Raw genomic sequence first — 46,273 nt, 5'->3', positions numbered from 1 at the left:
CGCCGCACGGTGGCCGCGGCCGCCGCGTCCAGCAGCGCCACCGGGGCGCCGGCGCCGGGGGCGGAGCCGGGCGGGGAGCGCCGGTCCGTGCCCAGCAGCGCCGTCGTGACGAGCTCCTCCCAGGAGTCCGCCGTCGTCGCGGCCGCGCCCGGTGCCGGCGGGGCGGCCGCTGTCGTCCTGCTCATGAGCGTCCTTTCCGTCGGGCGTCCCGGAGCGGCCGAGGGCTCGGATGCACCGAGTGTCCCGTGGTGTCCGAAAGATGCGCGGGTCCGGTGGTGGCCCCGAGCGTGCGGTGAGGCGGGGGGCTCAGCACAGCGGCACCACCTCACCCCGCCCCTCCGGCCATGCCGCCAATGGAGTGAATCCCTGGTGGCCGCACTCGCCGAACACCGTGACCGGGGCGCCGCCCGACAGGGCCACCAGACGCCACAGCCCGGGGCGGGAGCGGGCGGCCGGGGTCAGGGACAGGGCCGCGTCCTCGTCGGCGTCGGCGAGCTGCCAGGAGTCGCCGTCCGGGGCTGGTATCACCCGGTCCAGGGTCACCGGGACCGCGTCCAGCCACGGGTCGTCCCGCAGCGCCCTGCCGTACCGGGCGAGGGCCCCGCTCGTCGTCGTCCCGGCGGGACGCGCCGCGGTGGGTGCGGGCGCCGAGAACCGCTCGCCCAGCGCCGCCCGCCGCTGCCCCGCGCCCGGATACGCGGACAGCTCCGCGTCCAGGGCCAGCCCCACCGGCAGCGCCAGCTCCGGCGCACGGCCCCCGGCGCCGTAGGACAGCAGCAGCGCGGTGCGCCGCGACTCGGTGCCGTACAGCCAGATGCGGCGGGTCGTCAGACGGGTGTCCGCCGTGTCGTACTGGGCGAGGACCAGCCAGCTGTCGCGCACCGGCGGGCCCTCCGCGGACGCGGGCAGACCCACGCGGGCGCGGACCGTCGCCGCCAGGCCCTCCGGCAGCCGCTCGCGGTGCAGCCAGCCCTGGTCCAGCAGATGCAGCAGCGCGCACTCCTCCAGCAGCCGCACCGGCCAGCCCGGAACCGTCCCCGGGAGCGCCCCCAGCTCCCGCACCCGGGCCGCGAGACCCGGCGCCTGGGCGTCGATCATGCGGGCCGCCGTCTCCTCCCACAGCCCGTAACCGGCCTGCTCGGCCGAGGCCAGACCGCCCCGCAGCAGATCCGCCAGCCGCTGCTCCAGCTCCGTGGCGCCCGCGGTGATGCGCTCGGCCCGCCGCTCCGCCCTGCGCCTGGCCGCCTCCGGATCGGCGGACCCGGCCGGAGCTCCGGAGGGACCGGCTGCCGTCCGTGCGCTCTCCGCGCGCCGGCGCCGGCCCGCGATCCACTCCCGCACCCACTCGGGAGCCTCGCCCCGCGGCACCGCGCCGTCCTCGCCCGCCCAGAGCAGCAGCAGGCCGAGCGCGTGCTTGCACGGGAACTTCCGGCTGGGGCAACTGCACTTGTACGCGGGCCCGGAGGCGTCCGCGAGGTCCACCGCCGTCCGGTACGGCGTTCTGCCGCTGCCCTTGCACAGCCCCCACAGCGTGCCGTCGCCGGAGCTGCCGGCCTCGGTCCACGGCCCGGCCGCCCCCAGTCTGCTTCCCGCCTTGCGTGACGCGGTGTCAGGCGCCAGCGCCAGCACCTGATCCGCGGTCCAGCGGACCCCCTGCGAAGTCATGCTCCCGAAACTAGATCCCGCCACTGACAATCGGCTTGCGGGCGGCGTTTGTGCAGGTCAGAGCGATTGTCAGTGGTGTGGTGCACGGTTGATGGCAGATCCGAACCGGCCGAGCTGGAGGGGGACTCAGCCATGTCCGCGCCCGTAGCACCGACGTCCGTCGACCCGAGCGAGAACGGCTCCGTGTCCGCACCCGCGGGTGCGGCGCAAGCGCTGCGGCCGCACGCCGAGGACGCCTTCGCCGACGAACTGGCCGCGCTGGCCGCGCAGGACGACCGCCCGCGTCCCGCGCGCTGGAAGCTGTCGCCGTGGGCCGTGGCCACCTACCTCCTCGGCGGCACCCTGCCCGACGGCACGGTGATCACCCCCAAGTACGTGGGCCCACGCCGCATCGTCGAGGTCGCCGTCACCACCCTCGCCACCGACCGGGCGCTGCTGCTGCTCGGCGTGCCCGGCACCGCCAAGACCTGGGTGTCCGAGCACCTGGCCGCGGCGGTCAGCGGCGACTCCACCCTGCTGGTGCAGGGCACCGCCGGCACGCCCGAGGAGGCCATCCGCTACGGCTGGAACTACGCCCAGCTGCTCGCCCACGGCCCCAGCCGCGACGCCCTCGTGCCCAGCCCGGTGATGCGGGCCATGGCGCAGGGCATGACGGCCCGGGTCGAGGAGCTGACCCGGATCCCCGCCGATGTGCAGGACACGCTCATCACGATCCTGTCCGAGAAGACGCTGCCGATACCGGAGCTGGGCGAGGAGGTCCAGGCGGTCCGCGGCTTCAACCTGATCGCCACGGCCAACGACCGCGACCGCGGCGTCAACGACCTGTCCAGCGCCCTGCGCCGGCGCTTCAACACCGTGGTGCTGCCGCTGCCGGCGACGCCCGAGGCGGAGGTCGACATCGTCTCGCGGCGGGTGGACCAGATCGGCCGCTCCCTCGACCTGCCGGCCGTGCCCGACGGCATCGACGAGATCCGCCGTGTGGTCACGGTCTTCCGCGAGCTGCGGGGCGGTGTCACCGTCGACGGCCGCACCAAGCTGAAGACGCCCAGCGGCACCCTGTCCACGGCCGAGGCGATCTCCGTCGTCACCAACGGCCTCGCGCTGGCCGCCCACTTCGGCGACGGCGTGCTCCGGGCCGGAGACGTCGCGGCCGGCATTCTCGGCGCGGTGGTCCGCGATCCCGCGGCGGACCGGGTGATCTGGCAGGAGTACCTGGAGACGGTCGTCCGCGAACGGGACGGCTGGGCCGACTTCTACCGGGCCTGCCGGGAGGTCAGTGCATGACGGTTCGTGAAGAGCGTTCGAGCGGCGGGCGGTTGACGGCGGAGCCGCTGCTGCTGGGCGTGCGACACCACGGGCCGGGGTCGGCGCGGGCGGTGCGGGCCGCGCTGGACGAGGCACGGCCGAAGGCGGTGCTGATCGAGGGACCGCCCGAGGCGGACGCCCTGATCCCGCTGGCCGCGCACGAGGACATGCGACCGCCGGTCGCCCTGCTCGCCCATGCCGTGGACGAGCCCGGCCGTTCGGCGTTCTGGCCGCTGGCGGAGTTCTCCCCGGAGTGGGTCGCGATCCGCTGGGCGCTGGACCACGAGGTCCCGGCCCGCTTCATCGACCTGCCGGCCGCACACTCGCTGGCCTGGCAGCGGGGGCAGGACGAGACCCACGGTCAGGACGAGACCCCCGCTCCGGATGCGGAAGCCGGTGTCGCCGCCGGCGTTGGTGACGGTGACGGGGGTGAGGGGCCGGACGGTGACGGTGGCGGTTCCGGCCCGGGTGAGGGCGGACCGGCCGACGGCGTACGGATCGATCCGCTCGGGGTGCTCGCCGAGACCGCCGGGTACGACGACGCCGAGCGGTGGTGGGAGGACGTCGTCGAGCACCGGGGCGTGGGGAAGGGGGACGCGCTCGCTCCGTTCACCGCGCTCGAGGAGGCCATGACGGCGCTGCGCGAGGCCCACGGAAGCGGCGGGCACGACCGCGACCTGGTGCGCGAGGCGTACATGAGGCTTCAGTTGCGGGCCGCGCAGCGGGAGTTCGGTGCCGCGGTGGCCGTGGTGTGCGGGGCCTGGCATGTGCCCGCGCTGCGGCGGAGGTCCACCGTCACCGCCGACCGCGCCCTGCTGAAGGGGCTGCCCAAGGTGAAGACGGACATGACCTGGGTGCCCTGGACCAACCGCAGACTGGCCCGCGCAAGCGGCTACGGCGCCGGGATCGACTCCCCGGGCTGGTACGGGCATCTCTTCGCCGCCCGGGACCGCCCGGTGGAGCGGTGGATGACCAAGGTGGCGGGGCTGCTGCGAGCCGAGGACCGGCTGGTCTCCTCCGCGCATGTGATCGAGGCGGTACGGCTGGCGGAGACGCTCGCCGCGCTGCGCGGACGGCCGCTGCCCGGACTGAGCGAGACCACCGACGCGATACGGGCGGTGATGTGCGAGGGCTCGGACGTGCCGCTGGCGCTGGTGCACGACCGGCTGGTCGTCGGCGACGAGCTGGGCCGGGTGCCCGCGGCGGCGCCCGCGGTGCCGCTGCAGCGCGATCTCGAGCGGGCCCAGCGCCGGCTGCGACTGAAACCGGAGGCGCGGGAACGGGAGCTGGAGCTCGACCTGCGCAAGGAGACCGACGCGGGCCGCAGCAGGCTGCTGCACCGGCTGCGGCTGCTGGGCGTCGCCTGGGGAGAGCCCGCGGTCTCGCGCGGAAGCACCGGCACCTTCCGGGAGACCTGGCGGCTGTGCTGGGAGCCGGAGCTGTCGGTGCGGGTCGCCGAGTCCGGCGTCTGGGGCACCACCGTACGGGCCGCCGCGACCGCCAAGGCGGAGTCCGACGCCGTGTCCGCACCGGGCCTCGCCGATGTCACCGCGCTCGCCGAGCGCTGCCTGCTGGCCGAACTGCCGGACGCGCTGCCCACGGTGATGCGGATACTCGCCGACCGCGCGGCCCTGGACACGGACGTCGCCCATCTCGCGCAGGCCCTGCCCGCGCTCGTCCGCTCCCTGCGGTACGGGGACGTGCGCGGCACGGACACCGGGGCACTGGCCGGGGTCGCGGCCGGGCTCGCCGAGCGGATATTCGTCGGCCTGCCCCCGGCCTGCGCGGCGCTGGACGCGGACGCCGCCGACGAGATGCGGAGCCATCTCGACGCGGTGCACGGGGCGGTGGGCCTCCTGGAGGACGCCGCGCCGCCGGGACACGCGGACCTGCGGTCCCGCTGGCGGTCGGTGCTGCGCACCCTGTCCGGCCGGGACACCGTGCCCGGCGTCATCCGCGGACGCGCGGTGCGGCTGCTGCTGGACGACGGGGAGCTGGCACAGGACGAGGCGGCACGGCTGATGGGGCTGGTGCTGTCGCCCGGCACACCCCCGGCGGACGCGGCCGCCTGGATCGAGGGCTTCGTCGGCGGCTCCGGGGGAGGTCTGCTCCTCGTCCACGACGAGCACTTGCTGGGACTGGTCGACCGCTGGCTCACGGGAGTTCCGGCGGAGGCGTTCACGGACGTACTGCCGCTGCTGCGCCGGACATTCTCGGCGTACGAGGCGGGCGTGCGGCGCACCCTCGGCGAACTGGTCCGGCGCGGCCCGGGCAGGCGGGGGAGCCCGTCGGCCGCCGGCGTCCCCGGCTTCGCCGGCGACCTCGACACGGCGCGGGCGGACGCGGTGCTGCCGGTCGTACGGCTGCTGCTGGGGCAGGACGGCGACGAGGCGCCCGGAGACGGACGGGCGGCGGACGCCCGAGCGGCGGCGGTGGCGGGATGACGGGGACGGAAACGGACGGGGGAGGCGCAGGCACGGATGGGGACCGAGGTGACGGACCCGGCGCGGGAGCGGCTGCGGCGCTGGCGACTGGTGCTCGGCGGGGACGCGGCGGACGGCACGGGACACGTGCTGTCCGGGCGGGACGCGGCGATGGACGGGGCACTGGCCGCGCTCTACGGCAAGGACGACCGGGCGGCACAGCCGGGGAAGGACCGCTCGGCGGGCCTCGGGGCGTCGGCGCCGTCGGTGGCACGCTGGCTCGGCGACATCCGGACCTACTTCCCCTCCTCCGTCGTGCAGGTGATGCAGCGCGACGCCATCGACCGGCTCGGGCTCGCCACCCTGCTGCTGGAGCCGGAGATGCTGGAGGCGGTCGAGGCCGACGTCCACCTGGTCGGCACCCTGCTGTCGCTCCACAAGGCCATGCCGGAGACGACGAAGGAGACCGCGCGGGCGGTGGTGCGCAAGGTCGTCGAGGAGCTGGAGCAGCGGCTGGCCACCCGCACCCGGGCGAGCCTCACCGGCGCCCTGGACCGCAGCGCCCGCGTCAGCCGGCCCCGCCATCACGACATCGACTGGAACCGCACCATCGCCGCCAATCTCAAGCACTACCTGCCCGAGTACGGGACGGTCGTGCCGGAGCGGCTGGTCGGCTACGGGCGGGCCTCGCGGTCGGTGAAGAAGGAGGTGGTGCTCTGCATCGACCAGTCGGGGTCGATGGCGGCATCGGTCGTCTACGCCTCGGTGTTCGGGGCGGTGCTCGCCTCCATGCGGTCGATCAGCACGCGGCTCGTCGTGTTCGACACGGCGGTCGTCGATCTGACCGACCAGCTGGACGACCCGGTGGACGTGCTGTTCGGCACCCAGCTCGGCGGCGGCACGGACATCAACCGGGCCCTGGCGTACTGCCAGTCGCAGATCAGCCGCCCGACCGAGACGGTGGTCGTGTTGATCAGCGACCTCTACGAGGGCGGCATACGGGAGGAGATGCCCAAGCGGGTGGCGGCGATGAAGGCATCGGGAGTGCAGTTCGTGACGCTGCTCGCGCTGTCCGACGAGGGCGCGCCCGCCTACGACCGCGAGCATGCGGCGGCGCTCGCCGCACTGGGCTCGCCGGCCTTCGCCTGCACGCCGGACCTGTTCCCGGAGGTGATGGCGGCGGCGATCGAGAAGCGGCCGCTGCCGATACCGGACACGGCGTGAACCCGGCACGAACGGAGGCCGGTCAAAGGGGACATGACCGGCCATCGGGAACAGGGGGCTTGCGCGGCCTCCCGACCCCCGTGCGAGGATCGGCGCCGTTCGAACGGAAATCGGACGCGTGAGGTGCCCCTCTTGACCTGGCCGGCAGTGGTGCCCGGGGCCGCGATGCGCGCGATGCGCGTGGCGGCACGGTCGCGTGCGCTGCACTGGGCGTGGCGGGTCGTGCTGCTGGCGGGCACGGTGTTCGTCCTGGGCGTGCTGTGCGGGGAGCGTGCGCGCGCCGCCGAGCCCGCGCCCATGCCGCAGGACTCCCTTGCCGCCGGGGTCGTCTCCGACGCCGGGTCGGTTCTCACCGGGTCGAGTGGCACGGGGGGTGCGCGGACGGACTCCGGCGACGAGAGTCCTGGGCCGGTCCGGGCCGTCGTCGAGCGGACCGTGAGGGCGGTCGAGGAGCCGGTCGAGGAGCCGGTGCGGGATGCCGTCGGCGATGTGGCGAGGAGTGCCGCCGGTGATGAGGTGAGGACGGCCGTCGGCGGTACGGCTGGGCAGGCGGCTGACCACAGGGTCGGCAAGCCCATCGGTGACATTGCCGGTAAGACCGTCGGCGATGCGGTCGGGAAGACGGCCCGCGACGTGGTCGGGAAGACGGCCCGCGACGTGGTCGGGAAGACGGTCGGCGGACTGATGGGGAAGTCCGTCGGCGAGCCGGCCGGTGTGGGCCGGAACGTACCCGCGCTGCCGGAGCTGCCGCGCGTGCAGTTGCCCGGGTTGCCGCGGCTTCCTGAGCTGCCCGGCGTTCAGCTGCCGGACGTGCAGCCGCTGCCCGAGCTGCCGAAGCTGCCGGATCTCCCGTCGCTTCCGGTGCTGCCCGGTCTGACCGACCCCGAACCGCTGCCCGAGGTTCCGGGAGACCTGGAGGCCCCGCAGCGCACCCTGCCCGCACCGCTCGCACCCGAGACCGGACAGAAGCCCGCGCCCGAGTCGGGGCGGAGCCCGGAGCCGGGCAGTAGCCCCGCACTTCCGCCCGCCGGCGACGCGTCCACCTCAGGCGACCGGACCGAGAAGCGAGTGGCGGTCGCGCCTGCCGCCGTGCACGGCCCGAAGCCTGCCCTCACCGACATCACCGCCGGGCTCGACATCAGCCCCGGCTCCGCCCCCGCGCGGGCTGACGGCAGCGCGGCCGGCTTGGCGGACGGTGCCGGTGGTGCCGTTCCGGCGCCGTTCCCGGGCGTGCCGGGTGACCGGCCGGACGGATCGCAGGGCGGCCGTTCGGCCGCCGACCACGGCCAGTCGCGCTCCGGCGACCTGCAGGCGGTCGCCGCCCACCCCTGCCGGCCGCAGCTGGTCCTCGCGCCCGGTGCCAGGGCGTATGCCGGGGCGTCCGAGACGCGCGACCGGTACGAGGACGTTCCCGTACCGCCCGCGTAGTTCCTGCGGTGCGGCAGCTCTCCCGCGCCGGGAATCCGAAGGGGTCCGTCGGCTGACCCGAGGAAGCCGGGCGGGTCCTCCGTCGCCTCGCCTCGCCTCGCCGAGCCGCGTGGCTTCCCCCTGACCCCGAAACCAGGAGGAGTACCGCAGGGGTGCTCGGCGCCCGCCCCGGCCATCCCCTACGGCAGCCGTCCGCCGTCCGGCATACGACCGGCACGGGCCGCCAGTGCGCCGGACGACGCACCACGTCCGCCCCTGCACACCGACCCCTGCACACCGACCTGACTCACGGGTAAGAAGATCTTCCACGGGGCATGAAGCCTCGGACGGCCGAAAGCCATCGGCGCGTCCGGTCGTCATCCCCGTGGACCGGGGGCCGGTCCCCATTGGGGTGGGGACCGAGCTCCCGCACCCCGGAGAACCGGGCCCTCGCGCCCGCTCCGGGTGCTCCACGGGCCTCACCGGGTCAACCCCAGCCCGGTGAGGCCCCTAACCTGAACCCCAGCCCGGTGAGGCCCCTAACCTGTTCGTAACCTGAAGGCACGGCGTGTCGGTGATTGCGGCATCATGTGACAGGTATCACCGCTCACGTGTGACCCGCGATTTAGAGGTGCCCGCCGAGCGGGGATAACCTGCGAGACGGACATGCCGCGCGCTCGGACACCGTGTGCGCCTCCCTTGTGACAGAGCGGACGTCACGTTGCCCTTCGCGGCACGCCCACGCATCCAACGAACCGCGAGATCACTGATAGGGACGGAAGCGCGTGGACCTGTTCGAGTACCAGGCGAGGGACCTCTTCGCCAAGCACGATGTACCGGTGCTGGCCGGTGAAGTCATCGACACGCCTGAGGCGGCCCGCGCAGCCACTGAGCGCCTGGGTGGCAAGTCCGTCGTCAAGGCCCAGGTGAAGGTCGGCGGCCGTGGCAAGGCCGGCGGTGTGAAGCTCGCCGCCACCCCCGACGAGGCGGTCGAGCACGCCACCAACATCCTCGGCATGGACATCAAGGGCCACACGGTCCACAAGGTGATGATCGCCGAGACGGCCCCCGAGATCGTCGAGGAGTACTACGTCTCCTTCCTCCTCGACCGTGCGAACCGCACCTTCCTCTCCATCGCCTCCGTCGAGGGCGGCATGGAGATCGAGGAGGTGGCCGCTTCCCGCCCGGAGGCCGTCGCCAAGATCGCGATCGACGCCATCGACGGTGTGGACCGCGCCAAGGCGCAGGAGATCGTCGCCGCGGCGAAGTTCCCGGCCGACGTGGCCGACAAGGTGGCTGACGTCCTCGTCAAGCTGTGGGACGTCTTCATCAAGGAGGACGCCCTCCTCGTCGAGGTCAACCCGCTGGCCAAGGTCGCCTCCGGCGATGTGATCGCCCTGGACGGCAAGGTCTCCCTGGACGACAACGCCGAGTTCCGCCACCCCGAGTTCGAGGAGCTCCGGGACAAGGCGGCGGCCAACCCGCTCGAGGCCGCCGCCAAGGAGAAGAACCTCAACTACGTCAAGCTGGACGGCGAGGTCGGCATCATCGGCAACGGCGCGGGTCTCGTGATGAGCACCCTGGACGTCGTCGCCTACGCCGGTGAGGCCCACAACGGCGTCAAGCCCGCCAACTTCCTCGACATCGGTGGCGGTGCCTCCGCGGAGGTCATGGCGAACGGCCTGGAGATCATCCTGGGCGACCCGGACGTCAAGTCCGTCTTCGTCAACGTCTTCGGCGGCATCACCGCCTGCGACGCCGTCGCCAACGGCATCGTGCAGGCCCTGGAGCTCCTCGAGAGCAAGGGCGAAGAGGTCACCAAGCCGCTGGTCGTGCGCCTCGACGGCAACAACGCCGAGCTTGGCCGGAAGATCCTCGACGACCGCAACCACCCGCTGGTTCAGCGCGTGGACACCATGGACGGCGCGGCCGACAAGGCCGCCGAGCTGGCTGCTGCCGCGAAGTAAGGGACGAGGTCACAGAACACCATGGCTATCTTCCTCACCAAGGAATCCAAGGTCATCGTCCAGGGCATGACCGGCTCCGAGGGCCAGAAGCACACCAAGCGCATGCTGGCGTCCGGCACCAACATCGTCGGCGGCGTCAACCCGCGCAAGGCGGGCACCTCGGTCGACTTCGACGGCACCGAGATCCCGGTCTTCGGTTCCGTCAAGGAGGCCATCGAGGAGACCGGTGCCGACGTCACGGTCATCTTCGTCCCGGAGAAGTTCACCAAGGACGCGGTCGTCGAGGCCATCGACGCCGAGATCCCGCTCGCGGTCGTCATCACCGAGGGCATCGCGGTGCACGACACCGCCGCCTTCTGGGCCTACGCCGGCAAGAAGGGCAACAAGACCCGCATCATCGGCCCGAACTGCCCCGGCCTGATCACCCCCGGTCAGTCGAACGCCGGCATCATCCCGGCCGACATCACCAAGCCGGGCCGCATCGGCCTGGTGTCGAAGTCCGGCACGCTGACGTACCAGATGATGTACGAGCTGCGTGACATCGGCTTCTCCACCTGCGTCGGCATCGGCGGTGACCCGATCATCGGCACCACCCACATCGACGCGCTTCAGGCGTTCCAGGACGACCCCGACACCGACCTGATCGTCATGATCGGTGAGATCGGCGGCGACGCCGAGGAGCGGGCCGCGGCCTTCATCAAGGAGAACGTGACCAAGCCGGTCGTCGGCTACGTCGCGGGCTTCACCGCGCCCGAGGGCAAGACCATGGGCCACGCCGGTGCCATCGTCTCCGGCTCTTCCGGCACCGCCCAGGCGAAGAAGGAGGCCCTCGAGGCCGCCGGCGTCAAGGTCGGCAAGACGCCGACCGAGACCGCCAAGCTGGCGCGCGAGATCCTGGCCGGCTGAGCCTGGCCGGCACCTCGTCGGACAGACGGCTGGGCCCGCCCCTCCCCGGGGCGGGCCCACCGCCTTTTACGCCATCTGCTCACTTGGGCTTCTGCTTTCTCGGAGCCCTTGTTGCAGTACACCTCTGAGCCCTTGTCGCCGTATGCCTCCGGTCCCTTGTTGCAGTACCCCTCTGGCTCACTCGGCTCGTGGCGCCAGCCGCTCCGGCCCGTGCAGCAGTTCCTTGCGCAGCTTGGCGCGGAGCCTGCGCTCCTTCTCCGACAGCGGCCCCGGAGCCACCCGCGGCGGCACACCCCGGACCGTCTCACCGGGCGGCACCGGCGGCTCGTAGTGCGTCGGGGCGGTGTGCAGGGTGAGGGCCGTGGTGCCGATCAGGGCGACCGTGAACGCGATGGCGGACCGGGTCCAGAACCGGGCGCGGCGCTCGCTGCCGGCGCGCACCTCGTCCGGCTCGGCGGCCCGCAGCCGCTCGGCCGAGGCCACTTCGGCCAGCCGTTCGTGCAGCAGCTCGGGATCGGACAGCTCCGGCAGCCGGGCGGCGACGGCCTCACGCGCATGCATCAGCCGGTGCGCCGCGGCGGGCGTGCTCGCCTCCGTCTCCGCGGCCGTCTCGGGCAGGTCCAGCCCGACGCCGTCGTACAGCAGCAGCGTGCGCCGCTGGGGCGGCCGCAGGCGCAGCAGGGTGTCCAGCAGGACGCGGTCGGCGTCGTTCGCGGGCGGGGGTCCGGGCTTGCGGTAGCGGGGGCGGAAGCGATGCCAGGGCGAGAGCGCCCACTCGTGCGCCGCCGCCCGCACCCAGCCGGCCGGTTCCGGGTCGCGGGCCACCTCGGGCCAGCGGTCCCAGGCCAGTTGGAAGGCCCGCTCCACCGACTCCCGGGCCAGTTCGCGACGCCCCGTCAGCAGATAGGTCTGCCGGACGAGTGCGGGTGCGCAGAAGGCGTAGAGAGCGTCGAAGGCTTGAGCCGGGGTCAGATACGGGCGGTCTTCCGCACCGGGGGGCGTGGGCGGTGCCTGGGTGAACCTGGCGGGCTCGGGGGAGACCGTCCCCTTCCCTGCACCCGCCTCGTCGGCCGGTTCGCCCAGACGCACCGTCACCAAGACCTTTCCCTCGGCCTTCTGAGAAGCCTTCAGGGAATCCCAGTCCTGCTCCAGCGAGGCCAGCAGCTTCGCGTACGCCTCCCTCTTGCGGCCGCGAGGCGCCTTGCGGCCGGACTCCCATGCGCGCACCGTCTCGTCGCGCACGCCCAGCCGTTCGGCGAGCTGAGCCTGTGTCAGCGAGGCCGCCTCGCGCAGGCGTCGGCGTTCCCTCGGTCCGGGGAGGGGGGTGTCCGGGCTGCGCTTCACCGGCCTCATCGGGTGCCTCTTCGCGCGAAAAAGTACATAAACGTATATTGAGCGACACTACGGTGCTTCTGCTGTTACGACGGGAAAGCGCGTGTCGTTGGGAGCATGGCGGGCGTGATCCATGCGACCGCTCGCCGCTCGACGCGTACCGCCCTGCGTGCCCGGCCGGCAGGGCCCGGCTCCGACCTGCTCACCCGGCTGCGCGACCGCCGCCCCGGACTGGCCGCCGGCCTGCTCGGCGGCGCCCTCGCCGCGGTGCTGGGACTGGCCGTCCTCGCCGTGCCGGTGATGCTGCTGTGGATCAGCTCGCCCTATCCCGACAGCGGCCCCGACGGCGCCCTGCACATCGCGGCGGCGCTGTGGCTGCTGGCGCACGGCGCGGACCTCGTCCGCACCGACACCCTCTTCGGCCCGCCCGCCCCCATGGGCGTCCCGCCGCTGCTGCTGCTCGCCCTGCCGCTGTGGCTGCTGCACCGGGCGGCCCGCGACGCGACCGAGGGCGGAGCGGGCGCGGCCGACGACGCCCCGCTGGTCCCCGGCCGCATCGCGGGCGCAGGCGTCGTCCTCGGCTATCTGGCCGTCGCCGCCCCGGCCGCGCTGTTCGCCGCGGACGGCATGCTCCGGCCGGAGTGGGTGTCGACCGCGGTGTGCGTGCCGCTGGTCGCCGTGGCGGCCACGGGTGCGGGCGTGTGGACGGCGTACGGCCGCCCGAGCGGGCCGCTGGAGCAGGCGGTGGCGCTGGTGCTGCCTAGGGACGTACGCCATCTGGTGCTGAGCGCCGAGGGACGGCCCGGCGTGTCCGCACGGGCCGCCGCGACCGCTACCGCACTGCTGCTGGGCGGCGGGGCGCTGCTGCTGGCGGGCTCGCTGATCTGGCACGGCGGGCAGACCCAGGGGGCCCTGCTGCGGCTGACGGAGGGCTGGTCGGGGCGGTTCGCGGTGCTGCTGCTCGCCGTGGCGCTGCTGCCGAACGCCCTGGTGTGGGCGGCGGCCTACGCCCTCGGCCCGGGCTTCCTCCTCGGCACCGGCGCACTGGTGACCCCGCTGTCCTCAGCGCCGGCGCCGCTGCTGCCGCCGTTCCCGCTGCTGGCGGCGGTCCCCGAGGCGGGGGCCGGGTCGCCGGTGACCTGGGCGGCGACGGCGGTGCCGCTGGTGGCCGGGGTGGCGGCCGGGCGGATCGTGGGGCGGGCGGCGGTGGAGGCCGCCCTGGACTGGCCGGGGCTGCCCGCGGCGATGGCCGCCTGGACGCGCGGCCGGACCACCGGTGCCGCCGCGCTGGCGGCGCTGCTGTGCGCGTCCGTACTGGCCCTGCTCGCCGCGCTGTCCGGCGGCCCCCTGGGGCCGGCGGCGCTGTCCGGCTTCGGGCCGGTGTGGTGGCAGGTGGGCGCGGCGGCGCTGGCCTGGACCGGCCTGACCTCCACCGCCACGGCCCTCACGGTGCGCACCCGAGGGATCCGAGCCCTGGACGCCGAGCGGGCGCGAGTCAGGAAGGCGAAGGCCGAGGGGCAGGGACGCACACCGCGGATCAGCGCACCGCTGATCAGCGCATCGCGCGACGACGCACTGGAGTCGACGGAGCCGACGGAGCCGACGAAGCCGACGGAGGAAGAGAACTGCAGTCCCGCGGAGGACGGGCCCCGCAGTCCCCGGCGCCGCTGGTTCTCCCGGAGGCGGGGCAGGGCCGAGCGTGACCGCACCGGCAGGAGCAACGAGGCGTCGTACGCCTCCCGGATCTTCCGCCCGGACGACGCGGACGACCTGTACCTTCCGCTCGGCCAGGCACCCGACCCCGCATCACCGCTCGGCCAGGCACCCGACCCCGCATCACCGTTCGACCGGGCGGCCGACGTCGCCTCACCGTTCGACCGGGCCGACGTCCCGGCAATGCCCACGGAGCGCGCCTCGGCCGGCAACCGCTACGACGTCCTGCGCACTACCGCCCCCGAGCCGCCGGTACCGGAGCCTCCCGCCGGGGAGCCTTCGCCCGTCGACCCCGCCCTACGGCGAGAGTCGGAGAGCCCTTCAGAGCCTTCAGACACGCCCTCGGTCACCCCCTGGGACAACCCCTCGGACCATCCCCGGGACAACCCCTGGAGCAGCTCCTAGAACACCTCTTGCCGGCGGCGCCCAAGCGCTCCGTCAGCCGTTCTCCCCGAGCAGCCCGCGCAGCTCCTCCGGGAGAAGGTCGCGGCAGGACTCCTTGGCCGACTGGGTGAGCGCGTCGTTGGTGCAGGTGTAGTAGTCGCTGTAGACCAGCTGGGCCGCGAAGGTCGTGGCCACCAGCGCAAGCGCCAGGGAGCCGGTGACCAGGCCGCTCACCGCCGCCGTGGTCTGCGGGCGGCCGGTCTGCTCCGGGGCGGGGCTGTCCGGATTGGTGCGCGGCTTGGCGCGCAGCGAGCTGATGCCCCAGTACAGGGCGAACGCGCCCAGCAGCAGGGCGATGTACGTCCAGCTGAACAGGGCGAAGAAGAAGCCCCACATGCCGGCCAGCAGGGCGAAGCGGGCGCGGCGCTGGGCCGGGTCGGTGGGGTCCCAGTGCGGGCCCGGCCGCTGGGGGCCGCCCTCCGGGCGGGGACGCTCGCCGAAGCCGCCGGGGGAGCGGCCGGGCTGCCGGTCGCTCCAGTTGCGGCCCCAGGGGGAGCGGCCGCCGTCGCCGCGCGGGCCCTCGTCCGAGCCGGACGGGTGGCGCGGCTGCCACGGGCGGTCGGGCGTGCCCTCCGGGGGCGGAGCGAACGGGTTGTCCTCCTGGCTTCCGCTGCCCTGCCCGCCACCGCTCCCGCGGTCAGGGGAGGCGTCGGGCGCGTCGGGCGGCGAGGTGGGGCGCTCCCGCAGCAGCACGAGGCTGCGCTCTCCTCCTCGCACCGACTGCTGAGGGAGCGTGAGCAGTCGCAGGCTGCGGTCCGGCTTCAAGTGAGCGTCTTCCCCTTGGTGAATCGATCGGCGACACGTGACGTGCGAGTACGACTGGTGAACGAGTGGCTCACGAGCGGCGTTCCCGGACCGCTCACCGGTCCGATGCCCGGTCCGTTCCCCGGTCCGTTCCCCGGTCCGTTCCCCGGTCCGATGGTCCGTTCCCCGGTCCGATGCCCGGTCCGATGCCCGGTCCGTTCCCCGGTCCGATGGTCCGTTCTCCGGTCCGTTGTCGGTCCGTTGTCCCGTCCGCTGTCAGCCGGTCCCCGGCCGTCCCGCTCCTGACGCTACCTGGCGGTCGGGCCCCCGTCCCGTGGGGGATGCCCGGTGTGCCGGTATCGTTGCTGACGGTCGGCCGCTTCGTAGGCTTCCCCGTATCCGAGGGTCCGAAGCATTCGTACGACCCTACAAACACGCTTTCCGAGAAAGGGCTCTACCGTGGCCAAGCGCCTCGTCGTGCTGGTCTCCGGCTCCGGCACCAACCTCCAGGCGCTCCTCGACGAGATCGCCGCCACCGGCGCCGAGGCGTACGGGGCGGAGGTCGTGGCTGTGGGCGCGGACCGCGAGGGCATCGAGGGGCTGGCCCGCGCCGAGCGGGCCGGGCTGCCGGCCTTCGTGTGCAAGGTGAAGGACTACCCGTCCCGCGAGGAGTGGGACGCCGCGCTCACCGAGGCCGTCGCCGCGTACGAGCCCGACCTGGTGGTCTCCGCCGGGTTCATGAAGATCGTGGGCAAGGAGTTCCTGGCACGCTTCGGCGGGCGGTTCATCAACACCCATCCCGCCCTCCTGCCCAGTTTTCCCGGCGCCCACGGCGTCCGCGACGCGCTCGCGTACGGCGCCAAGGTCACCGGCTGCACCGTCCACTTCGTCGACGACGGCGTCGACACCGGGCCGATCATCGCGCAGGGCGTGGTGGAGGTCCGGGACGAGGACGACGAGAGCGCTCTGCACGAGCGCATCAAGGAAGTCGAGCGAAGGCTGCTCGTCGAGGTCGTGGGGCGGCTCGCCCGCAACGGCTATCGCATTGAGGGACGAAAGGTAGTTATCCAGTGACCGCCGAGAGCAACAAGCGGGCCATCCGACGGGCGCTCGTCAGCGTCTACGACAAGACGGGCCTGGAGGACCTCGCCCGCGGCCTGCACGAGGCCGGCGTCGAGCTGGTCTCCACCGGTTCCACGGCCGCGAAGATCGCCGCCGCCGGTGTCCCGGTCACCAAGGTCGAGGAGCTCACCGGCTTCCCCGAGTGCCTGGACGGCCGCGTCAAGACGCTGCACCCCAAGGTCCACGCGGGCATCCTCGCCGACCTGCGCCTCGCCGACCACCAGCAGCAGCTGAAGGACCTCGGCGTCGAGCCGTTCGACCTGGTCGTCGTCAATCTCTACCCCTTCCGGGAGACCGTCGCCTCCGGTGCCACGCCCGACGAGTGCGTGGAGCAGATCGACATCGGCGGCCCGTCGATGGTGCGCGCCGCCGCCAAGAACCACCCCTCTGTCGCCGTCGTCACCAGCCCCGCCCGCTACGCCGACGTGCTCACCGCGGTCCGCGAGGGCGGCTTCGACCTGGCCACCCGCAAGCGGCTCGCCGCCGAGGCCTTCCAGCACACCGCCGCCTACGACGTCGCCGTGGCGAGCTGGTTCGCCTCCGACTACGCGCCGGCCGACGACTCGCAGTTCCCCGACTTCCTCGGCGCCACCTGGGAGCGCAAGAACACCCTGCGCTACGGCGAGAACCCGCACCAGCCGGCCGCGCTCTACGTCTCCACCGTGTCCAACAGCGGCTCCGCCGCGGGCGGCGGCCTCGCCGAGGCGGAGCAGCTGCACGGCAAGGAGATGTCCTACAACAACTACACGGACACCGACGCCGCGCTGCGCGCCGCCTACGACCACGCCGAGCCGGCCGTCGCCATCATCAAGCACGCCAACCCGTGCGGCATCGCCATCGGCGCGGACGTCGCCGAGGCGCACCGCAAGGCGCACGCCTGCGACCCGCTGTCCGCGTTCGGCGGCGTGATCGCGGTCAACCGCCCGGTGTCCAAGCAGATGGCCGAGCAGGTCGCGGAGATCTTCACCGAGGTCATCGTCGCCCCCGGCTACGAGGACGGCGCCCTGGAGGCGCTCACCAAGAAGAAGAACATCCGCGTGCTGCGCGTCGCCGGTGCCCCCTCCTCCCCGGTCGAGCTGAAGCTGATCGACGGGGGCGCGCTGCTCCAGGTCACCGACCGGCTCCAGGCGGAGGGCGACGACCCGGCCAACTGGACGCTGGCGACCGGCGAGGCGCTGGACGAGGCGGAGCTGGCCGAGCTCGCCTTCGCCTGGAAGGCCTGCCGCGCGGTGAAGTCCAACGCCATCCTGCTCGCCAAGGACGGCGCCTCCGTCGGCGTCGGCATGGGCCAGGTCAACCGCGTCGACTCCGCGAAGCTGGCGGTGGAGCGGGCCGGCGCCGAGCGCGCCCGGGGCTCCTACGCCGCGTCCGACGCGTTCTTCCCCTTCCCCGACGGCCTGGAGATCCTCACCGCGGCCGGTGTGAAGGCCGTGGTCCAGCCCGGTGGTTCGGTGCGCGACGAGCTGGTCGTCGAGGCCGCGGAGAAGGCGGGCGTGACCATGTACTTCACCGGCACCCGCCACTTCTTCCACTGACCCGGTTCACTGATCGGGTTCCGCTGATCCGGTTCCGTTGATCCGGCGACCTGCCGGGCCTCAGGAGCGCCCCGGCGGTGTGCACTCCTTCAGGTAGTACGCGATGCGTTCGGCGTAGTCGCGGTACTTGGGAGGCACACCGCCGGCGTCGTTCACCTTGCGGTAGGAGGTGCGGTAGGCGGCGGCCAGCAGCACCCGCTTGTCGCCGGGCAGTCCGGTGTCCGGCCGGGGCGCGATCCAGCACAGATAGCGGCCCATCGCCGGGATGGACTCGGCGGGCGGGAACGGCGGTTCGGGGACGGTCTCACCGGGGGTGCCGTCCTCGTTCATCCACCAGCGCAGCACCTTCGGTGTCCAGCGGGCGATGCCGTACTCGTCCTTGGCCGGGTCGTCGACGGTGAGCGTCTCGTACATCCGGATCAGCCGTGGCCGGTGCAGCCGCCGCAGCAACGCCAGCTCACGCTCGACCAGTTCCCGCAGATGGGTCAGCTGGCGGGGCGTGCCCGTGCCGGTCGGCAGGAACTTCAGCGCCACCGTCCGCGGCAGCCCCTCGGCGCCCGCACCGACGCGCCGGCCGGCGTACACACTGCCGAACGCGCCGGTGGCGATCGCCTCACGGACCTCCCAGACGCCGACCCGGTACCCCTTGGGCACCGTCACGGCGAAGGTCTCCGTCACTCTGCGTCCCCCGTGGTCGGCGGGGTTACGACGACGATGCAGAACAAGGTGCGTCTCCCCGTGCCTGACGACTACCCGGATCCAGGTTAGGGCGAGCCACCGGGGCCGGGCCCTCCTCGAAAGGGTGAGACACGGGCTCGTGACGGGATTTGGCGAGAAACGCTCACGTCCCGGCGGACCTGGGGGAGTTCGCGGCGCACGGCACGGCGACGGGCCGCACGGCAACGCGTCGCTCCGCACGGCAACGCGACGGGCCCCGTACCGGCCAAGCCGGTACGGGGCCCGTTCCGAAAGCGCGTCGGATCTAGCAGTGGATCAGGTACGGACCTGATCCACTATCAAATCCGGATCAGATGAGGCCCAGGCTGCGGACCGCCTCGCGCTCCTCCTCGAGCTCCTTGACGGAGGCGTCGATGCGGGCACGCGAGAAGTCGTTGATCTCCAGACCCTGGACGATCTCGTACTTGCCGTCCTTGCAGGTGACCGGGAAGGACGAGATCAGGCCCTCCGGGACGCCGTAGGAGCCGTCCGACGGGATGCCCATGGACACCCAGTCGCCCTCGGGCGTGCCGTTGACCCAGGAGTAGATGTGGTCGATCGCGGCGTTGGCGGCGGAGGCGGCCGAGGACGCGCCCCGGGCCTCGATGATCGCGGCGCCGCGCTTCGCGACGGTCGGGATGAACTCCTCGGCCAGCCACTTCTCGTCGTTGACGACCTCGGCGGCGTTCTTGCCGGCGACCGTGGCGTGGAAGATGTCCGGGTACTGGGTGGCGGAGTGGTTGCCCCAGATCGTCAGCTTCTTGATCTCGGAGACCGGGACGCCGGTCTTCTTCGACAGCTGGGTCAGGGCGCGGTTGTGGTCGAGGCGGGTCATCGCGGTGAACCGCTCGGCCGGTACGTCCGGCGCGGCGGCCTGGGCGATCAGCGCGTTGGTGTTGGCCGGGTTGCCGACCACCAGGACGCGGACGTCGTCCGCGGCGTGGTCGTTGATGGCCTTGCCCTGCGGCTTGAAGATGCCGCCGTTGGCCTCGAGGAGGTCGCCGCGCTCCATGCCCTTGGTGCGCGGGCGGGCGCCGACCAGCAGGGCCACGTTGGCGCCGTCGAAGGCGACGTTCGGGTCGTCGGTGATGTCGATGCCCTGGAGCAGCGGGAACGCGCAGTCGTCCAGCTCCATGGCCGTGCCCTCGGCCGCCTTCAGCGCCGGGGTGATCTCCAGCAGACGCAGCTTGACCGGCACGTCCGCGCCGAGCAGCTGGCCGGAGGCGATGCGGAAGAGCAGGGCGTAACCGATCTGGCCGGCCGCGCCGGTGACGGTGACGTTCACGGGAGTGCGGGTCATGGCGTTCTCCGTATGACAGCTGGCGGTGGGGCGTCCCTGCCCCGCTACGTTTGATCGATCTCTTGGTATCAAGAGATCCATCCAGCGGTCAGGCTATCGCGCATCCGGGACGGCGGATGTCGGGGCTCCCTGTGGCCCGCCCCACAGAGTGACGCGGTGCTACCCGGCCGGGCGCACGAAGGGGCGGCCGCCTGTCCGGGAGAGGGGGACAGTTGCGGCCGCCGTCGGGGACCGACCGTGCCGGACTCCCGTGGGGGTACTGTTCGCGTGCCCGCCCTGCGGCGGGCCATGCCTGTCCTCACCGATCCCGTACGGATTCGACCCGGCGGATTCCCCACGGCAGCACGTCGGCGTACGGCCGCGGGACCGGGACCTGCACCCGGGAACGGGAACGGGGCGGGTGCGGCCGTCACCGGCGCCGCGGGCCCGCCTGATCGCCGCCCGTCCGGGCAGCCTTCACTGCCCGTCCGTGCAGCCCTTCTCGCCGGAGGCGAGCACCGCGCAGGCCTTGGCCTCGGCCTCGTCCTTCACCGCCACCATCGCGGTGTACGTCACCGTGTCACCGGCCTCGGTGATGGTGTCGCTCTGCTTCGCCTTGCCCGCGGTGATCTCGACCTTGTCGCCGGTCGTGGCCTGGGTGATGCGGCCCCAGGCGGCGCCGCAGGTCTCGCTGTAGCGGACCTCGACGGTGGTGGTGCCGACGGTCGCGGTCTGCGCGGTGGTCACCAGGTCGCCGCTGCACCCCATGGCCTCGGCGTCCTTGCCGGTGCAGCTGTCGCCGCTGCACTTGACGCCTGCGGGCAGGTTGGCCTCGGTGGTGACGGTGGGCGACGGGGCCGGGTCGCCGCCGGTGGTCTTCTTGTCGCCGGTCTCGGTCACGTAGAACGCGGCGGCGATCACCACCAGCACGCCCACGGCACCGGCGAGGAAGGTCCCGGTGCGCCGCTTGCCCTGGCCGCGGCCGGAGCGGCTCTGGCCGCCCGAGCGGGGCGGCACGGCGGGCCCGCGGCCGTCGGGCCGCTGCGGGCCGACGGCCGGGACGGAGGTGCCCGGGTAACCGCCGGAGACGCCCCAGGAGTTGCCCCCGGAGCCGCCGACGTCCGTGGCGCCGGGCTGCGCCGGGACGCTCGGCGCAACGCCGGCCGGTCCGGCGACGCCTGCGCGGGACCCGGAGCTCTTGCGCGACTTGCCCCCGGTCGGGGGCGGGGCCAGCTCGCTGAGCGCGGCACGCGCCTGCGAGATCCGGATCGCCTCCATGGTCATGTCGTGGCGCATCTCCGAGCGGCTCCAGGCGCGCTCGGCGAGCTCCCACATGGTCGTCAGATGCACCGGGTTCGTGCCGGTGACCTCGGCCAGGGCCACGATCGCGCCCTTCGGCGCGAGCAGCCGTCCGTTGAGATACCGCTCCCAGGACGTCTTGCTGTAGCCCGTGCGGTCCGACACGGACGCGATGCTCAGGCCACTGCGGTCCACGACCCGCCTGAGCTGGCTCGTGAACTCTCTGATCTGCGGATCGAGCTCATCCGGCAAGGCCTTCCAACGAGGCATTGCTTCCCCCCTCTTCCCCCCGGTTCGTGCTGTTTCGTTCCTCGCGCATGGTGCCCTTGGCCGAGTCCTCGTTCTGGTTACCCACAGGGATGCCGCCAGTAAGGATCTCAGTTCCCGGGGTGGGGGCGCACGGGAGCGTCAGGGCTACGGGCGTGCGCCTTCGCGCGCCCTCTCGCGTGGACACCAGTGTCCCACCGCTCTCCCCCTCCACCGAACCCGACCCGGCGTATCTGCGTGGGACGTCCCGGACCATCCCGAATGTCCACGCTAGCTCCGCCGTCGGACGGCTTCGGGGCACATTCGCGAACTTGTCAATACATCGACACACGGCAACCACATGTACGAACACGTAAGAACACGGTCGTCCCACTCATCCCGCGTGACGAAGATCTTGGGTCTGTCCGCGGATTCCGGGGGACGTACCGGAACGGTCACTTCCGTGCCACAGCAGCCGGACAGCCGTTGAACAGGCACTTCGCCGCGCGGGAGGGTTGTTCCCGGGGGCGGCCCGTCCTTTCACGGGGGTGAGGACGGGCCGCCGTCTTCGTCGTCCGGTGCCGGTCCCGTCAACGACTGACCGCCGGGTGCCGGGTCAGTTGCTGACCGTGAAGTGCAGCATGTCCTTCAGGAACGGCAGCTCCAGCCACGGATCCGGCTGCATCATCAGGGCGAGCAGCACGATCGCCGTCCCCAGGACGCCGTACGTGAGGATGTCCGTGAAGCGGGAGCGCACGGCGAGCATGCCCACGTCCGGCACCAGCCAGCGCAGCACCGCACCGGCCACCAGGGCGGCACCGACCAGCAGCGTGCCCCAGCGGAACGCGTCCAGCGCGGTCAGCAGCAGACCGAGCCCCACCGTGAGCAGCACCGCCAGGATCGGCCACTGCCGGGCGGGCGCCGGTGCGTCACCGGGCGCCGCGCGGCCGCCGCCCTCGGGGCGCGCGGTGTCCCGGGTGAACAGCGGGAAGCGGCGCGTGGTGCGCCGCGGCGTGCCCCCGGTGTCGGGCGCGCTGACGGGGTCGCGGACGGCGATGTCGTCATCCTCCGGGCGCGTCTCGCCCTCGGCCGTCTTCCCGCCGGCCCCGGTGCGGGGCTCGTCCCGGGCCTGCTTTCCGTCGGCTTCGGAGCGGGGCTCGTCCTGGGACTGCTTTCCGTCGGTTTGGGAGCGGGGCGCCTCCTGGGACTGCTTTCCGTCGGTTTGGGAGCGGGGCTCGTCCTGGGACTGCTTTCCGTCGGTTTCGGAGCGGGGCGACTCCCGGGACTGCTTTCCGTCGGCCTCGCGGCCCCGGTCGCCCTCGGCGCGAGGCTCGCCTTCGGCGCGGGCCTCGCCCTCGGGCTGCGTCACGCCGCCCTCGGTACGTGTCTCGTCCTCGCGCCGCCTCGCGCCGCCCTCGGAGCGGGGCGCGTTCGCGGTCCGCGTGGGGGTCTCCCCGGTGCGCGGGGTGTCCTGCTCAGCCGGCACTGCGCTCCGCCGCCTCGACCACGTTGACGAGCAGCTGGGCCCGGGTCATCGGGCCGACACCGCCCGGGTTGGGGGAGATCCAGCCGGCCACCTCGGCCACGTCGGGGTGGACGTCGCCCACGATCTTGCCGTCGGCGCCGCGGGAGACGCCGACGTCCAGCACGGCCGCACCGGGCTTGACGTCCTCGGGGCGGATGAGGTGGGCGCTGCCGGCCGCGGCGATGATGATGTCCGCGCGCCTGAGGTGGGCGGACAGGTCGCGGGTGCCGGTGTGGCACTGGGTCACCGTGGCGTTCTCGCTGCGCCGGGTCAGCAGCAGCGGCATCGGGCGGCCGATGGTCACCCCGCGGCCGACGACCACGACCTCGGCGCCCTTGATCTCGACGCCGTAGCGGCGCAGCAGGGTCAGCACGCCGTTCGGGGTGCAGGGCAGGGGCGCGGGCTCGCTGAGCACCAGCCGGCCCAGGTTCATGGGGTGCAGCCCGTCGGCGTCCTTGTCCGGGTCCATCAGTTCGAGGATCCGGTTCTCGTCGATGCCCTTCGGCAGCGGCAGCTGGACGATGTAACCGGTGCAGGCGGGGTCCTCGTTGAGCTCCCGCACGACCGCCTCGATCTCCTCCTGCGTGGCCGTGGCGGGCAGCTCACGCTGGATGGAGGCGATGCCGACCTGGGCGCAGTCGCGGTGCTTGCCGGCGACGTACTTCTGGCTGCCGGGGTCGTCCCCGACGAGGATCGTGCCGAGGCCGGGCGTGATGCCCTTCTCCTTCAGCGCCGCCACGCGGGCGGTCAGATCGGACTTGATCGCGGCTGCGGTGGCCTTGCCATCGAGAATCTGGGCGGTCATGGCCCCATCCTCCCGGATGACCGGGGCCTGGTTCCAATCAGCCGCGTCACGAGCGGCCGTGATGTCCACGACTGCGGCCGCGATCACGTTCCTCCCGTATCCGACCAAGATCAGTGATGTTGCACTTGCACAACACATGCGGAATGTGACTGGACAAGTAAGAGACCGGTCAAGAACGATGATTCGCGCAGTGCCGCGGGCAGCACGGGGGGACGCACCGCATCTGTAGCTTCCTCCGAGCCATGGCTCGCGCCGTCCCCGCACCTGAGCGCAACGGAGGAACATCCGCCATGAGTTTCGGCGACCCGAACAACCCCTACGGGCAGCCGCCGCAGCAGCCCGGCCAGCCCGCACAGCCCGGTTACGGCTACCCCGCCGCTCCGCCGGTGCAGCAGCCTTACGCCGGGGGTTACGCCCCCACGCAGATGCCGGGCATCACGCGTGCCGCGCGGATCATGCTCGCGGTCGTGGCCGCGGCCCATCTCCTCATCGCGGTGCTGTACGGCTACCAGCTGTCCAAGTGGGACGAGACGATGGCCGAGGCCGGCATATCGAGCGACTCCGACCTGCAGCAGTTCGCCGACGTCGGCAAGGGTGTCGTGGTGTTCCTCACGGGCCTGGCGGCGGTGTTCGCGGTGCTCGGCCTGGTGCTGCTGCTGCAGTACGGCAAGGGCGGCAACGGCGTCCGCGTCTGCTCGATCGTCTACGGCTCGTTCGCCATCGTCACCGGCATCTTCACCCTCGCCGCCTTCGGCCTCGGCCTCATCATCATGGTGGTGGCGATCCTGCTGATCGTCTTCGCCTCGAAGCGCGCCAGCGCCGAGTGGTTCAAGCGGCCGCGCTACTGAGCTGCCGCACCGAAGCACAGTTCTGAAGGGGCCCCGCCGCCGCCCATGACGGCCGGGGCCCCTTCAGTCGTCTTCAGTCGTTGCGACTCCTGGACTCGGGCAAGGGCCGGCGGGACGGCAGCCGGGACGACACGATCCATGGCCAAAGATTGACGCACCTCACATAGGTGAGGCCTTGACATTGTGGATCCCGGCACTCTCGCGGCTCCTCTATGCTGATGCCCCTTCAGACCGTCCGTCGCCTACGACACTTGCGCATCGGGGGACCCGGAGTGAGCACCGGATTCGTGCCGCATCAACCGCACCACGCCGACAACCAGCAATCTGCTGACATCCCGCAGCCTCCCGACCTTCCGCCCGACCCGCCGCACGCCAGCGAGGCGACCCGGCTGCTGTGCGCGGGAACGTATCTGAACCCCGCCTACCGCGACCGGGTGATCGACGAGCTGTATGTGAACCAGCAGCGGTTCGTGGCGCCCTCGCTCGGCTTCGACGCCGCCCGCGTCCTGGCGCACGCCCTGCGCGCCCGGCACCTCGAACTGCTCTGGGCCGCCGCGATCCTCGGGTTATGGGTGGTCGGCCTGCCGCTGAGCGGCTGGCTGCTGTTCGGTCTGCTCTGGCCCAGCCTGCTCATCGCCCTCGCGCCCTGGATCCGCGACCGCGCCCCCGGCCCGCTGGTGCTCCGGATGATCGGCGCGTTCCTCGTCCGCTGGTGCGGCCGTCTGATGTTCGCCTTCGGGCTGTTCGTCGTCGGGAACGTGGCCGCCGGTGCCGACCTCCAGGACGACTCCGGCGACTCCGGCGACTCCGGCGACTCGGACGAGTCCGGCTCGACGTACGACCCGTACGCCCCGTACAACCCCTATGGCCCCGGGGAGTCCGACGACTCCGGGCTCACGTCGTCCGACGCGGGGGACGCCCTGGCCCCGTTCGCCGGCCTGGGCGGCGACGAGGTGGAGGCGTGGCACGGCTGGCTCACTCTCGCCGTCTTCGCGATCATCGCCCTCTGCGAGGCGGCACGGCGCGGGCAGTTCGCCCGGGTGCTCTCCGCGGAGCTCTCCCCGCAGCGGTTCCCGGACGTGGCGAACGACCCCGCGGAGCACGGGGAAGGCGCGCGCTTCCGGCGGCTGAAGAACCTCATCCGGCGGGAGCAGCACGCCCCGCTGATCATGTACGACGAGGCCGGTCCGTTCCGCGGGGCGGGGGAGCCGTACGACACCTGGGTGCTCACGGTCGAACTCCGGCCGGACGCGGCGAAGAAGCAGCAGCCGATCAACAACCGGGCGATCCTCGAGCGGATCGGGCCCATGCTCGGACAGCTGCGCCGCCCGGCCCCCCACGCGGGCACGGCGGTGCGCGACCGGCTGCGGCGGCTGGAGATCGACGAGTGCGTCTTCCTGCCGGTCGAGGGACTGACCTCGCGCGACCAGGCGCCCTACGACCCCGACAGCTTCGAGCAGCACCGGCAGCGGTCGGTGGAGGAGGGCGGCGAGAAGCGGCGCCACTTCCTGCGGGTGCGGGTCGGCGGCTGGGAGGAGGAGCTGGTCGTCACCGTCTACGTCCGCATCCACACCCAGGGCCGGATGCTGGTGCTGGAGATCGCCCCGCACGTACTGACGCCGGTGAACCCCGAGTTCAAGAACGCGGACCGCATCGCGCACCGGTTCCGCACCAGCAACGGCTTCGGCAAGGCGGTCGCCGCACTGGTGCTGGTGCCCGGGTCGGCCGGGCGGGCGCTGGTCACCCTCGGCCGGGGCGCGGGTCACGCATGGCGGCTGCTGATGGGCAATCAGGTCCGGGCGCTGCCGGAGGGGCCGGCTCTCTCCGTGCGGGAGGTGGCCGCGGTCGAGACGGGGTCCACCTTCCAGGAGATGGACGTGGCCCGGTATCTGCGTGGTGTGCAGGACCGCATCGGGCGAGGGGTGCGGCTCGCCCTGGCCGAGGCCGGATACGAGACCGGCGAGTTCGTGCAGAAGATCGTCAACGTCAGCAACGGCGCCGTGCACATCGACCGGGTCGAGGCGTCCACCTTCGCCATCGGCGAGCACGCCAGCGCCACCAGCGGCGGCCCCGGGCCGCAGAAGGGAGCCGCGAGCCATGGCAAGTGAGGAGCCGACCGTCCGGATCGGGGACGTCTCGGGCAGCACCTTCGCCATCGGCAGCCACGCCCGCGCGGTCAGCCACCAGCAGGGCGGCGGGGCCGCACCGCGCGACGAGGCCGCCGAGGAACTGCTGCGGGCGGTGCGTGAACTGCGGGGGGATCTGGCCGGCGGCCGGGTGCGGCAGACCGATCAGACCGCGGAACTCGACGCGGCGCTCGCCGAGACGGAGGATGAGATCAACCGCACGGGTGCGGCCGGCCCGAGCCGGCTGCAGAGACTCCGGGACCTCCTCGCGGACGCCCAGGCCCTCACCGCGCTGCTCGCCTCCGCGGGAACCGTGGCGGGGCTGCTCGGCATGTGAGGTGGGGGTAGACCACCGTGAGGTGAGTGAGGCAAGGGGGGACAGATGGGCACGGGCACCGGACCGCTGTACTGGAACGAGGAGAACCAGCGCTGGGAGGACGCCGGGGACGAGCCGGCCGGGACCGGCGAGGGGAGCGGTGCGGAGGGCTCGACGCCGGGAGCCGGGGAGGAGGCCGGTCCGGTCCAGTGGCCCCCTGCCGCGGGCGAGTCGGCGCCCGCGGGCACGGACCGTGCGGGCGACGGCGGCGGCACGGCTGACGCCGGGGGTGGCGGCGCGGCTGATTCCGGTGTTGGTGGCGACTCGGCTGACTCCGACAGTGGTCGGGCGAAGTCCCGTGGTGGCGGCCCTGCTGCGGGTGCGGGTGCGGGTGCGGGTGCGGGTGCCGACGGGGCAGCTGATGCCGCCGGCCGCGGTCCGGCGGAGGCTGCCGCTGGCGTCGGTCGGGCGGGTGTTGCTGGTGGCGCCTCGGCGGGTGTCGGTGGTGGGGATGCTGCCAGCGCTGGCCCGGTGGGCGCCGCCGGCGCTGGTCGGGCGGGTGCTGCTGGTGGCGCCTCGGCGGATGCCGCCAGCGCTGCTCAGGCAGGTGCCGCTGGTAGCACCCCGGCGGACGCCCCCGGCGGCGTGGGATTCTCCAAGGCCGGTGACGAGCAGCCGCCGGCGGGCACTCCCGCTCCCGCCCCATCGGCGCACCCCGGCCCCGCACCGGCCGGGCTCCCCGGTCCCGCAGCGGCCGGGCTCCCCGGCCCCGCCCCGGCCGGCCTCCCCGACCCCGCGCACTACGCGCCCACACTCACCGGGATCCAGAGACCGGGTGCCGGTGTCGCTCCGGCGCCGCCTCCGCCCTCGGCTGCCACTCCGCCGCCGTGGCAGGTTCCCGGGGTGTCCTTCGGGCCCGGCCACGTACCCGGCGTACCCGAGCCGGTGCGGTCCGGGCGGAACAGCGGGCGGATCTGGGGCGTCGTGGGAGGCGCCGCCGCGGTCGGGGTGATCGTGGGGCTGGCCGTGACGCTGGTCGTCAAGAACGGCGACGGAGCCGAGGACGGCGCCGACGGCGGCAACGCCTCCGTCGCCGCGACCGCTTCCCAGACACCCGGCGCCTCCGGCGAGAACCCGGAGCAGGGTTCCGGAGGGCAGCAGACGACACCCGCCGATTCGCCCTCCGCATCGTCCTCCGCCCTGGACAGCGGCGGCGCGGACCTCCCCGCCGGATACGAGTCGTACGCCGACCCCGAGGGCTTCACCATCGCCCGCCCCACGGGCTGGACCCGCGCCACGGTGCCCTCGAAGCACGGCTTCGACGTGGTGAACTACCGCAGCCCGGGCGGCGACCGCCGCATCCAGGTCTTCGAGGTGCTGGAGCCGTCCCCGCAGGCGTCGCACGAGGAGTTCCTCTCGGACAGGGTGGCCAAGGCACCCGGGTTCACCGAGCTGTCCCTGCAGAACCTGGACGACGGCGACTTCGCCGGCTCCCGGCTGGAGTACCTGGCCGACTCGTTCAAGGGCGAGCCCGACGTCGGCACCTGGCACGTCGTCGACCAGCGCTTCGAGGCCGCCGACGGGAAGGTGTACGCCGTCGCCGTCTACGGTGCCGACGCCGACGGACGGGAGGACGAGCGGGAGCTGCTGCGGACGGCGCTGAGCGTGTTCTGCCCGCCGTACACCACTTGCGGCTGAGCCAGAGCCTGTCGTGCAGCTGCACGCACCAGACCCCGCTCACCGGTGCTGACAAGGCGCCGGCGATTCCCGCAGGCTGATCCAAACGAAAGGCCCCAGACCACGGGCCCGCGGCACGCTTCGTCACCGCCCGCTTACAGCGTGGGCGTTTGAGTGGGCAATGTCCGAATCTTCCGTGACGCTGCGCACGTTCGGCGTCAATTGCGCATGCATTCCGGGCCGGGGGGCAGAAGCACCCGGTCCCGTAGGTGAACACCTGTGTGTTCCACGGGCGCTGAACAGGAACGGAAGGCAGTAACCGATCATGGCGGACAGTACCCAACTCCAGGCGCGCGACACCATCCATGCGGGGGGCGAGTGGCGAGCGGCTGTCTCGGGGGCCACCCGCGAGATCCTCGACCCCGCGGACGCGCAGCCGTTCGCCGTGGTCGCGGAGGGTGACGAGAAGGACACCGATGTGGCGGTGGCCGCCGCGCGGCGCGCCTTCGACGAGGGGCCGTGGCCGCACACGCCCGCCGCCGAGCGGGCCGCGCTGCTGCGCCGCGTCGCCGATCTCCTCGTGCGGGACCGGGAGGAGCTGGGCCTGCTGGAGAGCCGGGACGCCGGCAAGACCGTCGAAGAGGGGCGCATCGACATCGACTGTGTCGCCGACGCCTTCCGCTACTTCGCCGACCTGATCGCGGCGGAGGCGCCCGGCCGGGTCGTCGACGCGGGGTCGAGCGACATCCACAGCGTCGTCGTGCACGAGCCGGTCGGCGTCTGCGCGATGATCACGCCCTGGAACTACCCGCTGCTCCAGGCCAGTTGGAAGATCGCTCCGGCGCTGGCCGCGGGCAACACCTTCGTCATCAAGCCCAGTGAGATCACCCCGCTGACGACCGTCGCGCTCATCGACCTGCTGATCGAGGCGGGACTGCCGGCCGGCGTCGCCAACATCGTCACCGGACCGGGTCACACCGTCGGCGCGCGGCTCGCCGAGCACCCCGACGTCGATCTGGTCTCCTTCACCGGCGGGCTGGTCAGCGGCGTCAAGGTCGCCCAGGCGGCCGCGCCGACCGTGAAGAAGGTCGCCCTCGAACTGGGCGGCAAGAACCCCAATGTCGTCTTCGCCGACGCCTGCGCCACCGAGGAGGGCTTCGACACCGCCGTCGACCAGGCCCTCAACGCCGCGTTCATCCACAGCGGCCAGGTGTGCTCGGCGGGCTCGCGGCTGATCGTCGAGGAGTCGGTGCGCGAGCGCTTCGTCGCCGAACTCGCCCGGCGGGCCGAGAAGATCAGGCTCGGCCGCGGCACCGAGGAGGGTGTCGAGTGCGGGCCGCTGGTCTCCGAGCAGCAGCGCGCCAAGGTGGAGGACTACGTGGCCTCCGCGCTGTCCGAGGGCGCGGTGCTGCGCACCGGCGGCAAGCGTCCCGAGCCGTCCGCCGAACGCCCCGCGAGCGGGTACTTCTACGAGCCGACCGTGCTGGACCGCTGCCACCGTGAGATGCGGGTGGTGCGGGAGGAGGTCTTCGGACCGGTCCTCACCGTCGAGACGTTCCGCACCGAGGACGAGGCGGTCGCGCTCGCCAACGACACCGAGTACGGGCTGGCCGGCGCGGTGTGGACCAGCGACCCGGGCCGCGCCCGGCGCGTGGCCGGGCGGCTGCGGCACGGCACGGTGTGGATCAACGACTTCCACCCCTACCTCCCGCAGGCGGAGTGGGGCGGCTTTGGCAAGAGCGGCGTGGGCCGCGAGCTGGGCCCGGCCGGGCTCGCCGAGTACCGCGAGACCAAGCATGTGTACCAGAACCTGGCTCCCAAGCCGGTGCGCTGGTTCGCGGGCTGAGCGGCGAGGGCCGGGGCACGGAGCGCCGGGGAAGTGCCGGGCGTGCGGTCGGCACGGAGCGCCGGGGAAGTGCCGGGCGTGCGGTCGGCACGGAGCGCCGGGGAAGTGCCGGGCGTGCGGCGCCGGCGGTGCGCGGCCCGGGACCGCGAGTCCGGTGACCTTCAGCCCCGTGACCTCGCGTCCGGTGACCTCGCGTCCGGTGAGCTCGAGCCCGGTGAGTCCGAGTCCCGTGGGCTCCCGGCGAGCGCCGGCGATCCCGGGCCGGCGCCGCCCGGGTCGCGGGCCGCGCGAGGAGGCGATCGCGCGTGCCGGAACGGTCCGCGGCGATGCGCGCTTGCTGCGGCGGACGCCGTGCCGCTGTCCCGTGTCGCGGACCGGTGGTCGTGGTGAGCGCCGCGCCGCGGATGCCGCTGCGTCGCGGCCCCTTTCCCGTAGGCCGTTCGTCCGGTGAACACCCGGCGAGGGGCAGGCCGTTGACGGATCCCTAGCGCCGTATCGCCGGCGGCGGCACGCGGCGCCCCTGCCGCGGCCTGCGTATCTGTCACACGACCAGCCCCGACCAGCCAACCCAGTCAACCCAGGTATCCATCCGGATTTCCAAGTCCCCGAAGGAGAACCGTTCATGCCCGAGCACACGCGGGAGTTCGACTACGTCGTCGTCGGCGGCGGCACCGCAGGTTCGGTGATCGCCTCCCGGCTCACCGAGAACCCGGACGTCACGGTCGCCGTCATCGAGGGCGGACCCAGTGACGTCGGCCGGGACGACGTGCTGACGCTGCGCCGGTGGATGGGCCTGCTCGGTGGCGAGCTGGACTACGACTACCCGACCACCGAGCAGCCGCGCGGCAACTCGCACATCCGGCACAGCCGCGCCCGCGTCCTCGGCGGCTGTTCCTCCCACAACACGCTCATCGCGTTCAAGCCGCTGCCGTCCGACTGGGACGAGTGGGAGCAGGCCGGCGCGCACGGCTGGGGCGCGGTGCAGATGGAGGCGTACTACGCCCGCCTGAAGAACAACATCGTCCCGGTCGACGAGAAGGACCGGAACGCCATCGCCCGTGACTTCGTGGACGCCGCGCAGGCCGCGCTCGGCGTGCCGCGCATCGAGGGCTTCAACAAGAAGCCGTTCAACGAGGGCGTCGGCTTCTTCGACCTGGCCTACCACCCGGAGAACAACCAGCGTTCCTCGGCCTCGGTGGCGTATCTGCACCCGGTCATGGACGAGCGGGCCAACCTCACGATCATGCTGGAGACCTGGGCGTACAAGCTCCAGTTGAACGGCACCCGCGCCGAGGGCGTCCATGTGCGCACCAAGGAGGGCGAGGAGATCCTCGTGCGCGCCCGCAACGAGGTGGTGGTGTGCGCCGGTGCCGTCGACTCGCCCCGGCTGCTGCTGCACTCGGGCATCGGGCCGCGGGGGGACCTGGAGGCCCTTGGCATCCCCGTGGTGCACGACCTGCCCGGCGTCGGTGAGAACCTGCTCGACCACCCCGAGTCGGTGATCGTCTGGGAGACGCACGGACCCATCCCGGAGAACTCCGCGATGGACTCCGACGCCGGTCTGTTCGTGCGCCGCGACCCCGAGCACGCGGGCCCGGACCTGATGTTCCACTTCTACCAGATCCCGTTCACCGACAACCCGGAGCGACTGGGCTACCAGCGGCCCGAGTTCGGCGTCTCCATGACCCCGAACATCCCCAAGCCGAAGAGCCGCGGCCGGCTCTACCTGACCAGCGCCGACCCCGAGGTCAAGCCCGCGCTGGACTTCCGGTACTTCACCGACGAGGACGACTACGACGGCCGCACGCTGGTCGACGGCATCCGCATCGCCCGTGAGATCGCCAGGACCGAGCCGCTGGCCGGCTGGCTGAAGCGTGAGGTGGCGCCCGGCCCGCACATCACCGGTGACGAGGAGCTCAGCGAGTACGCCCGCAAGGTCGCCCACACCGTCTACCACCCGGCGGGCACCTGCAAGATGGGCGCCGCCACCGACGAACTCGCCGTCGTCGACCCCGAGCTGCGCATCCGCGGCCTGGAGGGCATCCGCATCGCCGACGCCTCCGTCTTCCCGACCATGACCGCCGTGAACCCGATGATCGGCGTGCTCATGGTCGGAGAACGCGCCGCCGATCTGATCGGTGGTGACGCCTGATGGGTACCGCCGCACCGACCGCGAGCAACGGTCCGAAGAACATCAAGAACGCGGGCGACACCGGAAACGCCGAGGTCACCGTCCCCGTGTTCTCCGTCGAGGGACTGTGGAAGGTCTTCGGGCCGAAGGCCGACCGGATACCCGGCGACCCCGAGCTGACCGCGCTCGGCCAGGCCGAACTGCGCTCCCGCACCGGCTGCACGGCCGCCGTCCGGGACGTCTCCTTCGACGTCCGCAAGGGCGAGGTCTTCGTCGTCATGGGCCTGTCCGGCTCCGGCAAGTCCACCCTGGTCCGCTGTCTGACCCGGCTCATCGAGCCGACCGCCGGCACCATCGTCATCGACGGCGAGGACGTGCGCGCCATGGACAAGGCCCGGCTGCGCGAGCTGCGCCGGCACCGCGCCGCCATGGTCTTCCAGCACTTCGGGCTGCTGCCGCACCGCACCGTCCTGGACAACGTGGCCTACGGCCTGGAGATCCAGGGCGTCGGCAGGACCGAGCGGCGCGCCAGAGCCGCCGAGGTCGTGGCCAAGGTCGGGCTGGAGGGCATGGAGCAGCGCAGACCCGCCCAGCTGTCCGGCGGTCAGCGCCAGCGCGTCGGCCTGGCCCGCGCCCTGGCCGTCGACCCCGAGGTCCTGCTGTTCGACGAGCCGTTCAGCGCGCTCGACCCGCTGATCCGGCGGGACATGCAGGAGGAGGTGATCCGGCTGCACCGCGAGGAGGGCCGCACCATGGTCTTCATCACCCATGACCTCCAGGAGGCCCTGAAGCTGGGCGACCGCATCGCCCTGATGCGGGACGGCCGGGTCGTGCAGCTCGGCACGCCCGAGGAGATCGTGGGCTCGCCCGCCGACGACTACGTCCGCGCGTTCGTCCGCGACGTCCCGCGCGAGCAGGTCATCACGGCCCGCCGGGCCATGCGCCCCGCCGACTCGGCGGAGGAGGCGGGGAACGGCCCGGCGGTGCGCCCGGACGCCACCGTGGCCGAGGCCATCGAGGCGGTGGCCCGTGCGGGCGGACCGGCCCGGGTGATGGACCAGGGCCGCTGCCTGGGCGTGGTCGACGCGCCCGCGCTGCTGGCCGTGGTGGCGGGCACGGCGGCCGCACCCGCCGCGGTCGCGGCGGATGACGCAGCCGCCGGGTCCGGTGCTGCGAGCGAGGAGCCGGTGTGATGGCGACGATCACCGCGACCGCACAGAAGAGCTCCCCGCCGGGCATCCTGGCCAACGCCGCCGTGCGCAAGCTGCTCGCGCTCGCCGTCCTCGCCGCCGTCCTGGTGCCGCTGGCGGTGACCCGCTTCTCCAGTGGTGCCTGGCCGGAGGCGCTCACCGTCGACGTCTCCGGGCCGCTCGCCGACGCCAGCGACTGGATCATCGACAACCGGGACTCCCACCCCCTCTTCCTCTACTTCCTCGGCCACGTCAGCAACGTCGTCGTCATCGCCGTCCGCGCCGTCTACCTCGCCCTCCTCGCCGTCGGCTGGGCGGGGGTGACGGCCGTGGCCGCACTGGTCGCCTGGCGGGTCGCCGGCATCCGGCTGGCGCTGGGCACCGCGGTGGCGTTCCTCGTCTGCGGCCTGCTCGGCATGTGGGTGCCGACGATGCAGACGCTCGCGCTGATGGTCGTGGCGGTGGCGGTGTCCGTCCTCGTCGGTGCGCTGCTGGGCCTGGCCGCGGGGCTGTCCGACCGGATGGACCGGCTGCTGCGCCCGGTCCTGGACACCATGCAGGTGCTGCCGGCCTTCGCCTATCTGCTCCCCGTGGTGCTGGTCTTCGGCATCGGCGTCCCGGCGGCCGTGCTGGCCACCGTCATCTACGCCGCGCCGCCGATGGCCCGGCTGACCTCGCTCGGGCTGCGCGGCGCCGACAAGGAGGTGCTGGAGGCGGTCGAGTCGCTCGGCTCCACCGCACGCCAGCGCCTGCTGACCGCCCGCATCCCGCTCGCCCGCAAGGAACTCCTGCTCGGGCTCAACCAGACGATCATGATGGCGCTGTCCATGGCCGTGATCGCCTCCGTCATCGGCGCCGGCGGCCTCGGCGACCGCGTCTACCAGGCGCTCGCCTCGGTCGACGTGGGCGCCGCGCTCGCGGCCGGGGTGCCGATCGTGCTGCTCGCCGTGGTGCTGGACCGGGTGACCGGCGCGGCCGGCGCCCGCCTCGGGCAGGAGCCCGCCCGCAACTCCCGTGCGCTGTGGCTGGCGGCGCTGGCCGCCGCGGCCGTGGTCGCCGTCGCCGGGCGGCTCGCGGGCCGGCTGGAATGGCCCACGAACTGGGTCGTCGGCATCGCCGATCCCGTCAACCGGGCGGTCGACTGGATGACCGCCCACCTGTACACGGGCGTGCCCGTGGTCGGCGGCACCGCCGACTGGGCGGGCCGCTTCACCACCTGGGTGCTGGATCCGCTGCGCGACGGGCTGCAGTGGCTGCCGTGGTGGTCGGTGCTGCTCGCCGTCGCGGCGCCGGCCTGGCTCATCGGCACCTGGCGCACCGCGCTGACCGCCGTGCTCGCCATGGCCGCGATCGGTGTGCTCGGCGTGTGGGACCAGTCCCTCGACACGCTCTCCCAGGTCCTCGCCGCCGTCGCCGTCACCCTGGTCATCGGCTTCGCGACCGGTATCGCCGCGGCCCGCAGCGACCGCGTCGAGCGGATGCTGCGCCCGGTCCTGGACGTGTTCCAGACGATGCCGCAGTTCGTGTATCTGATCCCGGTCGTCGCCCTCTTCGGGGTCGGGCGCGCCCCGGCGGTGGCCGCCGCCATCGTCTACGCGCTGCCCGCCGTGGTGCGCATCACCGCCCAGGGGCTGCGCCGGGTCGACCCGGCCGCGCTGGAGTCGGCCCGCTCGCTCGGCGCGACCAGCGGCCAGCAACTGCGCCAGGTCCAGCTGCCGCTGGCCCGCCCGGCGCTGCTGCTCGCCGTGAACCAGGGCGTGGTGCTGGTCCTCGCCGTCGTCATCATCGGCGGCCTGGTCGGCGGCGGAGCGCTCGGCTACGACGTCGTCTTCGGCCTCGCCCAGGGCGACCTGGCGACCGGCCTGGTGGCCGGGGCCGCGATCGTCTGCCTGGGGCTGATGCTCGACCGGGTGACCCAGCCCACCGAACGCCGCGCCAAGAAGGGAGCGTGACATGCGACTCCGTATGCCCCGGATGTCCCGGGCCGGTACGGGCCCGCTCCGGACGCGCAAGCCCCGGACCCGTACGGGCAGGACGCGTCCGAACTCCGTGGCGGCCGGTGCGTCCGCGCTGCTGCTGCTGACGCTGACCGGCTGCGGCGCCGCCGACATGACCAAGCAGGCGTCGCCGTTCGCCAACGCCCAGGGCGCCCGGACGGTCACCCTGTCCGTGCAGTCCTGGGTCGGCGCGCAGGCCAATGTCGCCGTCGCCCAGTACCTGCTGGAGCACGAACTCGGCTACCGCGTCGACACCGTGCAGGTCGACGAGGTGCCCGCCTGGGACGCGCTCAGCCAGGGCCGGGTCGACGCCATCCTGGAGGACTGGGGCCACCCCGACCAGGAGCAGCGCTACGTCGAGGACAAGAAGACCATCGTCCGCGGCGGCGACCTCGGCGTCACCGGGCACATCGGCTGGTTCGTCCCGACGTACTTCGCCGAGCAGCACCCGGACGTCACCGACTGGAAGAACCTCAACAAGTACGCCGACAAGTTCCGCACCCCGGAGAGCGGCGGCAAGGGCCAGTTGCTGGACGGCTCACCGTCCTACGTCACCAACGACAAGGCGCTGGTGAAGAACCTGAAGCTGGACTACAAGGTGGTCTTCGCCGGCTCCGAGGCGGCGCAGATCACCCAGATCAAGCAGTTCGCCAACCAGAAGAAGCCCTTCCTGACCTACTGGTACACCCCCCAGTGGCTCTCCGAGCAGGTGCCCATGACGGAGGTGAAGCTGCCTCCTTACAAGGAGGGCTGCGACGCCGACCCGGCGAAGGTCGCCTGCGCCTACCCGCACACCCCGCTGCAGAAGTACCTCAACGCGGACTTCGCGAAGAAGGGCGGGAAGGCGGCGGACTTCCTGAAGAAGTTCAAGTGGACGACCGAGGACCAGAACGAGGTCGCCCTGATGATCGCCGACCAGAAGCTGACCCCGCGTCAGGCGGCGAAGAAGTGGGTGGACAGCCACGAGTCCACCTGGCGCACGTGGCTGCCCTGACCCCGGGGACGTAGGGCCTTTCGTTTGGATCAGCCTGCGGGAATCGCCGGCGCCTTGTCAGCACCGGTGAGCGGGGTCTGGTGCGCGCAGTGTGCAGCTGCAAGGCGGAGGAGGGCGCCGATGCGGAGCATCGGCAACCGACGACAACGCCGCAGATGTGCGTGCCGGACCCCGCGTCTGCGGGCTGATCCAAACGGCAGGCCCTCGGCCCTGCTCATGACCGCGTTCTCCCCGGCGCTCACCACCGAGTGCTCCCGGGCGGGATCCGGCGGCTGACCATCAGCCGGTTCCAGCTGTTGATCACGGTGATCAGGGCGACCAGATGGGCCAGTTGGGTGCGGTCATGCGTGCTGCCCCGGCTGGTAGTGGCCCGGTGTGCGGCGGCAGGTCACCCCGAAGCGGTTCCAGGCGTTGATCACCGTGATCGCGGCGATCAGCTGCGCCAGCTCGGCCTCCTGGAAGTGCTGGGCGGCGTGCTCGTAGACCTCGTCGGGCACGAAGCCGTCGGTGAGGACGGTGACCGCCTCGGTCAGCGCCAGGGCCGCCAGCTCCCGCTCCGTGTAGCAGTGCGGGGACTCCCTCCAGGCGCTCAGCTGGATGATCCGCTCCACGCTCTCGCCGGCCGCCAGGGCGTCCTTGCTGTGCATGTCCAGGCAGAGGGCGCACTGGTTGATCTGCGAGGCGCGGACCTTCACCAGCTCCAGCAGCCGCGGGTCGAGGCCCTTGCGGGCCGCCGCGTCCAGCCGGACCATCGCCTTGAAGAAGTCGGGGGCGAGGGCGGCCCAGTCGAGGCGCGGGGGCTGCTCGGGGGCGTAGCTCTCGGCCTGGGCACCGCCAGCAAGGCCCTGGCCCCCGGTCTGCGCCTGGGCTGGATGATGGTCCCGCCCGCCCTCCTGCCGGACGTCCTCGACCACGGCGGCGGCCGCTCGGTGAGCGTGGTGGAGCAGCTCACCCTGGCGGAGTTCCTCACCTCCGGTGCCTACGACCGGCATGTCCGCTCCGCCCGCCTGTGCTACCGGCGCCGCCGCGACGCCCTGGTGGCGGCGCTGGCCGCCCGCGCCCCCGACGTCCGGGTCACCGGCATCGCGGCCGGCCTGCACGCCGTGCTGCGGCTGCCGCCCGGCACCGAGCAGCCGGTGGTGCAGGCGGCCACCTGGCAGGGCCTGACCGTTCACGGCCTCAGCCGCTACCGGCACCCCGCCGCCGAGGTCACCTCCCCGGACGCCCTGGTCGTCGGCTACGCCACCCCGCCCGACCACGCCTGGTCGGCCACCCTGGAGGCCCTCTGCAGGGCACTGCCCTGACATCTGCCAGGCGTTGCCCTGCCATCTGCCAGGCGTTGCCTGAAGTCCGCCAGGCACTGCCCTGACGTCTGTGCTGACGCTGCGCCAGCCCGAGCAGATAGCGCCAGTGCCGCAGCGCCCGCAGCAGCACCACATCGCTGCTCGGGTGGGTGGCCGCCGCCGTGCGTGCGGCGATGGCCTGGAGCACCGTCGCCGTGCCGTAGCAGACCGCCGAACCAAGGGGCGCACACCATGCCAAAGATCACATAAGGACAGTAGGTCGAGGCGCAGGTGAGGGGGCCTCTCGCCACCCCGTCGGGCCCATCTCTAGGCTGTCCGGGGCGAGTCGGCGTACGGACAGCCGGCCGCCACCGGCCGTACACGGGGGAGTGAAGAACATGGCAGACACACCGAGGCGGCTGCGCTCCAGCACGGTGGTGCTCGGCAGCATGGGTGTCCTCGCGGCGGCCCTGTCCGCCTGCGGCTCGGACCCGGACCGCCGCTGCGTGGACCGCGACAGCTACGACTTCATCAACGGCTACAAGATCGTCGCCGACAAGAACTGCACGTCCTCCGGCACGTCCTCCTACGGCAAGAACCGCAAGACCGGCGGCAAGCGCATGGACGCCGACTGGTACTACGACGCCGACGTCAGCAACGGCTACGCCGACAACGGAACCTTCAGCCGCAGCGAGGCCGTCGAGCGCGGCGGCTTCGGCTGCTCCGGCTCCGGCAGCGGCGGCGGCTGAGCGGCGCCCGCCCCCGCCGGCCCGCCGCCCCTGCCCGCCGACGCCGACCGAAGGCCACCCATGGAACGCCGCACCATAGAGCCCCGCCCCGGCTGGCAGCAGACCGTCGAGGAGCAGGGGCTGATCTACCCGCTCACCCGCTACCCGGACGGCTCCCTGCGCCCGTACTGGGACGAGAGCGCCTACTACGTCTTCAGCCTGAAGGAGGTGGAGGCGCTGGAGGAGACGGTCGAGGAACTGCACCGCATGTGCCTCGCCGCCGCCGAGCACATCGTCACCGCCGACCGCTTCGCCGACCTCGGCATCACCGACCCGCGGGTGGCCGCCGCGGTCGCCGAGTCCTGGCGCCGGCGCGCCGAACTCCCCTCCGTCTACGGCCGCTTCGACCTCCGCTACGACGGCACCGGACCGGCCAAGCTCCTGGAGTACAACGCCGACACGCCCACCTCGCTGGTGGAGGCGGCGTCCCCGCAGTGGTTCTGGATGGAGGAGCGCTTCCCCGGCGCCGACCAGTGGAACTCCCTGCACGAACGCCTCGTCGACGCCTGGAAGAAGCAGTCCGCCCTGCTCCCGCCGGGCAGCGTGCTGTACTTCGCCAACTCCGAGGCCGACGAGCTGGGCGAGGACCTGATGACGGTCGCCTATCTCAAGGAGACCGCGGAGCAGGCGGGGCTTCAGACCCAGTGGATCTCCATGGAGGAGATCGGCTGGGACCGGCTCTCCGGACGCTTCGTGGACACCCGGCTGCGCTTCATCCGCAGCATCTTCAAGCTCTACCCCTGGGAGTGGCTCACCACCGACCGCTTCGCCGGTCACGTCCTGGACACCCTCGACAACGGCGGCGGCACCGGCAGCACCCTGTGGATAGAACCGGCCTGGAAGATGCTGCTCAGCAACAAGGCCCTGCTCGCCGTTCTCTGGGAGCTCCACCCCGGCCACCCCAACCTCCTCCCGGCCTACCTCGACGGCCCGCGCGACCTGGCCCGCACCGCCGGCTACGTCGCCAAGCCCCTCCTCGGCCGGGAGGGCGCCGGCGTCACCGTCCACGAGCCCGGCGCCGACCCCGTGATCCGCGACGAACCCTGCTGCTACCAGCAACTGGCGCCCCTCCCCGCCTTCGACGGCAACCATGTGGTGCTGGGCGCCTGGGTGGTGGAGAACGAGGCCGCCGGACTCGGCATCCGCGAGTCCTCGGGCCTGGTGACCGACGAGTACGCCCGCTTCCTGCCCCACGTGATCCTCTGAGCCCCCTGTCCGCTCGGCCCGCGAGCCTCGTGCCCGCCGGCCGGTGCGCGAGCCCGAACGCGCCGCATGACGGTCCTCGAGCCCGAGCGCGCCGATGCCGGTCCGTACGCCCGTGCCCCGCAGGCCGGCCCGCCGCCCGGCGCGTGCCGCCCACTGGGACATCGCGCCCGCATGGCGGACGCTCTCCTGGAAGCACAGGGTGCACCCGGTAGGCTGACCGTGGGCCGTGACTGGCGCGCTGGGATGGGACCGACCATCGGGGAGCGGCCCGTACGGGAATGTGTGCCGTGCGCCTGGGCCGAACCGTGTACGCCGAATGTCCACGTCCGGAGGTCCTGATGTCCGACACGTCCGCGCCCCTCTCCCGCGAGTCCACCGCCTACCGCGCAGCCCTCGATGTCATCCGCGCCGTGGAGCCGCGCGTCGCCGACGCCATCGGCCAGGAGGTCTCCGACCAGCGCGAGATGCTCAAGCTGATCGCCTCCGAGAACTACGCCTCCCCGGCCACCCTGCTGGCGATGGGCAACTGGTTCAGCGACAAGTACGCCGAGGGCACCATCGGCCGCCGCTTCTACGCCGGCTGCCGCAACGTGGACACCGTCGAGGCGCTCGCCGCCGAGCACGCCCGCGAACTCTTCGGCGCCCGCCACGCCTATGTCCAGCCGCACTCCGGGATCGACGCCAACCTCGTCGCCTTCTGGGCCGTCCTCGCCGACCGCGTCGAGGCGCCGTTCCTGGAGAAGACCGGCGTCCGCCAGATCAACGACCTCTCCGAGGCCGACTGGGCCGAGCTGCGCCAGGCCTTCGGCAACCAGCGCATGCTCGGCATGTCCCTGGACGCCGGCGGCCACCTCACCCACGGCTTCCGCCCGAACATCTCCGGCAAGATGTTCGACCAGCGCTCCTACGGCACCGACCCGGCCACCGGCCTGATCGACTACGAGGCGCTGCGCGCCCAGGCCCGCGAGTTCAAGCCGCTGATCATCGTCGCCGGCTACTCCGCCTACCCCCGTCTGGTGAACTTCCGGATCATGCGGGAGATCGCCGACGAGGTCGGCGCCACGCTCATGGTCGACATGGCCCACTTCGCGGGCCTGGTCGCCGGCAAGGTCCTCACCGGTGACTTCGACCCGGTGCCGCACGCCCAGATCGTCACCACCACCACCCACAAGTCCCTGCGCGGCCCGCGCGGCGGCATGGTGCTGTGCGACGACTCCCTCAAGGACCAGGTCGACCGAGGCTGCCCGATGGTCCTCGGCGGCCCGCTCCCGCACGTCATGGCGGCCAAGGCGGTCGCCCTCGCCGAGGCCCGGCAGCCCTCCTTCCAGGACTACGCCCAGCGCATCGTCGACAACTCGCGCGCCCTCGCCGAGGGCCTGATGCGCCGCGGCGCCACCCTGGTCACCGGCGGCACCGACAACCACCTCAACCTGATCGACGTCGCCACCTCCTACGGCCTCACCGGCCGCCAGGCGGAGGCCGCCCTGCTGGACTCGGGCATCGTCACCAACCGCAACGCCATCCCCGCCGACCCCAACGGCGCCTGGTACACCTCCGGCATCCGCATCGGCACCCCCGCGCTGACCACGCGCGGCCTGGGCACCGCCGAGATGGACGAGGTGGCCGGACTCATCGACCGCGTGCTCACCGCCACCGAGCCCGGCACCACCAAGTCCGGCGCCCCGTCCAAGGCCTCCCACGTCCTCGACCCGAAGATCGCCGACGAGATCTCCCGCCGCGCCACCGACCTGGTGGCCGGCTTCCCGCTGTACCCGGAGATCGACCTCGGCTGACGCCCGCCGCGGCTCGCCGCGCGGCGGTCCGGCCCCGTGCCCGGGCCGACGCGCGGCGGTGTCTCACAGATCCAGCAGCTCCTGCCGCGGCTCCGGCGGCTCCCGGCGCCTGCGTATCGAGGGCAGCCGGTCCATCCGGGGGCGCACCACCAGGCCCAGGGCCACTCCGGCCGCCGCTCCCGGTATGGCCCACCACCAGCCGGTGCCGTCACCCGCCGACCGGGCGGCGGAGGCCGCTGCCTCTTCCCGGCCCTGATCCGGAGCCTCCTCGGCGGGGGTGGGCGTCGCCGCCGTCTCCCAGGGCGCGGGGTAGACGGCGGACCCGGAGCCGGTGCTCGCCTTCTCGCCCATCAGGCCGAGGCTCTTCAGCAGTGCCCGCAGCTCGGACGGGTGCTCCGCGCGATGCCAGGCCCCGGTGGGCGCCCCCGTGAGCTTCCCCGCGGTGTGGATCCACACGGCCTTGCCCTCGGCCATCACATAGACCCGGTCGATGCGCCAGGGGTCCACGTCGTGCACCATCCAGCTGACATTGATCAGCCGTGAGGAGACCAGATCGGCCTCCGGAGGCTTGTCGCGGGTGCCCTGCCCGAGCGGGCCCAGCAGCCGCTCCAGGGCGGCGTACCCCTTGTCGGAGTAGTACAGCGCGGCCGTCTGCTCGCTCTCGGGGGAGACCAGCAGCACGCTCGTCGGCCCACCGGCCGTGGCGGGCGCCGCTCCCCACACCATCTGGGCCAGTGCCGCGACCAGCGCCGCCGCGCCCGCCGCCAGCCCTCGCACCCTGTCCTTCCACCAGCGCATCCGAACCCCCACTCGGCCGGTCGCTCCCCGTGCGGCACGCCCCGCGAGCCGCCTGTCACTTCTGGTACACCGCCCACCCCGCCGAGGTTCCACTCCCAGGGCAACTTTTCCGCCGTGTCTGCCGATCCCTCGGCGGCCGGTTCACCGCCCCACCGACCTCGCGATCTCCAGTGCACGCCCCTGCGCGGCCACGCCCTCCAGCCGCAGCGTCACCGTCTCCGGTCCGGCGGCGCCGGGTTCGAACGCTCCGCCGCCGTGGGTCCACAGCAGGGTCGGGCCCGCCGTGCGTTCCTCGCGGGTGAAGCGCCGGCCGTCCGGGTCCACCAGCCAGAACTCCAGCGCGTGCGGCCGCGCGAACCACAGTGCGGGGTGGAAGGAACCGTCGCCGTCGTCGCCGTCCGGGCCGCGGGGGCCGTCCGGGTTGTCTTCGTTCAGCGACAGCCACACCGGCTGCTCACGCACCGTCTTGGCGAAGGTGAAGTCCAGCTGGGCCGGGAACTCGTCCAGCCGGATCGTGCGCCCCCGCTCGCTCCAGCACAGGCTCACCAGGAACCGCCCGTACGGCAGCCGGCTCACCGTGACCGCGTCCGGGGAGCCCAGCTCCTTCGGGACCAGGGGCTCGAAGCCGGCCCGGCGCCGCGCCTCCCCGAGCGAGACCACAGGCGGTCCGCACCCCGGCACAGGAGCGTCCGAGGGCGGCGCCGCCGACGGGTCGTGGCGCACCTCGACCCCGCCGAAGCCGAACCAGTCCGCCACCGCCGCCCGCACCGGGGGTGTCAGCGCGAGCACCGTCAGCAGCCCGCACAGCACGGCGACCAGCCGCCGCCGGTGCAGCCGGGACCAGCGGCGCACGGCACGCAGTCGCTCCCGCGCCCGCTCCGGACGACTCGGCTCCTCGGCGACCCGCAGGTTCTCGGCCAGTATCCGGCCCAGTACCCGCTCGACCATCGTCTCGGCCCCGGCCGCCGGATCGGGTCCGTCCAGCGATCGCCCGAGGGCCCGCAGCTCCTCCCGCAGCCGGGCCGCCTCCGCCCGCCGCCGCTCCTCGGCACCGCCGTCGTACGGCTCACTCACGCTCCTCACCCCCCTCCCGTGCGTGCTCCCGGGGACGGAAGTCCGGCAGCAGGCGCTCCAGCTTGCGCAGGGCACGGTTCAGCCGGGACTTCACCGTGCCCCGGGCCCAGCCCAGGGCCTGGGCCGTCTCCTTCTCGTCCATCTCCAGCAGATAGCGGTAGGTGACGACCAGCCGGTGCTCCTCGCTCAGCTTCTCCAGGGCGGCCACCAGCGCGCCGCGCCGCTCCGTCTCGAGCGTCGCCACCGCCGGATCCGCCGACTCCGGTATCACCGGCTCGGCCGCCGCGAACGCCGCCTCACGGTCGGCGAGCCTGCATCTGCGCGCCGCCGCGCGCACCGTGTTCCTGGTCTCGTTGGCCACGATCGACAGCAGCCACGGCCGGAACGCCATGCCGTCCCGGAACCGGCCCAGCGCGCAGTACGCCTTGACGAACGCCTGCTGCACCACGTCCTCCGCGTCCGCCCCCGCTCCCAGCGCGGCGGCCGCCCTGAGCGCGATGCCCGTGTGCGCGCGCACCAGCTCCGCGTACGCCTCCGGCTCCCCGGCGCGTACGCGAGCGATCACCGCGGCCTCATCGACGATGCGGCCCCCCTCCCGCGTCCTCACGCTCTTGTTACACCGCCGGACCCGGATCGGTTCCCACTCACAGCAGATCTGTTTCCGGTCGGTTCCGGACCGCTGTGCGGGACCTGCGAGAATGGGGGGCATGGCCTCTGATCGCCCGCCCGTCTCCCACAACCCTCAGGGGAATGGCTCCGCCATGCAGCAACGTCCTCGCGTGCTCTCCGGAATCCAGCCCACCGCGGGCTCGTTCCACCTCGGCAACTACCTCGGCGCCGTCCGCCAGTGGGTGGCGCTGCAGGAGACCCACGACGCGTTCTACATGGTCGTCGACCTGCACGCGATCACCCTGCCGCAGGACCCCGAGGACCTGCGCGCCAACACCCGCCTGGCCGCCGCCCAGCTGCTGGCCGCGGGACTCGACCCCGAGCGCTGCACGCTGTTCGTCCAGAGCCACGTCCCCGAGCACGCCCAGCTCGCCTGGGTCATGAACTGCCTCACCGGCTTCGGCGAGGCCAGCCGCATGACCCAGTTCAAGGACAAGTCCGCCAAACAGGGCGCTGACCGGGCCAGCGTCGGCCTGTTCACCTACCCGATCCTGCAGGTCGCCGACATCCTGCTGTACCAGGCGAACGAGGTGCCGGTCGGCGAGGACCAGCGCCAGCACATCGAGCTCACCCGTGACCTCGCCGAGCGTTTCAACGGGCGGTTCGGCCAGACCTTCACCGTCCCGAAGCCGTACATCCTCGAGGAGACGGCGAAGATCTACGACCTTCAGGATCCGACGATCAAGATGAGCAAGTCGGCGTCCACGCCGAAGGGCCTCATCAACCTGCTCGACGAGCCGAAGACCACCGCGAAGAAGATCAAGAGCGCGGTCACCGACACCGACACGGTGATCCGCTACGACACCGAGAACAAGCCCGGTGTGAGCAATCTCCTCACCATCTATTCGACCCTCACGGGTACGGGTATCGCCGAACTGGAGGAGAAGTACGCCGGCAAGGGCTACGGTGCGCTGAAGACGGACCTCGCCGAGGTCATGGTCGAGTTCGTGACCCCGTTCAAGGAGCGCACCCAGCAGTACCTCGACGACCCCGAGACGCTCGATTCGATCCTGGCCAAGGGCGCGGAGAAGGCCCGTGCCGTCGCCGCGGAGACCCTCGCCCAGGCGTACGACCGGGTGGGATTCCTGCCCGCCAAGCACTGAGCGGGCGCTCACGAGCCGCATATCACGTCGGCTGCGCCTGCCCGCGCAGCCGGCGTGGCCGTACAGTCGATAACCGGGTGTCCGACAAAACGACAGGAGACGACGTGGGGACCGTAACGATCGGTGTGTCGATCGCGGTCCCGGAGCCTCACGGCAGCCAGATCCAGCAGCTGCGCGCGGGCTTCGGCGACGCCGCGGCTCACGGCATCCCCACGCATGTCACCCTGCTCCCGCCGACGGGAGTGGAGACCGACGACCTGCCCGCCATCGAGGCCCATCTGAGCGAGGTCGCCTCGAACGGCCGCCCGTTCCCCATGCGGCTGCGCGGCACCGGCACCTTCCGCCCCCTGTCGCCCGTCGTGTTCGTGCAGGTCGTCGAGGGCGCCGAGGCGTGCACCTGGCTGCAGAAGCAGGTCCGGGACGCCTCCGGCCCCGTCGCGCGGGAGCTGCCGTTCCCGTACCACCCGCATGTCACGGTGGCGCACGGCATCGAGGAGGCGGCGATGGACCGCGCCTTCGAGGAGCTCGCCGACTACGAGGCCGAGTGGCCCTGCACCGGCTTCGCGCTCTACGAGCAGGGAGCGGACGGGGTGTGGCGGAAGCTGCGCGAGTTCACCTTCGGGTCGTCGGTCGTACCGCCGCAGGGCGGCCCCGCCGACCGCGGCTCGGTCTCCGCGCGCTGACGTTCACCGCCACGTGCTGACGTTCACCGCCACGTGCTGACGTTCACCGCCACGTGCTGACGTTCACCGCCACGTGCTGACGTTCACCGCCAC

The 46,273-nt window shown here is 72.7% G+C and carries 35 protein-coding genes, 2 pseudogenes and 1 riboswitch; of the genes and pseudogenes, 24 read left to right on the top strand and 13 right to left on the bottom strand.

Annotation, left to right across the window (positions count from 1 at the left end):
* Together ABD198_RS19600 and ABD198_RS19595 are read right to left on the bottom strand one after the other, a co-directional pair.
* A pseudogene (locus ABD198_RS19600) lies at positions 1-185 on the bottom strand (DUF5691 domain-containing protein); the annotation flags it as partial.
* A 121-nt stretch (positions 186-306) separates the two neighbouring features.
* Positions 307-1,665: an SWIM zinc finger family protein gene (locus tag ABD198_RS19595; protein ID WP_344003381.1), complete on the bottom strand. Its 1,359-nt coding sequence runs from the start codon at positions 1,663-1,665 to the stop codon at positions 307-309.
* Between the two features lie 132 nt (positions 1,666-1,797).
* Between ABD198_RS19595 and ABD198_RS19590 the strand changes: the two genes are divergently transcribed.
* The 6 genes from ABD198_RS19590 to sucD all read left to right on the top strand — a co-directional run bounded on the left by ABD198_RS19590 (position 1,798) and on the right by sucD (position 10,897).
* Positions 1,798-2,949: an ATP-binding protein gene (locus tag ABD198_RS19590; RefSeq protein WP_344003378.1), complete on the top strand. Its 1,152-nt coding sequence runs from the start codon at positions 1,798-1,800 to the stop codon at positions 2,947-2,949.
* On the top strand, positions 2,946-5,414 hold the full coding sequence (locus tag ABD198_RS19585; RefSeq protein WP_344003375.1) for a DUF5682 family protein: 2,469 nt from the start codon (positions 2,946-2,948) through the stop codon (positions 5,412-5,414). The genes ABD198_RS19590 and ABD198_RS19585 overlap by 4 nt, the downstream gene beginning before the upstream one ends.
* Positions 5,415-5,450: 36 nt before the next feature.
* Positions 5,451-6,617, top strand: a complete 1,167-nt coding sequence (locus tag ABD198_RS19580; RefSeq protein ID WP_344003372.1) for a vWA domain-containing protein — start codon at positions 5,451-5,453, stop codon at positions 6,615-6,617.
* Positions 6,618-6,749: 132 nt separating this feature from the next.
* A complete protein-coding gene (locus tag ABD198_RS19575) occupies positions 6,750-8,045 on the top strand; it encodes a hypothetical protein (RefSeq protein ID WP_344003369.1) in 1,296 nt (431 codons plus the stop codon).
* Between the two features lie 764 nt (positions 8,046-8,809).
* A complete protein-coding gene (gene sucC / locus ABD198_RS19570) occupies positions 8,810-9,991 on the top strand; it encodes an ADP-forming succinate--CoA ligase subunit beta (RefSeq protein ID WP_344003366.1) in 1,182 nt (393 codons plus the stop codon).
* 21 nt (positions 9,992-10,012) lie between these two features.
* Positions 10,013-10,897, top strand: a complete 885-nt coding sequence (gene sucD / locus ABD198_RS19565; protein WP_344003363.1) for a succinate--CoA ligase subunit alpha — start codon at positions 10,013-10,015, stop codon at positions 10,895-10,897.
* A 177-nt stretch (positions 10,898-11,074) separates the two neighbouring features.
* Here sucD and ABD198_RS19560 read toward each other — a convergent pair whose 3' ends face one another.
* The gene (locus ABD198_RS19560) at positions 11,075-12,241 is read right to left on the bottom strand and encodes a helix-turn-helix domain-containing protein (RefSeq protein WP_344003399.1); all 1,167 of its coding nucleotides are present in this window, start codon (positions 12,239-12,241) and stop codon (positions 11,075-11,077) included.
* Positions 12,242-12,346: 105 nt separating this feature from the next.
* Here ABD198_RS19560 and ABD198_RS19555 point away from each other — a divergent pair, with 105 nt between their 5' ends.
* Positions 12,347-14,347 (top strand): cell division protein PerM, encoded by a 2,001-nt coding sequence (locus tag ABD198_RS19555; RefSeq protein ID WP_344003360.1) that lies wholly within the window; start codon positions 12,347-12,349, stop codon positions 14,345-14,347.
* A gap of 33 nt (positions 14,348-14,380) precedes the next feature.
* On the opposite strand, the gene ABD198_RS19550 is transcribed toward ABD198_RS19555, so the two are convergent.
* A complete protein-coding gene (locus tag ABD198_RS19550; protein WP_344003357.1) occupies positions 14,381-15,151 on the bottom strand; it encodes a hypothetical protein in 771 nt (256 codons plus the stop codon).
* Positions 15,152-15,589: 438 nt separating this feature from the next.
* Here ABD198_RS19550 and purN point away from each other — a divergent pair, with 438 nt between their 5' ends.
* Positions 15,590-16,204 (top strand): phosphoribosylglycinamide formyltransferase, encoded by a 615-nt coding sequence (gene purN / locus ABD198_RS19545; protein WP_344003354.1) that lies wholly within the window; start codon positions 15,590-15,592, stop codon positions 16,202-16,204.
* On the top strand, positions 16,201-17,787 hold the full coding sequence (gene purH, locus ABD198_RS19540) for a bifunctional phosphoribosylaminoimidazolecarboxamide formyltransferase/IMP cyclohydrolase (protein WP_344003351.1): 1,587 nt from the start codon (positions 16,201-16,203) through the stop codon (positions 17,785-17,787). The genes purN and purH overlap by 4 nt, the downstream gene beginning before the upstream one ends.
* Positions 17,788-17,847: 60 nt before the next feature.
* Here the strand turns inward: purH and ABD198_RS19535 are convergent, their stop codons facing one another.
* The 5 genes from ABD198_RS19535 to ABD198_RS19515 form a co-directional block, all read right to left on the bottom strand.
* Entirely contained in the window at positions 17,848-18,465 is a 618-nt protein-coding gene (locus ABD198_RS19535; protein ID WP_344003348.1) for a lysozyme family protein, read from the bottom strand.
* Between the two features lie 349 nt (positions 18,466-18,814).
* Positions 18,815-19,804: a malate dehydrogenase gene (locus ABD198_RS19530; protein ID WP_344003345.1), complete on the bottom strand. Its 990-nt coding sequence runs from the start codon at positions 19,802-19,804 to the stop codon at positions 18,815-18,817.
* Between the two features lie 456 nt (positions 19,805-20,260).
* Positions 20,261-21,352: a helix-turn-helix domain-containing protein gene (locus tag ABD198_RS19525; RefSeq protein ID WP_344003342.1), complete on the bottom strand. Its 1,092-nt coding sequence runs from the start codon at positions 21,350-21,352 to the stop codon at positions 20,261-20,263.
* A gap of 592 nt (positions 21,353-21,944) precedes the next feature.
* Positions 21,945-22,385, bottom strand: a complete 441-nt coding sequence (locus ABD198_RS19520) for a DUF3017 domain-containing protein (protein WP_344003396.1) — start codon at positions 22,383-22,385, stop codon at positions 21,945-21,947.
* Positions 22,386-22,803: 418 nt separating this feature from the next.
* Positions 22,804-23,658, bottom strand: a complete 855-nt coding sequence (locus ABD198_RS19515; protein ID WP_344003340.1) for a bifunctional methylenetetrahydrofolate dehydrogenase/methenyltetrahydrofolate cyclohydrolase — start codon at positions 23,656-23,658, stop codon at positions 22,804-22,806.
* A 290-nt stretch (positions 23,659-23,948) separates the two neighbouring features.
* On the opposite strand from ABD198_RS19515, the gene ABD198_RS19510 reads away from it, so the two are divergent.
* The 9 genes from ABD198_RS19510 to ABD198_RS19470 all read left to right on the top strand — a co-directional run bounded on the left by ABD198_RS19510 (position 23,949) and on the right by ABD198_RS19470 (position 36,783).
* A complete protein-coding gene (locus tag ABD198_RS19510) occupies positions 23,949-24,506 on the top strand; it encodes a hypothetical protein (RefSeq protein ID WP_344003337.1) in 558 nt (185 codons plus the stop codon).
* A 272-nt stretch (positions 24,507-24,778) separates the two neighbouring features.
* Positions 24,779-26,614, top strand: coding sequence for a hypothetical protein (locus tag ABD198_RS19505; protein ID WP_344003334.1), 1,836 nt, complete (start codon positions 24,779-24,781; stop codon positions 26,612-26,614).
* A complete protein-coding gene (locus ABD198_RS19500; RefSeq protein WP_344003331.1) occupies positions 26,604-26,969 on the top strand; it encodes a hypothetical protein in 366 nt (121 codons plus the stop codon). Before ABD198_RS19505 ends, ABD198_RS19500 begins: the two co-directional genes overlap by 11 nt.
* Before the next feature lie 882 nt (positions 26,970-27,851).
* A complete protein-coding gene (locus ABD198_RS19495; RefSeq protein ID WP_344003327.1) occupies positions 27,852-28,646 on the top strand; it encodes a hypothetical protein in 795 nt (264 codons plus the stop codon).
* A gap of 304 nt (positions 28,647-28,950) precedes the next feature.
* The gene (locus ABD198_RS19490; RefSeq protein WP_344003325.1) at positions 28,951-30,471 is read left to right on the top strand and encodes an aldehyde dehydrogenase family protein; all 1,521 of its coding nucleotides are present in this window, start codon (positions 28,951-28,953) and stop codon (positions 30,469-30,471) included.
* Between the two features lie 622 nt (positions 30,472-31,093).
* Positions 31,094-32,623 carry a GMC family oxidoreductase gene (locus tag ABD198_RS19485; RefSeq protein ID WP_344003322.1) on the top strand — a complete coding sequence of 510 codons (1,530 nt, stop codon included), beginning with the start codon at positions 31,094-31,096 and terminating at the stop codon, positions 32,621-32,623.
* Complete coding sequence (locus tag ABD198_RS19480; protein WP_344003319.1) at positions 32,623-33,795, top strand: quaternary amine ABC transporter ATP-binding protein; 1,173 nt, start codon at positions 32,623-32,625, stop codon at positions 33,793-33,795. The genes ABD198_RS19485 and ABD198_RS19480 overlap by 1 nt, the downstream gene beginning before the upstream one ends.
* Positions 33,795-35,744, top strand: coding sequence for an ABC transporter permease (locus tag ABD198_RS19475; protein ID WP_344003316.1), 1,950 nt, complete (start codon positions 33,795-33,797; stop codon positions 35,742-35,744). The genes ABD198_RS19480 and ABD198_RS19475 overlap by 1 nt, the downstream gene beginning before the upstream one ends.
* A gap of 157 nt (positions 35,745-35,901) precedes the next feature.
* Entirely contained in the window at positions 35,902-36,783 is an 882-nt protein-coding gene (locus tag ABD198_RS19470) for an ABC transporter substrate-binding protein (RefSeq protein ID WP_344003393.1), read from the top strand.
* A gap of 341 nt (positions 36,784-37,124) precedes the next feature.
* On the opposite strand, the gene ABD198_RS19460 is transcribed toward ABD198_RS19470, so the two are convergent.
* Positions 37,125-37,535: a carboxymuconolactone decarboxylase family protein gene (locus ABD198_RS19460; protein ID WP_425580510.1), complete on the bottom strand. Its 411-nt coding sequence runs from the start codon at positions 37,533-37,535 to the stop codon at positions 37,125-37,127.
* 72 nt (positions 37,536-37,607) lie between these two features.
* On the opposite strand from ABD198_RS19460, the pseudogene ABD198_RS19455 reads away from it, so the two are divergent.
* From ABD198_RS19455 to ABD198_RS19440, 4 genes and pseudogenes are all read left to right on the top strand, one after another.
* Positions 37,608-38,087 (top strand): annotated as a pseudogene (locus tag ABD198_RS19455) (PLP-dependent aminotransferase family protein); the annotation flags it as partial.
* 377 nt (positions 38,088-38,464) lie between these two features.
* Positions 38,465-38,815: a hypothetical protein gene (locus ABD198_RS19450; protein ID WP_344003313.1), complete on the top strand. Its 351-nt coding sequence runs from the start codon at positions 38,465-38,467 to the stop codon at positions 38,813-38,815.
* 60 nt (positions 38,816-38,875) lie between these two features.
* Entirely contained in the window at positions 38,876-40,060 is a 1,185-nt protein-coding gene (locus ABD198_RS19445) for a glutathionylspermidine synthase family protein (protein WP_344003310.1), read from the top strand.
* Positions 40,061-40,276: 216 nt separating this feature from the next.
* Positions 40,277-40,366, top strand: a riboswitch (ZMP/ZTP riboswitch).
* A 32-nt stretch (positions 40,367-40,398) separates the two neighbouring features.
* A complete protein-coding gene (locus tag ABD198_RS19440) occupies positions 40,399-41,853 on the top strand; it encodes a glycine hydroxymethyltransferase (RefSeq protein ID WP_344003307.1) in 1,455 nt (484 codons plus the stop codon).
* A gap of 63 nt (positions 41,854-41,916) precedes the next feature.
* Here the strand turns inward: ABD198_RS19440 and ABD198_RS19435 are convergent, their stop codons facing one another.
* The 3 genes from ABD198_RS19435 to ABD198_RS19425 form a co-directional block, all read right to left on the bottom strand.
* Positions 41,917-42,651, bottom strand: coding sequence for a hypothetical protein (locus tag ABD198_RS19435; RefSeq protein WP_344003304.1), 735 nt, complete (start codon positions 42,649-42,651; stop codon positions 41,917-41,919).
* 141 nt (positions 42,652-42,792) lie between these two features.
* On the bottom strand, positions 42,793-43,725 hold the full coding sequence (locus ABD198_RS19430) for a hypothetical protein (RefSeq protein WP_344003301.1): 933 nt from the start codon (positions 43,723-43,725) through the stop codon (positions 42,793-42,795).
* Positions 43,718-44,290, bottom strand: coding sequence for an RNA polymerase sigma factor (locus ABD198_RS19425; protein WP_344003298.1), 573 nt, complete (start codon positions 44,288-44,290; stop codon positions 43,718-43,720). The genes ABD198_RS19430 and ABD198_RS19425 overlap by 8 nt, the downstream gene beginning before the upstream one ends.
* A gap of 196 nt (positions 44,291-44,486) precedes the next feature.
* On the opposite strand from ABD198_RS19425, the gene trpS reads away from it, so the two are divergent.
* Positions 44,487-45,497 (top strand): tryptophan--tRNA ligase, encoded by a 1,011-nt coding sequence (gene trpS, locus ABD198_RS19420; protein WP_344003295.1) that lies wholly within the window; start codon positions 44,487-44,489, stop codon positions 45,495-45,497.
* A gap of 104 nt (positions 45,498-45,601) precedes the next feature.
* Positions 45,602-46,180 carry a 2'-5' RNA ligase family protein gene (locus ABD198_RS19415; RefSeq protein ID WP_344003292.1) on the top strand — a complete coding sequence of 193 codons (579 nt, stop codon included), beginning with the start codon at positions 45,602-45,604 and terminating at the stop codon, positions 46,178-46,180.
* The last annotated feature ends 93 nt before the right edge of the window (positions 46,181-46,273 follow it).

It is taken from the genome of Streptomyces thermocarboxydovorans (genome assembly GCF_039524635.1).
GTDB lineage: Bacteria > Actinomycetota > Actinomycetes > Streptomycetales > Streptomycetaceae > Streptomyces > Streptomyces thermocarboxydovorans.
The sequence above is the reverse complement of the archived record's forward strand: the minus strand, read 5'-3'. Positions and strand labels throughout refer to the sequence as shown.

Bases quoted from the DNA above. Each gene is read 5' to 3' on its own strand.
- ABD198_RS19590 (WP_344003378.1), top strand. From the start codon at position 1,798: ATGTCCGCGCCCGTAGCACCGACGTCCGTCGACCCGAGCGAGAACGGC.
- ABD198_RS19515 (WP_344003340.1), bottom strand. From the start codon at position 23,658: ATGACCGCCCAGATTCTCGATGGCAAGGCCACCGCAGCCGCGATCAAG.
- ABD198_RS19480 (WP_344003319.1), top strand. From the start codon at position 32,623: ATGGGTACCGCCGCACCGACCGCGAGCAACGGTCCGAAGAACATCAAG.
- sucD (WP_344003363.1), top strand. From the start codon at position 10,013: ATGGCTATCTTCCTCACCAAGGAATCCAAGGTCATCGTCCAGGGCATG.
- ABD198_RS19580 (WP_344003372.1), top strand. From the start codon at position 5,451: ATGGGGACCGAGGTGACGGACCCGGCGCGGGAGCGGCTGCGGCGCTGG.
- ABD198_RS19470 (WP_344003393.1), top strand. From the start codon at position 35,902: ATGACCAAGCAGGCGTCGCCGTTCGCCAACGCCCAGGGCGCCCGGACG.
- ABD198_RS19555 (WP_344003360.1), top strand. From the start codon at position 12,347: ATGGCGGGCGTGATCCATGCGACCGCTCGCCGCTCGACGCGTACCGCC.
- ABD198_RS19440 (WP_344003307.1), top strand. From the start codon at position 40,399: ATGTCCGACACGTCCGCGCCCCTCTCCCGCGAGTCCACCGCCTACCGC.
- ABD198_RS19460 (WP_425580510.1), bottom strand. From the start codon at position 37,535: ATGGTCCGGCTGGACGCGGCGGCCCGCAAGGGCCTCGACCCGCGGCTG.
- ABD198_RS19445 (WP_344003310.1), top strand. From the start codon at position 38,876: ATGGAACGCCGCACCATAGAGCCCCGCCCCGGCTGGCAGCAGACCGTC.
- trpS (WP_344003295.1), top strand. From the start codon at position 44,487: ATGCAGCAACGTCCTCGCGTGCTCTCCGGAATCCAGCCCACCGCGGGC.
- ABD198_RS19525 (WP_344003342.1), bottom strand. From the start codon at position 21,352: ATGCCTCGTTGGAAGGCCTTGCCGGATGAGCTCGATCCGCAGATCAGA.
- ABD198_RS19585 (WP_344003375.1), top strand. From the start codon at position 2,946: ATGACGGTTCGTGAAGAGCGTTCGAGCGGCGGGCGGTTGACGGCGGAG.
- ABD198_RS19510 (WP_344003337.1), top strand. From the start codon at position 23,949: ATGAGTTTCGGCGACCCGAACAACCCCTACGGGCAGCCGCCGCAGCAG.
- ABD198_RS19435 (WP_344003304.1), bottom strand. From the start codon at position 42,651: ATGCGCTGGTGGAAGGACAGGGTGCGAGGGCTGGCGGCGGGCGCGGCG.
- ABD198_RS19450 (WP_344003313.1), top strand. From the start codon at position 38,465: ATGGCAGACACACCGAGGCGGCTGCGCTCCAGCACGGTGGTGCTCGGC.
- ABD198_RS19490 (WP_344003325.1), top strand. From the start codon at position 28,951: ATGGCGGACAGTACCCAACTCCAGGCGCGCGACACCATCCATGCGGGG.
- ABD198_RS19475 (WP_344003316.1), top strand. From the start codon at position 33,795: ATGGCGACGATCACCGCGACCGCACAGAAGAGCTCCCCGCCGGGCATC.
- ABD198_RS19485 (WP_344003322.1), top strand. From the start codon at position 31,094: ATGCCCGAGCACACGCGGGAGTTCGACTACGTCGTCGTCGGCGGCGGC.
- ABD198_RS19530 (WP_344003345.1), bottom strand. From the start codon at position 19,804: ATGACCCGCACTCCCGTGAACGTCACCGTCACCGGCGCGGCCGGCCAG.
- ABD198_RS19500 (WP_344003331.1), top strand. From the start codon at position 26,604: ATGGCAAGTGAGGAGCCGACCGTCCGGATCGGGGACGTCTCGGGCAGC.
- ABD198_RS19595 (WP_344003381.1), bottom strand. From the start codon at position 1,665: ATGACTTCGCAGGGGGTCCGCTGGACCGCGGATCAGGTGCTGGCGCTG.